Here is a 57,671-nt window from a genome sequence, read left to right as displayed (position 1 = left end):
AAATGGAAACAAGATAAAGTTGTCAACCAGTTGACAGGTGGCGTTAAAATGCTACTTAAAAAACACAAAGTTGACGTGATTCAAGGAATTGCAGAATTTATTGATAACAATACAATAAATGTTGAACAAGAAGATGGGTTCCAACTTTTGCAATTTAATGATGTGATTATCTCAACTGGTTCACGTCCTATCGAAATTCCTTCTTTCCCATTTGGTGGTCGCATTATTGACTCTACTGGTGCTTTGTCACTTCCAGAAGTTCCTAAACATTTGATTATTGTTGGGGGAGGAGTTATTGGTTCTGAGCTTGGTGGAGCTTACCGTATGCTTGGTTCTAAGATTACAATTGTTGAAGGTTTGGACCACATTTTAAACGGGTTTGATAAAGAAATGTCTGATATCATTGCTAATCGCGTTAAATCTGCTGGTTCTGAAATCTTTACTTCAGCAATGGCTAAATCAGCTACTCAAACTGATAAAGATGTAACTTTGACTTTTGAGGTTGATGGAAAAGAACAAACAGTGACTGGTGATTACTTACTCGTTTCTGTTGGACGTCGTCCAAATACTGATTTAATCGGCTTGAACAATACTGATGTTAAATTGACTGACCGTGGTTTGATTGAAGTTGATGATTCTTATGCAACTAATGTTCCTCACATTTATGCAATCGGTGATGTGGTTCCTGGTCCAATGCTCGCTCACAAAGCTTCTTTCCAAGCTAAAGTTGCTGCTGCTGCGATTGCTGGAGCTGAGGACGACGTGGACTTACACGTTGCTTTGCCTGCTGTAGCTTATACAACAACTGAATTGGCAACAGTTGGAGAAACGCCTGAATCAGTTAAAGACCGTAAAGATGTTAAAATTTCTAAGTTCCCATTTGCTGCAAATGGCCGTGCCATTTCAATGAATGATACCACTGGTTTCTTACGTTTGATTACTGAAACTAAAGAAGGGGCCTTAATCGGTGCTCAAATCGTTGGCCCTGGTGCATCTGACTTGATTTCTGGTTTATCACTAGCGATTGAAAATGGATTGACTTCTAAAGACATTTCATTGACTATCCAACCTCACCCAACACTTGGTGAAGCGATTATGGATACAGCTGAATTGGCTGATGGCTTACCAATTCACGTTTAATAAAATTAAAAATCACTGACGGATTTGTCAGTGATTTTTTCTATGGATAAATTTACTAACGGAAAATCTGTCAGTAAATTTTTGTAAGTGTGATATCAGATTTACCAAGTTCAAAACGTGAAACTTGTTGCTTTGAAGTAATAAAATTTGGTGAATTCTCATAATCTCCTGCAACTTTGGCTAATGACAAATTTTTCATTTCGCGAATTTCACGAAAAACTCTTCCCCATGATTTTGAGTCCATAAATTATCCTCATTTTTTACTGACAGAAATATTTAGAGGTTTCTGTCAGTAATTTTAAGTTTTCCACTGTGGATAAATTTACTGACAGAACTTCTAGCGACTTATCCACAGATTTATTTCATAATATCTGCCCAACCAGACATTCCGTCCAAGAATTTTTTGGATTTGAGATGAATTCCGACATATTCATCATATAGCCCATCAATAAATTGACGAATTTTTAGTTTCATATCTGCTTTTATCGAGATTTTTTTGAGTTCATCTAAAGATATTTCTTGAAAAAGATTGACCAAATAAATCACATTTGGGTCAAGATGACTCCGTCGTAAATCTTCTTCAAAATGTTGGGGACAAAGGCAGCCACTAAATTTATAAGAAAAATCAAAGGGTCCAACGGTTTTATGACAAAATGCACATTCTGAGAAGTTCAAAGAAATCCCAAAACGATGAAGAACTTGTAATTCAAAAATGTTAGTCACGACTTCCATATCAAATCCTTGATCTAAAAGCTCTAAACTTCGCTTTAGAAATCCATAAAGCCCTGGGTCGTATTGATTATCAGAAATGGCCGCATCAGCCAAACTTATGATATAAGAAGCATGAGCATTGATGAAAATATCTGAACTAATATTTTTATAAACGACCACTTCACTGACATCCTCGATAAAAGAAAATCCCCCGTCATTAATCGTTGCCGTCAATTTTCCATCAGTAAAAGCTTGTAAGGAACTAGCATAAGGCGATTTTCCAAAATTTTTGACAAAAAACATCCGTTTACCAAAAGACTCTGTAAAAATTTTGACCAATTTATCTTTTTCTTTGTAATTACGACTGTAAAGCACTAGACCTTGAGTTTCGGCATCACGCATGATTTTCTCCTTTCGATATTTTATTTCATTATATCAAAAAAATCACTGACAACTCTTCTAACTGTTATCAATGATTTTTAATTTTACTGACAGATTGCTCAGCCACGTTTTTTAGTCACATAATCCGTCAATCTTGCCATTGCTTGCTCAATCATATCCATTGAAGCCGCATAAGATAAGCGGACAAATCCTTCACCGTACTGACCAAAAGCGATACCAGGAATAATGGCAACTGCATTTTCTTTTGCAAAATCCACAGCAAATTTGAATGAATCTTGTTCTAAATCAGCTGGAATTTTTGCAAAAATGTAGAAAGCTCCATCTGGTTCAATAATTTTGAAACCAAGGTCTGACATCTTTTCAATAATATAATCACGACGTTTAAGATATTCTTTTTTCATCGGAAGAGCATCATCAGCACCATTTTTCAAAGCTTCAATCGCTGCAAACTGTGACTGAGTTGAAGCCGAAGTCACCAAATATTGGTGAGTCTTAATAATCTGTGCCACTAATTCACGCGCTGCAAAGATTAATCCAATCCGCCAACCAGTCATCGCATGCGATTTTGATAAACCATTAAGTACGATTGTTTGCTCAGGTGCATATTCAGCAATTGACACATGCGGTTGGTCAGTATAATTTAGTTCAGAATAAACTTCATCAGCAATCACAAATACTTCATGCTTTTTCAAAACTTCAGCTAAAGCCTTAATTTGCCCCCGATTATAAGTTACCCCTGTAGGATTTGCTGGATAATTCAAAATAACGGCCTTAACTTTTCCCTCACGCTCGACAATCGCTTGTTCAAGCATCTCAGGCGTAAGAACAAAATCATTAGCTCTTGTATCAATTTCAACCAAAGAACCGCCAGCAAGCGTAATTAATGGCTCATAACCAGGATATGCAGGCGCGGGAATCAAAACTTCATCACCAGCAACCAAAATTGATAACAAAACACTAGAAATGGCTTCCGTTACTCCAACAGTAACTAAAATTTCATCTTCTGCTGCATAAGATAAACCATATTTTTTATTCATAAATTCACTAGCTGCCTGACGTAGTTCTAGTAAACCAGCCATTCCAGTATAATGACTTTGATTATTTTCAATCGCCGCAATCCCTGCTTGTTTAACATGCTCAGGCGTATAAAAATCAGGTTCTCCCAAAGTCAACTTAATAATATCAGGAATAGATGAAACCTGTTGGTCAAACTGACGAATCAATGAAATTTCAATTTTATCTAAATTAGGGTTAAATTTTTTTAATAAATCCATAAAACATCCTCTACTTACATCCTGTTCTACTGACAGAAATCTTTTGACAATATTATACACTATTTTCAGACTATTTACTTTACTGACAGATTTCTGTCAGTAAAAAAAGCACTCTAAACTTTTAAAAATTTAGAGTGCTTTTACTATTTATGGCTCGGCAGGGGCTCGAACCCTGGACCCATAGATTAAGAGTCTACTGCTCTACCAACTGAGCTACCGGGCCAACTTATAAAAAGTTGAATATTTTGTGACCACTTCTAGAATTCTAAAATTCTGTGGTAGTAATGATAAATTGCTTCGCAATTTTTCTATCCGCAACCTTGAAGCAGTGCTTCAAGCCAACTGAGCTACCGGGCCAACTTACTAGCTTATTATACCGATTTATAGACCAAAATGCAAGAATTTTTATTATTTAAGTCTTAAATATAGAGTTACTAACAAAGAGTTTTAAACTCAATTGTTACTTAGTTAAAGGCTTCTGAGTAGTGAATTACTCCTGATTTTCCTTCTAAGCCACCGTCAGTTAATTCTTTAATCATAAAGTTCTCATCAGAAACTTCAAAAGGTGCTTTGATTTGATATTGACTTGCTGGTACATAACCAAACTTAGGATAATAAGTTTCATGACCTAAAATACTAATAAACGGATAATCCAAAATTTTTGCTCTTTTTTCAAGTTCCAATAATACTGCTGCCCCAATTCCTTTACCTTGGTAAGTAGTTAAAACATCAAGAGGAGCTAAGACCAAACCTTTGAATTTTTGTGAGTCACTTACTATCTCTACCTCACTCAAAAGACCGTGACCAACGATTTTACCATCTTCAAAAGCAACAATTTCCAAATCTTTGATATAACCTTCTTCATTACGAATTTTATCAACAAGTTCAGCCTCATTACCATAACCATGTTCTGACTGACTAAAAGATTCACGAATAAGTTCAGTAACTTCTTTATAGTTTTCCAAATTTATTGTTTTAATTATCATTATCTTCCTCTCCTAATAAAATCTCTATCATCATTTTAGCAGTTATTCTTCTATTTTTCATTAGATATTAGTAAAAAATTTATTTTCTGGTTTTTTAATTACAAGAAATTTACCTAATCTTGATTTCATTTCGATTCCGATAATTATTTGATATGATTACTCATCTCTGTTATCATAGAATATTGTGATAAAAAATTAAAGGAATTATTATGATTAAACAATTTTTATGTATTATTAACTCAGAATTCAAAGACTACAACCGACGAAAATTCTTACAAGATTTGATGGCAGGAATTACTGTAGCCGCCGTTGCCCTCCCTCTAGCCCTTGCCTTCGGTGTATCAAGTGGTACAACAGCCGCAGCCGGACTTATAACAGCCATTGTTGCAGGTATAATTATTAGCTCACTTTCTGGAGCTTTCTATCAAATTTCTGGTCCAACAGGAGCAATGGCGGCTATTTTAATTTCACTCATTGGTAAATACGGAATGAATGGAATATTTATTGCTACTTTTATGGCAGGAATCTTTCTATTACTCGCTGGTATTTTCCGTTTAGGAAATTTAATTTCACTTATTCCCTCACCAGTAATAACAGGTTTTACTTCTGGTATTGCCATCATCATTGCCAGCGGACAAATTAAAAACTTTTTCGGAATAGAACATTTTACAGGTTCTTTTTTTGATTTAATGAAATTTATCTCTGGCTTACACATTGATTATCCTTCAACAATTATTGGACTTTTAACAATCTTATTAATGATTTTCTATCCTAAATCATGGGGTAAAAAATTCCCAGCTTCATTGTTGGCTATCCTTCTGTCAACTTTAGCAGTCCTTGCTCTAAAACTAGATATTCCTTTAGTAGGAAAAATTCCAACCACCCTTATTCCCCAAGCTCATCTACGTTTGACTGAATTGAATCTTCAAGATATGAAAACTCTACTTATCCCAGCCATAAGCATTACCGTACTTGGAATGACCGAAAGTCTCCTTTGTGGTGCCTCAGCAGGCCGTGCAACCAATCACCCAATGGACAATAACCAAGAACTCGTTGCTCAAGGAATCGGAAATATTTTCATTCCCTTTTTCGGAGGAATTCCAGCAACAGCCGCAATTGCTCGAACAAGTGTAGCTATAAAAGCAGGTGCTCAAACTCGCTTAACTGGTATTATTCACGCCCTTATTCTTCTCCTCTCAATGTTTCTATTTGCACCATTTATGACTCATATTCCACTAAGTGCCCTTGCTGGTGTTCTTATCATGACCGCCGTAAGAATGAACGAGTGGGAAGCCATTCGTTTCTTATTCAAAAATAAATTAAAAAGTGGAATCATCGAATTTTTTGTAACGATGATTATCACTGTTATTTTCGATTTAAGTACTGCAATATTAGCAGGAATCATTGTTGGTTTCTTACTCTTTATCGTAAAAATTTCCCAAATTGAGATTAATAGTTCACAAATTGAACCCGAACGAATCAGTCAAAATCATCATGAAGTATTTACTGATTGGACAGTTATTTATATCTCTGGCCCGCTTTTCTTTTTAAATAGTAGCAAGTTAAAACAAGCAATTGATGAACTTCCAGCAAATACTAATGTTGTTCTTTCTCTAAGAGGTGTACCAATGATTGACGTCACTTCTATAAAACTATTGATTGATATTTACAGTATTTTTCATAAGGAAGAACGCCAAATCGTCTTCGCCTCAATGAATCCTAAATTAAAAGAATCATTTAAGAGAACTGGACTTATTAGCATGGTTGGTGAAGAAGCCATTTACCCAAGTGTCAATGAATTCCTTTTAGATTTAGTTGATAAAATAAATAAAAAATAGGCCAATAATTGGTCTATTTTTTATTTATAAACTCCTAAAAGAAATTTGAGAAAGAACTCAAATAGATGAGCTTTTATCTAGAATATCCACCATTAATAAATGTAATATCTTCAGTATCGTTGTAAGTACTATAAGCCTTGACCAAGGCTACAATCCAATCAACAAAAGACCAAATTCCAAAAGTAGCCCAGTTGAATAACAATTTACAAATTCCCACTCCAATTTGTCCTCGCATAAAACGGTCAACCCCAAATCCCCCAAATAGAAAACTTCCTAACCATACAAACAAATGTTTGTTAACTGTTTTCGTTGCCATAATAACAATACTCCTATCAGCTTTTTACGTGGCTCAGTGCCTGCACGTTATTTTAAGTTGTTAAATAAAATCAACTTTATTCAACAACTTTTTTTAAAGTAAAGTTAACAAAATTTTGCCTTCGCAAGTGTACACAGTTCTTTTTTGTTTCTTTATAGCCCATTTTTTCAAAGAAGGGCTTAGTAGTAATAGATGAATTAACCATAAAGCTAGTATAATTCGAACTTTTTTCTAGATCATTTAGAAGTTTTTGCCCTACTCCCTGCCTTTGATAATCTGCACTGACATAAAATAAATCAATATATCCTTTATCATCAATGTTACCAAATCCTACTAACTGCTCATGATTAGAAATGACTCTGGCGTAGGTTTTGCCAAGATTATCATCAAATAACTCTGTGTCAACGTCAACCCAAGCTTTAACCTGTTCCAAAGTATAATCAGAAATATTTATTTCAAAAATAGTGTTTTTAAACAGATTAATAACTTCATCTAAATCTTTTGATTCATAATTTCTAATCAGCATAAATCTTTACTCCTTTTAGATTCATATCCTTTTACAAACAAAAAACTCATAGAAGTTAAACTATGGGCTTTCAAAATCGAAAGATAGTTTGAAGTACATATCTAGGTACAAACAAAGTTAGACTGACCTTTTATTATTCGTGTAAGGTCTACACATTTGAGGTATCTTTATTCTACAAAAATTATCCAACGAATAAATTAACAAAAATTGTTAACAAATAAATGCAAAAACAAATCTAAAGCTCTAAAGCCGTTCTATTTAACTATATAGTCCCGTAGCCTAGATTTATTATTGATTTGTCTAATTTTTGATACACAAAAAAACACTGATTGAATGCCGTATGTGTAATAAGAAAAACCTCGTTAAATACTGGTATATCTACGTTGTAGAGATTTTGTTTTTTAAAAAAGCTAAATTTATTACGAGATTTATTACGAGTAGCATTTTTTTACTAGAAATTTGCAATTGATTCAAAGCGTTCAACTGCTTTTATTTTATTGTCAGATTCAAGGTGGCTGTATGTGTCCATAGTCATTTTTATGCTTGCGTGTCCTAAGCGTTCTTGTATCTCTTTATAGGGAACATCAGCATTAAGTAGAAGGCTAGCATGAGAATGTCTAAAACCATGAAATCCAACTTGTGGTAGCTGGCAGGCTCTCAACCATTTTATTAAGAATGGCCTCATTGTCTGATAGTCCAACACCCCTCCTGTTCGGTTGGGAAATACCAGTTCTTGCTTTCCCTTTCCAATACTCATGAAGTATTTCGCTTGAAATAGTTCCCAATGCTTTAAAACTTCTACTGCTTTGCTGTCTATTAAAACAATCCTATTACTTTTGTCAGTCTTTGGGGTTGATTGTATGACCGCTCTAAGCGTTGTTTTACTGACAGACACAGAACCTGTCTTAAAGTCAATATCAGACCATGACAAGGCCACAGCTTCCCCAATACGCAAACCGGAGGCAACAAGCAAACGACAAAGTCCAGTCATCAGCTCATTAGTATATTTCTCTTTGGGTAGTGCTCCAATATACTCAAAAAATATTTTCAGTTGCTCCGCTGTAAGATGTTTTACTTTCTTTTCGGTGCTTTCAAGTCTTACTTTTGGTACAATAACATTAACACAAGGGTTATCTTTAACTAGCCCAAGAGATAAGGCATGCTTAAAAATACGCTCAACGATATTAAAGTATATTTTGAAGTCTTTGCCTTTTCCTTTTGGTCTGTGGTAAGCCCCATTTAATGGTTGACTAGCATTAATCATCCATTGATTAACAATTTGCTGAAGAATAATAGAATTTACTTTATCTATTCTATACTCTCCAAGAGCTGGCAAAACATAATTATTTAAGCGTGTCTGCATGATTTGAACTGTTCGAGGTTTTACCCCTAGCTTATAACTATCAAACCACAGCATGGCAATATCTTTAAAATCATCTACACTTACTTTTCTGACTGTTTGGCCGTTCTTTTCAAACTCATTAATAGCTCTACTTATTTTTGTATTACACATCTTTTCAGATTTAGCCGTTATAACTTTTCTCACTTGCTTACCAGTTAGAGAATCAACCCCCAGATAAACATTAGCGCGGTACACCTTTGTACCGTCTTTTTTTGTATATTCTTTAATATTCATATTATTTCTTCCTTTCCATTTTGTACTAATGTCAGGCAAGGCATGTACGAGGATTGAGAAATATTTTTATTAGAGATATTTAGTTAACTGGTTTATTAGTTTATAGAGTTATTAAATTCTCAACTGATATAGTATTATTTACGGTAACAAGAGTAACAAAGTATTATAAAGGTAGTTATATCAAGGGTTTATACTGTTACCTTTCTCTAAAAGAAGAGTAACAGTAAGGTATCAAGGGTAACAAGATAATTAGAGAGGAATCCCTAAACTAGAGCCAGTACCTGGAAATGCTGGTAGAATCTCTGCAAGTATTTTAGGCAATGTACTATAAAACTCACTCACACTTGGAGATAAGTTACTATTTATGGCATCCAACGTAAAATTTGTCTGCATACGTCTGATGACATTGGGAATATACTCTCCTTTTTCTACTAGATTCTTTGCTTTAGTCAGCACTCTACGTTCTTCTTCTTTTATATCCTCACTAAGGATAAGATTATAAAGTGTATTTAAAAAATCTAATTTTATTTGAGATGTTTTATCATTGTCTGCCATAAATACCTCCTATCAGCTTTTAACGTGGTTCAGGTTTGCACGTATTGGGGTTAAGTAAAAAAGATTCAATAATTTACTTATGGAATTGGTGGAAAAAGGGGGAATTTGTTATAAACGACTATTATTTCAATGATTCCGCAAGCGTTAGAGTTTTTCTATCAACCACTCTTATATCTTCATTTTCGAGCCGAACAATATAACAATTTTGCAAAGTTGTAGATTCGTCGCCAGTAACAATTGTGGCTATTTGTCCGTCTGATAGTTTGATAACGTCGTCTTTTTTCATGGTGTAAATTCTTTCTAAGTTTATAGTGGATATAAACCACTTTGATTATATTGGGGAGTTTGAAATACTCCTTCACGGATGATATGAATTAAAAAATATATTCATACCTTTCATTCTCACAGATATGAACTTTCGTAAATTTCCGATAGTTGAGGTAAAGTAAAAAGTTACTTGTCCTAATTAGATTGTGGCAATAGTCGTAAAATGCGACCTCAGGTAGTTGCATATAAAACTTGTAACAACCATGTCTCTATTTATTAATTTGAAACCAAATACAAAAAGGTGTAGAATAAAAAATATAATGATTTTGAGATGTCATTACTTTCAAGTATTAAGCTACTCTTTCGAGTGGCTTTTTAATGTACAAATTATAGAATATGTTGTATAATCTATTTATTCCAAACATAAACTTTTTCTAAAGTTTTGCACTGAGCGTCCTATTTCAAACTAGGGCGCTTTTTTTATTTTCCGAATTAAACCATTTACGCTAGAAAATACGAGTGATTTGATAGAAAATATCTGATAAACAGCTTTATTAAGCCATTTTTTTCGCGTGAAAATACGCTTGTTTTATTTTATGGGTTAGATCCAACTAGTAAGAAATTTTTACTTGTTCATTATTGCTAACGTCGGCAAAATTGGCTGTTATGCGTTTAGAGTGAACCTATAGAGATTTGTACAAAAATGTTCATATCCTATTATTGGTTTCCGAAAAAAGTGAAACCAATAAACTTTACTCATCATCTATTTTAATGTAGTAGTGTTTAATAAAATATTTTTTAGAAATTACCCTACCGTTTGTTATATCTAAAAAATCGCCTATATTTCCCATTGCATAAGTTCCACCAAAGCCTTGTCCAACGCTCAAAATACCGTTCATTATTCCCAATTTAATATTTCTTTTAGCTGTTGGATTTATACCAGTTAAAAGGATTTTTAATCTATCATCATACCAAGAAAGATAATTCTCTTTAAACGCTTGCTTAACCCAATCAGGTTGTTCATTTGTTTTACTAATTTCCCATACTTCGACTGATTTGTTTTTATATTTTACTTCCATAAAATAATATAACTTCTTTCTGTATAATATAGTGAGATTTTGGAGACCCTAAAAAAGGGGGGACCGATTCGTTCCTCCCTAGCAAGTCGCGAATCACGACCCCTTAATAACAACAACGAAATTTTCGTTTTTGCCACTTGTGGCAGAAAGCTATACCGACATCACGTAGGGTATGAACAACATACAAAATTTACATGTAGTTATTCCCCATATAAATGGGGAAGCCGTCAACCATTCCGCAACCAAACGACAACCACAAAGCCCATTGCAAAATGTAAGCAAACTGATAGCGGTTCAGGTTGTAAAGATTTTAACGCCCTCAAAGTTGTGGAGGTTATCAACACTAGACAAAGCTATACCGACATCACGTCGGTCAGGGGTAACTTTGAGGTGTACCCATTCAAAACAAAAATGTTATAGCTCCGTAGTTACAAATACACAGCAAATTCTAGCAACATACAAAATTTACATGCTGTCAGTATCATACTGAACAAGCGTACCTAAAAGTACACTTGTTAATTGTTGGCGAATGTTGGCACGAAATTGACTTATCAGGGTATAATCCCAAAATTTATCTAGAGTTTATATACTAATATAAATCAAAATGCGATTCAGAATCTGGTTTAGCTAACAGTGGTTTGCCATTCTTGTCTATCAACGGTGTTATTCCACAACCGTCAGAATCTTTATTAACCACCATATATTGTACGCCAGTATTTTTATCAGTAATTATTTCTACACCGCTTAAAATACCTCCAGAAGTTCTTTCAAAGCGATCTTTTATCTCTTTTTTTGTTATCATTGTTATAATCATTCCTTTCCGCTTCGTTCCAAGACACAACACGAGATGAAAAAGTGTTGTACTATATTCACACCTCTTTTTCTCAAATCAAAGTCTCTTTGCCGATATATATTTATATAAAATTAGCTGAGCAAGTGATTTGTTTTATTAAAGATTCAAGTTACCTGTTGCAAAAAGAAGTAATAAGGCACCAACTATTCCAAAAATAACTCCAAGAATTCGTTGTTTAATAAAACTTACATTTCCTAAAAGCACTCTAACTAAAATAAACTGTCTACTAGCAAAAGTAAATAGAAGGCCAATACCCAATATAATACATGAGATAAGTGCTAATGGGTTATGACTAAAAATTTGAATAAGGTTATCTGATTCGTTCGTAATATTGTCCACTTTATTTTCCTCTTTCGCGTGCGCTCAAGCGCTTTTTGTTTTGCATTCCTAAAATTTAGGATTTGTTTTATAGATTTGAACCTTAGCATTTGTTAGCATGTTAAAAAATGTTAAGGTTCACAGCTATATAGACTTTAGCACTATTAAAGTTCTAATCTATTGCTTTTTTCATTTCATGAATAACTCTTCTTAATTTTGGCAAAGGTAATTCCATCAGGTCAGCAAACTGTTCTTGTGGTAGTCTGTAGTGTTCTCCAAACATTTTCTCATACCCAGCTATAATTACAGCCTTTTCCATTTTTTCATCTAAGTTATCAATACTCTTTAAGTAGTCCGATAGTTTCATGTTTCCTCCTTTACAATATTAGTAATAGCTTGTGTGTGCGTCTTTCATCAACAAGTTAATGTTCATTATCAATCAAAAGGCAACAATACTCAAAACGAATAATATAAAACTTATGGTATATAGTGCTATTTTCGCAAATTTATTAATATGTTTTATAAAAATATTAGTGATTAAAGCAATATTTAAAGCTATCATATATACAAAATTTGTTTTCACTATAAAAATAAACAATAGATTAAGAACAACAAATAGAAGTAGATTTATTTTTTGTTCTTTTTTTAATTCATCCACAATATTTTTCATATTTTATCTCCTTGGTTTTTCAAAAACCTATTAGACTTAAAAGAATATCTCCTATAGCTTGTAATACAACAAACTTTTTAACTGGTTTTTTCTTTTTTCTTCTCATTACTTTACCCCACCAACTCAAACCAGCACAGCTCATACAGCAACGCACGCGCCTCGTCATAAGCGTTGTGATGATAGCCGTAAAAGTCTAAGAAGTTGTATATATTTAACGTGTCGCGCGTGATAATGTCAAAATGGCTAACGTAATCAATGGCGCACTCACGAAAGTTCTTTGTAGTTGTATCGCAACACATTGATGTTATCAGTCTTTTAGTGGCGTCATAGTGGCAACCAGTTATCTCACAAAACTGTGTTATATCATCAAAGTTACCGCCATTTTGTATGAACCAATCCCAAAGCATTAAAATAGCTTCTTTGTTGGCTCTTTTTTCCGTAGGGCTTAACGTATCACATTCGCCTAGCCGTCTATCATCTTCGTAGTAAGCGTGCATATACTCGTGAGCATGGTCAAAAGGCGTAGCTAAATTTGGGTTATAACCGCCAATACAAAGCCTTGTATCTATCCAAGCTCTTTGATTATCATATTCAAATGTTCTGTAATCTATGCCTAAGTTTTCAATCTTGATTACTATAAGAGCGGTCAATTCTTCTTGATTCATTTAACGCCCTCATTTTTCACTATCTTTCAAGTCTTTAGCTTTTTGTTGCAATTCTTCCCAACGGTCAGCAAAAACTAATTTAATCATAGCTTTGTCTTTTTCGGTCAAAGGGCGACCACCAGCACTTAGAATACTGTCAAAAATAGCGTCATCATCAGAGTTTGCGACTTCCGCCAAGTCTATCGGTTCGTTGACTGGTTTAGCTTCAGCACGTCCTAGTAAATAGTCAACCGATACATGGAAGTAGTCGGCTAGTTTTTCAAGGTTGTCAGCTTTCGGTTTTTGTTTTTTTAACGTATACAAATAGTTGTCGCCAAACCCTAGGTCATTAGCTACTTTTTGTAATGTTTTCCCCTGTTTTCTAGATAGTTCTTGTACTCTTTCAAATATAGTCATGTCAGCCTTTCAAGCATAACACGAAAATTATTTTACTTTTCTAGATAAAAACACTTGACTTTTATTATCTTGTAGAGTAAAATAGTTTTCAGTTAAGTTATTCAACAAAAAAGCAAAGACTTCTTTTAACTAGCTCCCCAGCAGGTTTATAAGTTCGTTGATTGCTCTTTTAATTATGCTTATATTTTACCTTTTTAGATAATAAATGTCAAAGGAAAATATCTAAAGAAGTAAAACAAAAAAAAGAAAGAAGGTAAAAAGTGCCACTACTAACCCCAGAAATGAAAAAAGCCTTGCGACGAGTTCAGGCTGACAAGCTCATGACAAAGAAAGACCTTGCGAAAGTCTTAGGAGTAACCGAAAAGACTGCTCAAAGTCTAACACGAGATAATGAACCTCAAGAAGTTAAAAATAAGGTTTTCAATGCCGTTGTTTCCGCTATTGCTGAAAATTGCTAGCCTATGAACAAACTAGACACCGCAATCATGCAAAGCAAACAGTCGAAACCGTACTATCACAAAATCATTCTTGATTTACTCGTACAACTTACGACAAGCGGAAAATATCGCAGTCTGACGAGCTTTAAACAGTCGGGCGATAAATTAACCGCAGAACAAAAAGAAACGCTCAGGCGCTATACTGACAGCATTATCTTACTGTTAGAAATAGGCATGGCGTTTCATGAAATAAAACAATTTTTAGCAAATTAAAAAGCCGTCTGAAAGTTTGGTGACCGATGACAGCTTTTTATCAAAATTAGAGTAGCAAAACGTGAAAAACACGCGCTTTCTACCTCTAATTATAACAAATTGGAGAATAAAAACAAAATGAATAATACAGCGAACAAAGAAACTTATATCTTAGATGACACCGTAGCCTTTGAACTCATGGACTTATTAAAAGCCAAGGCACGCCATTTTATCCAGCTTAATGAGTATGTCTACCGCTTGTTTGACGGTCAATCAGTAGTAACTTTCACAACTTTAGAAAATGATATCCAAGTAGAAATGGTTAAGGCGTAAGAAAATGGCAATAACAGACGAAAAATTGAATGTACGTGCAGAAATCGAGCAGGCAGTCGCAAAAGAATGTAGCTTTACAGAATTTAACCCAGTATTTGAAGATTTATTTTTCTCTCTTAACTGGCTTGAAGAACGAGACGGCTTGAAATTGGAAAAATACGATATCTATCAAGCGTTAATGACCGCTTACAGCGTAGGATTTAATCGTGGTAAAAAAGCTCACAAACCTACAAAATGGCTTGAAAAAGAAACCGAAGAATTTGAAAATTATTTGCAACTCTATAACACCGTAAAAAATCAGGCTATTAAAGATATATCAGGCGGAAGCGAGGTAAGACAAAGCCGTGAATTTCATTCTTTGGTAACTCGTAGAATGTACGAAGCAGGAATGGCAGAGGAAAAGAAAAACTGGACTTCTTGGGATAAATAAGGAGGTAAGCCGTGAATGAAGACACACTAACAACCCTTGTGGCGCGTGGCTTAGTTGATGAAGTCATTCATTTATTTAATGAACATCTTGCCACACAACTCAAAATCAGAAATGAAAAGCGGGTATTACCTTATATCTCTAAAAAGCGTGTCATGGAAGACTTGGATATATCAGACGGCACACTTGATAATTGGGAAAAGCACGGATTGAATCGCTATAAGCCAAAATATAAGACTTCACTTATTTACTATCTGATTGATGATATATGTAAGTTCATCATCATAGATACTTAGCAACTTGTCAGGCAAGGCAAAAAAGGATTATAAGAAAATGCAAAATATTGTTAAAATTTGCCCTTATGTGGCTGGAATTGATAGCGTAGGCATGCAAAACTTAAAAGCCTATCATTCAGAGCTGATAGACAAGCAGATTGAAAAATTAGACCCGTTAAACGCCAATACAGGCACCGTTGATTATTCTTTTAAAGTTCGTAAATATAAGCATGGTATCCGATTTGAGGGCGAAAAAGAGGGCGGAGAAATCAGCTTATTTGATGAGGTAGCGAAATGATAGAACACCACCAAGGCTACACGGCTATAAAACGGCACGGACAGAATAGTTTTAGACCGATAGGCAAACACCCATTTAAGATAATTTACAATGCACAAGCGGTTAAATATGACTTAATACAGCAGTTTGAAGCTAGCACAAGCATAAACTTACCTAGTGGAGTGAAAAGCAACTTATGCACGCAATCAGTGCCGATTTTAGGCAAGCAACTGGCTGGCATGAAAGTACAAATAAAGGAAACTAAAAAATGAAATTAAGCGAATTACAAAAAATTGAACAAAACATTATTAAATTTCTTGCTGAACATCGAGGAATTGAACGAGCTGTCAAAGGCAAGATTTTAGCACAAGCGCTTGATATTGATTTTAGAACACTTCAAAGCAGAATTGAGTACCTCCACAAGCAAGGTTGCGCCATTGGTTCAATTGATAACGGCTATTTTATCCCAACTAATGAGGAAGAACGCAGAGCTGGAATTATCAAGAAACAACGGACGGGCATTGCGATTAATAACGCAGTCAACGGCTACACCCTTGCAGAACTTGATTGGATTGACCAACTTTTTAAGGAGGACTAACAAAGTGAATTGTTATTTATGTGGTAAACCTCTTAAAGAAAATGAGATTATCCCTTATCAAGAACGGCAAATTTGTGATGAATGCGAGTATAGACTGGAGGTTGACCATTGACACCCAAAGAACAAGCCCTAAACTGTATTAGTCGTGGCTTTTCTGTTATCGCTGGTTATCCTGCAGGGAAAAGCGAGAGAGCTGTTATAAAAGGAACTTCAAGTGGAACTCTTGACGAAATCACAGTGAGCGCGTGGTTTGATGAAATACCGAACCGCAATATCATGATTAATCTTAGAAACAGCGGTTTGATTTGTATTGACTTAGACCAGCACCAAAACGGACAGAATGGCAGAGTTGTATTCAGTCGGTTGTGGAATGAACACAGCGAGGGGGAAATATTAAGTACCTATGTTGAAAAGACACCCACAGGCAACGGCTTGCATGTTTTCTTTAAAGTTCCGAAAGAGCTATTCAGTCAGCCGGTTGTCAGTGAACTAGCGGACGGTGTAGAGATAAAGACACACTTCACACCCATATATCCGAGCAAACGGACAGACGGCGATTATATCCCTTTGAATGATACAGAAACTAACGAGCCTTTAACTTTCGATAGTCTTTGCGATTGTCCTGATTGGTTACTTGAAATGATACAACGACCACAGGCACGCGCAACAACTGGCACAAGTAGCCGAACTTATGGCGCTGAAATGTGGGAGTTATTCAACCAAGGCGCACGAAAAGGCAACCGAAACAACGATACAAATCGAATACTTCACTACTGGAGAAAAATCGGCATTGATAATAATAGCTGTATGGACTTATTGCGAACCTTTAACAATCGAACCAGTCCGCCCTTACCTGATGACGAGCTGGCAACTATTTGGAAAAGTGTATTCAAGATGAAATAGAAAGGAAGTCATGACAGACCAATTAGAAAAACTTGTGGCAGAAACGCCACAGGAAAACGTAAGAAGTCCAAAACCTAAAATAGAGGACTTCACAGATTATGGCGAAGACGGCAAAAAAGTCATTAATGTCACAGGTTATCAGGAATGCTTAAAAGACTGGCTGGAACAAGAAAAAGAAATCATCAATAGCCCTGACTATGTCAAAGCAAATACTCAAACGCTTAGAGCGGTTAGAAAACTATTCTTTGAACACCGTAACTTATTTTTAAGCACACCTAAAGAGGACGGCAACGCACCCAAGTCACTAAGTCCCTTAGATACGGCTATAATCATCTATAAAACGCTCAAAGTCATCAAATTAGACCACCAAAGCGGACTGTTAGGCGTTTATAACCCTGAACTAGGCATATATGAAACAAATGAGAACTTCTTTCATCGGCTCATTTATTGGCTAGAGCCGTCATACAGTCAAGCACGGTCAAAAGAAGTATTATTCAAACTTGAAACTTTATCAGAAGTAAAACAGCAGACTGCAGAGGCTCATCTTATCCCAGTAGCGAACGGTATTTTCAATAAGAAAACCCAGCAATTAGAGCCATTCAGTCCTAAATACGTCTTTACGTCAACCATTGCGACCAAGTACAACGCAAAAGCTAAAGTACCCAATATTAACGGTTGGAACGTAGATGACTGGCTCAATGATTTAATGAGTGGAGATGAAGAGCTTGTCAGCCTTTTATGGCAGATTATTTCCGCAAGTACCAACGGCAATTACTCCTATCGTAAAGGCGTTTGGCTCGTCGGTAAAGGAAATGACGGCAAAGGGACTTTTCAAAGTCTCATCATGAACTTAATCGGACGTGAGAACGTCGCAAGTGTCAAAGCTGAACAATTTGCGGAACGGTTCGCCCTTTCCCAAGTCGTTGGCAAAACTTGTATTATTGGAGATGACAGCCAAGTCAGTTACTTAGACAACGCAGGAAATTACTTTTCAGTAGTGACTGGCGACCCAGTACCGATTGAAGCGAAAGGAAAGCAACCCACCTTAGCAGTATTTAATAAGCTGGTTATACAATCCACTAACTTCTTGCCAAAGTTTAGAAATAAGTCAAATGGAACATACAGACGTTTGCTTATCGTGCCTTTTGAAAAGTCTTTTACCGCAGATAATGACGATTGGAAAATAAAGGATGATTATATTAAACGCAAAGACGTTTTAGAGTATGTCCTTAAAATCGCTTTATCGCTTAACTTTGAGAAGTTTGACGAACCAAAAGCCACACAAGGGCTATTAGATGACTTCAAAATCAGCAATGACAATGTATTGGCTTTTGTAAATGATATGTTTGAGGAATTTGTTAGTGATTTTCTACCGACTACTTTTCTAAGTGCCTTATATCGTGCATGGTGCGAAGATGAGGGAGTGAAGCCATTTACTAAGCGAGAGTTTGAGCTTAAATTACCTGACCACATTAAAAAGGAATGGGAAAAAACAACTCAAAGACCACATACCGCAGGTTTTAATCGAGCCGTAGATTTGCACCGAGCAGAGGAGTACGAACTTTTTAGACGGCTCTTTCATTGGGACGACGATAAGCACAAACGACTGTCAAAAGGTTATCAACGCAAGAAAAAGCGAAAATGATACCGTAGTTCGGTAACGTGTTACCGTCGGTGGTAACAATTAAAACTGCGTGGTTAAGCTATTTATGGAGTGTTGTTACCGTGATACCGTACTTTTCCTACTTCGCTAGGAATTATATAGAAAAAGGAAAATATTATGAATGATAAAGAAATTGAAGAACTTGGAAAAGTTCTTGATGAAGCAGAAAAGCAAGGACTGACAGACAAAGAAATCATGTCAGGCTTAGTTGCTGGTGCTATATTAGCCGGATTTGAGGTAGTAAATAAATAATGTAACTGTAGTTCGGTAACACGTTACTGTTAGAAGTAACAGCTTTAACCTTATGGTTAAGCCATTTATAGGTATCTGTTACTCTGTTACCGAAAAAACACCTACTCGCTAGGAATTTATCAGAGGAAATAAAAACATGAAAAAAGCACGCTGTCCGACAAATTGAAGTGTTGACAAATGTTGTCATAAAAAATACTACAAATTACTACATAGAAAAATCGGAGAAAATAAAATGAGCCAAAATACAAAAACAATCTTATCTAACCTTTTTACACTTACAAGTGAACTTTCAGAACCCACTTCAAAATTGATTAATATTGAGGGAGCAAACGAAACTCCAGCCACTCAGAAAGACTTAGCGGAAGGATTGCGCGAGAACCTAGTCAAACTTACAGAAGTTTTGGGCTTATCTGTGGACGAACTGACAGAAACACAGGAAGACGAGCCACAAGAAACAGTAAAATCAATCATTGAGGAAATGCAACAACTTACTTTTACGCCTCATGAAATATCAGGCAATGACGTACAAGTTTTTGCGGACTTATTGACTGATAGTATTGAACGTTTGATTAAAGCGTTAGGATTGAATGAAATGAGCCTTTCAGCAGAGAGTAAAAACAAACCGCATGAATTGGCACTCAAAGCACAGTTACAAGACTTGCACGCGCTCAATCATTCCATGTTTAAAGATGATATCCACGAAGTGCCACAATTTACAGACGGTACAGTCATCACAGCGAAAGACTTGGCAGATATGAATATCAATGCTTTGGATAACATCGCAGAATTAATCGGCTTTGAATTAGAAGAATAACTAAAAATGCCTAGTCAATGACTGGGCTTTTAGTCGTTATGTGGGTACGATTAGGCAAGGTTTAGACAAGGTATTTCATCTAGCACAGGTACGATATTGTCGATTCTGTCTCCCCTAAAAAGAGATAGTTAGGGAGGTTTTGGGTAGGTAAACTGGTACAAAACCAAACGAATACAAGTACTTTAATTTAGTAGCTCTGTGTCATAAGCGTTATGATATATGTTGTTACACCTACTTTTATACTTTTTGAGCGTTTGTTTTTACTACTAAGATTATACTAAGGTAAACTGGTAAGGTTTTGGTAAGGCATTTCAATATAAAGGAGGTACGATATCTTACAAATCTTACACCCTAAAAAAGGGTACGAATTGTTGGAAAATGTTGGATATTCCTAAAAGATTAAAGGGGTACGAAAACCTGACAAAACTTGTCTTTTATTTTATATATAGCAGGTACGAAAATCTCACAAAACCTCACTTTTATTTTTACAAGAAAGGACAACAATATGAGTAAAACATTAATAACAGACAAGGAACACAGACGATTTGAGGATATTATATTTAAAATTTGGCGTGTCTATGAGTTCGGAGAAAATGAGTTTACACAAGCTGAGACAAAGCATATAAACAAAGTCTTTGAGCAACTCAATGCCGAACACCCAAGAGAGTATAAGATTATTGTCCGTCATCATCTAAAACGTACTTACTATACAACCATAGCGCGTGAGCAAGGAGTGTCAGAGGGATATATCAGGAAGTTAGCCAAGAATGGAGCTTACTACTTCTTACAGCTTTATGATGATGAATAGGTATGATATTGCAGGTTTTTAGCGGAAACTTGAGTATTAGCAACCCTTTTGAAAATCTAACAGAGGAGGAAGCGTGAAAGATAAAATAGATAAAATCATAGCCGATTATATTAACGGACGCACACAAGCCAAAATAAAAGCAATAGAGAGCCGTTATATATACAGGGTAAAACAGGATAACCTAGGGATTAGAACAGCTTATAAAGGCACAGCGGAGCCAGAGGGGAACACATTAGACAAGGAACGCATGGAAGAGGATAAAGAGCTGATAGGATTAAGGCGAACACTTGAACTTTTAGGAGCTTTATACAATACTTTAACAGTATCAGAAAAAAGAATCATAGAGTTAAGGTATAAAGGGTATAACGGTTATACGTGGTATCGTGTCGCTATGGAGTTAGAGAGCGCAGGCATAGACATACCTATCAAGAGAGCGAAAAAAATATACTTTGCTTTCAAAGAAGATGTATCGCGTGTTTTGTAGTGTTTTTGTTTGGAGGGTGATACTATGAATAAAACAGAGTTTAATATCAGGTTATATCTTTCGGGAGTTATGGAGTATGGACTGATAGGATAGACAGCACAGACCAACTCACACCACAACGCTTTATATTCAACGCAATGACAGAGCTGTTTGATTAATTGAGTGATGATGACCTAGAGTTAATAAGACTTAGATATATGGAACGCTTGACACTATCAGAGGTTGCAAGTCGTTATCTGTTAAACGAACGTACTGTTAGAAACCACACAAGCCCAGCTATTAAACAAGTGAAAGAGATTATAAAGAAAGCCACAGAACAAGCACAGCACGCGCGTGAGGTTGATTGAATATAATTTACCGCAAAACATATTAAAAGCTCACAGACAGCAAACTATGGGCTGTCGGTTAGGTATCCCCCCACTTATTAAGTATTTCAAAACTTTTAAAAAGAACCAAGTGAGTCTAGCCTTTTCCAAGTGTACGCAGGTCAGAAAAAAATTTTTTTCTGAATATAAATCGCTCAACTGTAAGGACGCTGGGTATTTCTAAGTACTCTTAACGTACTATGAAATTGTTAAAAACAACGAGAATAATCCTATCAACAACCGTGGTTGACACGTTTATAAAAATAGTTCATAAGTTCTGTTTTTGAAAAAATATAGAATAAAAATAGCTTAGACATATTTCAAAAAACAAGAATCGCTCAACCGTGGGAATAGAAAAATCATTTTATTACGAGTTCCTAAAAAAGAGACAAAATAAAAAAGCCGTATATCCGAGATATACAGCCCCTTGCCTGACAAAAATTTACTATTTTTTTATTACGAGATTTATTACGAGTTCGTTTGGTTCTAATGGGTTCTGGTGGGTATCATTTTTTAAAGAATCGCTTAAAACCGCACTTCTTACCCTCTATTAAGGTCTGCTGGATAGCAAAAAAACACTGATTGAATGCCGTATGCTCTTCCGTGTATTGAACCCGCTAAAACGCCAGGTGGGTGTTCTCGCTTCGCATCAGCTTCCCCTACTTTCGTTCGAGGTATTACGCTACCGAATGTCTCATGAACCCCTATGCAATACAAATATAGTCGGTCAAAAAAATGAAAGAGCTCGCACATTCCAGTGCTTTTTCTATGATTATATAATAACACTTTTTATCTTTTTTTTCAATAGAAAGCGGTTAAATTTTGAATCATAAATTGTATTAATAAAAAATCATCATCTCTCCCAAATTTTATTTTTTATAGTGATTAATAACCTTTTCGATTTCCAAAATCAACTTTTGATTGCTTAGACCAGTCACTTCTTCAATGAGCATTGGTAGTTCTGTTATTTTTAGTTTTTCTTGGAGTTGAATGGCTTGATCATCATTTTCATCATGGTAAGCAAAAATTTTTCCAACAATATCTAGATGATTTTGATAAGAAAGCTTACGATCGTTTAATTCTCTTATTGGACGAATAAAACGTTCATCATATCCTAATTTCCGAATAGGTGTTCTTGCCACGCGTGACACTTCATCAATAATTTCTGGATTAGAAAAGCGAGAAATGATTAGTTCATGATATTTAATTAACTCATCTTGCTTAAAATATTGAGCCCATTTTGCTAAAAGTAAAGCGCGTGTTTCTTTTTGAACTGATTTTAGGATATTCAAAACTTCTTCATCCTGTAAACCTTCTAATATTGTTTTATAACCTTTATATGCGCTAGAATAGGCAACTGCAGCATGTCCTGAGTTTACAGAAAAAAGTTTACGCTCAATAAATGGTTCGAGGTCAGTTGTATAATGAACTCCTTCAAGTTTGATTTCTTTATTTTTTAAATGACTTGCATCTATTACCCACTCACTAAAAGGCTCTACCTCAACATAGAGAACATCTTTATGTTTTTGAGCAGGAACAATACGGTCAACTGCAGCATTAGGAAAACCAATAAATTTAGACAGATAAAGTTTATCAGATTCCGACAGATAATCGGACACTTTTTCTTCCAAAAATTCAGAGCCCCCTATCATATTCTCACAGGCAATAATATCTAACGGGCTCTGAACCTTTTCTTCCTTACGTTTCTGAAGTCCTTTTGCAATAAGCTCAGCAATATAAGGTAAGACATTAGGACCAATCGCTGTTGTTAGAATATCAGCTTTTGCAATTGCTTCAATGACTGCCTCAGGATTCTCACTATTGTTAATACCAGAGACAGCTTTTACAGAAATTTTTTCATGTTCACTACTTGCAATCCCAATTTCATAGGAATGCCGATTATTAAGTTCGTTAATTATAGATTTATTTGTGTCAACAAAGTGAATATCAAATCCATTTTTACTCAAAATTTCACCTATGAAACCCCGTCCAATATTTCCTGCACCAAAATGTACTGCTTTTTTCATCTTACTTACTGCTCCTTTATTTAGAAAGTAAAAGTTCAAATAGAATCCTCTAAAATCCCTCTATATAAGCAATTGTAAGCTTTTACATTATGCTGGTAAATATAAAAAATGGCACTAAAAGCTGTGCCATTTTTTAATTAATTTTCAAAGTATTTTGCAATTTCTTCGATTGTTTGAGCATCAGCAAGTTTTACAACATTGTCAACGTCCGCGCAAAAAATTGAAATCTTTTGAATCAGCTCAAGATGCTCCTCTTTAATCCCCGCAATTCCAAATAGCATTGTGGCTATCTTAGGATTTTCTACTGTTCCAAAGTTTACACCACGAGGAACTTGAACAATGGCTACTCCTGTTTTTAAAACTTCTTTTTTTGATTCATCAGTTCCATGAGGAATTGCAATAAAGTTTCCCATATAGACTGACAATTCTCTATCTCGTTCAATCATTGCTGAGATATAGTTAGGTTTGACATAATCTCCATCAACCAACAAACTTCCACAATATTTTATGGCCTCTTCTTTATTTGAAAAGTTTTGATTAATTTTAATCAGACTTTTTTGAATTTCCATTTTAAAAATTACCTTTCTTGGTTTACTAGGTTTACAACTTATGTAAACCTAGTCATCATAATGTTTAACAGCTTCGATAATTATCTCTCTTAGTAACTCACTTACAATTTCATAATTTCCGGAATCGTATATCCTAGTATAAAGCTTGTTTTCAATAATTGAACTTGAGATTTTACCTAATAAAAAGGAAACATACTCTGGAACTTCTGGAGGCGCTAATAACAATAGAACTCGTCCAATTTGAATAGCCTGATGATCCATTGCTATTCCTTCAATTGGTTGACTTAAGTCAAAGATTTTAAAAATTGGACTTGAGATTGATGAATGAACTGCGTGAAAGAGAGCAATTTTTGTTTCTGGAATTGCTAGATGTGTTTCTTTAAATCTTTCTTCCACCAAATGAACGAGTTCTCCACTATCCTCTGGGTTTACTCGCTGAATAATTTGTTTTACAGTATCATGTAATTCTGCCTTATTTTCAAGAGATAGGATTTCAAAAGATTTTAATATTTCATTGCCTATTGAAAATAAGTCATTGAGATTTAAAAAATTCTTTTCTTTTTCTGAATCAGAGGTAAGTGCTCGTGATTTTTGTTGAATTAACCTCAGCTGGTGACGAATATTTTCCAAATTCTTTTGATCTAGCATTGGATTGATGTAGAGGTAATCTAACTCTTTCTCTGTTGTAAAAATGACGTCATATTTTTCCTGAGTGATATGGATTGAACTTTGAATAAGTTCTATCTTTTTTAAGAAGGGAAAATTCTTTCTTAAATTACTCATGATAAATTCGCAAGAAATTCTTCCACGACTGCTGACAAGTGCGGCACTTAAAGGTAAAACTAGGTCACTGCGTTCAAGAGTCGCCACAAAGTGAAGACTTATAAAAGCAATTTCCATTTCTGAAAAATTCTTATCAAAGACCTCCCTTAATGATTCTTTGACTGTTTTATAAATTTCAGGATTATCTTTATTTATCTTTTTGATAAAATCATTTTCTTTTTTAGGAAAGAGGACTGGTAACATCTCTGATTCTTTGAGATGAGCATATAGTAAACCATATAAACGGTCATCTTTCCCAAATTCTATCTCAAGAATTGTTGAAACTTTATCAATGAGTTGGCGAATTTTATAAGAAAAATCGGTATCAAATTTTTCCATAAATAGCAGCTCTCTTCCAAAGCCAAAATATAAAATATCATAAACTGATGCAAGATAAGTGATCTCAGAAACAACAAATTTTGTTACTGGCAACTCTGTCAGTAACTTATTGACAAAGTTTAAGGCTTGCTTACTTGGTCTGCCCAGAGTTTCACTACTGACAGAATCCCCCTCATCCAAACGCAGCAAAACAACTAAGCAAAAAAGTTGCATTAAAACTTTGACTTTGTCAGTCATTTTTTCAGGTAAATCTATACGTTTAAAAGCCTCATTAACTTGCTTAAATTTATTTAAATCTATTATTCTTAAAATTTTATTGTTAGAAAGTTGATTAAGAAGTAGTTCCTGAATACTTGCTGAATTATAAATCACTGCCACAAATACTGGACGAATATTTTCTTCTGCCCCTTTAAGTTTTAAGCCACGATCTCGGATTAGTACTAGTTCATTTTCAAACAGAGCTTGCTCAATTTGCTTCAAATCACTAGTTACTGTCGGTTGACTAATTCCAAAATAATCTGTTAGAGAAGCGATAGATGCTTTATTTTCAATTAATAAAAGCAACTCACCATACAAACGTTCACTTATTGAATAGTCTATTAATTCATGAGCTTGAGTAAGTTGATTGATATCCCCTTTCAAAAAATAGCCTTCATCAGTATTTTCCAAACTGATATTTTCTGGTAAAGACTTTTGTAAATTGTTCAAATCGCGATAAAGCGTTCTGCGACTTGTATCTGTAATTTCCATCATTTCTGCTATCGTAAGCTTTCCACGTTTCAAAAATGTCTGGATTAATTTTTGCTCACGACTTGTTAAAAACATAAAAATTCCTTTTTAAAATTCTACTCATAACTAGACTGCCAATTAACAGCTAGTATTTTTATTTGTTCATCCGTTTCACCATATTGATGTATTCAGGAGTAGTAATTAATGACTCAACAAAAAGATGTTGAGCATTTGGAGCTTCGTTTTTTACACTTGTCGTAAATTCTTTTGTTGAAACAATCATGATATTTTTGGCATTAAATGCTCCTAAACCAATAAATTCAACATCAGAAATAGGAATTTTAACACCATGCATCTGGAATATTGCTTTTAATGTTTCTTTGCCCATTGTATTTGAACCAATATGTAAATCATCATGAGCAAAGACAACTTCATCAATTTGGTTCAAGTCTATCTCATTTTTACTGACAGGTCTGTCAGTAATTATTGTTTGATTTGTATCATTATCAGTAGTCAATAAACTACTGATAATTTCATCATAGCGAGGTGAATTGAGGAAATTAGCCACTGAGTATCTGATTGCTTCAGGAGCCATTATCGCAGCTCGTGGAGCAAGTTCATCTTGTGTCACAACAATTGTGTCAGAACCTGCTTTTAAGTTAGCTATAGCGACATTAGTAACATCTTGTAGCAAACCTGCTTTCTTAGCTTTATTCCTCAAAATAGAGGCTCCCATTGCTGATGAACCCATTCCTGCATCACAGGCAAAGATAATATGATTAATCGTAGAGAAATCGACTTGGTCAGTAATATTATTGCTGACAGAAACTTGTCCTTTACTGACAGCTTTATCTGCAGCTACACCTACTTTTGCATTCTCAAAAGCAGAATCATCAATCATTGATTTATCCCGTTTTAAAATAAAAGATGCAACTAGAAATGAAACAATTGCTGCCACAGCTATTCCTGACCAGACACATAAGACATTTACAAAACCACCCGCTGATTTAGCTGATGCCATTCCTGTGATTGCAATAATTGAACCAGGAGAAGCAGGAGCCGCAAGACCCGAACCTAGTAAATTATTTGTCAAGGTTCCTGATACCCCACCTGCCATCACAGCAAAAAAGAGCGCAGGTTTCATCATGACATAAGGAAAATAGATTTCGTGTATACCACCGACAAATTGAATCAAAATCGCACCAGGTGCCGTCGCTTTAGCTGAACCCTTACCAAAAAGCATAAAAGCAATCAGAATTCCAAGTCCTGGTCCAGGATTCGCTTCTAATAAAAATAGAAGTGATTTTCCATTTTCAGAAACTTGCTGAATTCCCAATGGCGATAAAATCCCTTGATTGATTGCATTATTTAAAAATAATATTTTTGCTGGCTCAATAAAAAGATTAGCAAGGGGAATCAAATGATTAGCAATTAAAAAGTCGACCCCATGTCCCATCACGTCGGTTAACCAAGCTACAAGTGGACCAACCACTTTTACAGCAAAAAGTGCAAGTCCAAATCCAACTAAACCAGCTGAGAAATTATTAATCAACATTTCTAGACCTGCTTTAATATGGGTTGAACATAGTCATCAAATTTTTTTATTACCCAAGCACCAAAAGGACCCAAAATCATTGCACCTAAAATCATAGGAACGTTTCCTTTAGTGTTTAGACCTCCTAGAGAAAGACTAGCTGTGGCAATAATTGAACCGAAAGTCGCAATTGCACCAACCACTCCTCCACGATGTTCATAAATATTTTTTCCACCAGTGTAACCAATCATTAGGGGAATAAGAAAAGCAAGCATCGGACTAACCATTGCTGCAAATGTTTTATTAGGGGTAAAACCATCAGGAATGAAGAACATCGTCAACACCCCCCAGGCAATCAAAATAGGAATATTTGGCATTACCATATTTGATAATGCGGTACCAAGTTTTTGCACTCGTACTTTTAAGTTTACAGTATCAGTCATTTCAGACTCCTTTACATAGTAACTAGTATAATTATATTGTAACCGCTACCAATAAAGCTGTAAATAAAAACCTTGACACAAAAAGGCGTGCCAAGATTTATTGATGATATTTATAAAATAAAAAAAGTCACCCTTAGGTGACTTAGTTACTGCGGATGTCAGACTCGAACTGACGACATCATGATTAACAGTCATGCGCTACTACCAACTGAGCTAATCCGCAATGTAAACTTGGCATCGTCTTTATCTCCCAGGGGGCAACCCCCAAGTACTTCCAGCGCAAAAGGACTTGACTTCTGTGTTCGACATGGGAACAGGTATATCTCCTATGCAATAAATACCAAATATGGGAATTCCAGGATTCGAACCTGGGACCCCTGCGTTATCAACACAGTGCTCTAACCAACTGAGCTAAACTCCCAAAATATTAAGTTAAGCGGATGACGAGAATCGAACTCGCGTAGCCAGCTTGGAAGGCTGGGGTTCTACCATTAAACTACATCCGCTAAATAAGGAATGGCGCGAGACGGAATCGAACCGCCGACACATGGAGCTTCAATCCATTGCTCTACCAACTGAGCTACCGAGCCAAAATTGCGGGAATAGGATTTGAACCTATGACCTTCGGGTTATGAGCCCGACGAGCTACCTAGCTGCTCCATCCCGCGATAATTAAAAAGGAGGATGTGGGATTCGAACCCACGCACGCTTTTACACGCCTGACGGTTTTCAAGACCGTTCCCTTCAGCCGGACTTGGGTAATCCTCCAGATATAGTCCGTACGGGATTCGAACCCGTGTTACCGCCGTGAAAAGGCGGTGTCTTAACCCCTTGACCAACGGACCATATATTGTTGTACTGTCTCAAACAGTACTTTTCTATTATACACTTTTATATTTTTTTGTCAAGAATAAACTGTGTTATCTTTTCAAAATAATATTTTAGATGAATAATAAGAAAGTCAGTCGTCTCAAACGACAACTATTTAATTATATCAAAATATTATTTTTTGTCAAGAATAAACTAGACCATTTATTCTAAAACATAAAAAAAAAGAAAAACAGCCTTATTCGGCTGTTTCATCTTCTGATTTTTCCTTATTTTCTTCTGGTTTAGAATCTGTTTTTTCATCACCATTATAGATATTAATGTTTGAAAAATCATCAACATTCGCATTTGCATCTTTGAGAGATTCTTCAAATGTTTTTGGTTCTGGTACTTCTGCTGCCGCTGCTTCATCAGGCATTTTTCCTGTTTTGAAGAGTGACATGATTTGTTTCGCATCAAGTGTTTCATATTTAAGCAGAGCTTCCGCAATTGCTTTATGTTGCTCACGGTGTGTTTCAATTGCTTCTTTAGCACGGTCATAAGCTTCACCGAGAATACGACGCACTTCATCATCAATCATAACAGCAGTTGCTTCTGAGTAAGTCTTAGTTTGACCATAGTCGCGACCAATAAATACTTGATGGTCTCCTTCATAAGATACCATACCAAGTTTCTTAGACATCCCATATTCAGTTACCATTGAACGAGCAATGTGTGTTGCTTTTTCGATATCATTTGATGCCCCTGGAGTAGCTACACCAAAGACAATTTCTTCACCAAGTCGTCCACCCATAAGGCTGGCAAGTTGGTCTTGAAGATGGAAATTAGTTGGTTGCATGATTTCTTCATCTGGAAGAGCAAGCATGTAACCACCGATGCGTCCACGTGGAACAACGGTAACTTTACGAACAGTAGATCCATTTTCAAGAACGAGTCCAACAATAGCGTGACCTGCTTCGTGGTAAGCCACGATCTCACGTTCGCGCATTGATTGAATACGATCTTTCTTAGCTGGACCAGCCATTGCACGGTCCATTCCTTCATCAATGTCAGCAGCATTGATTTCTTTTTTATTTTGACGTGCAGCAACAAGTGCAGCTTCATTCAAAACATTTTCCAAATCAGCTCCGACATAGCCTGGAGTTTGTGTAGCAACATTGTGCAAATCAACATCACTTGCTAAAGGTTTGTTTTTAGCATGAACTTTAAGAACGGCTTCACGACCTTTAACATCTGGAGCTCCGACCAAGACTTTACGGTCAAAACGACCTGGACGTAAAAGCGCTGGGTCAAGCACATCTGAACGGTTAGTTGCAGCAATAACGATTACTGAGTTGCCATCATCTTGGAAACCATCCATTTCAACGAGCAATTGGTTAAGGGTTTGTTCACGTTCATCGTTACCACCACCAAGACCTGCACCACGTTGACGACCAACAGCATCAATTTCATCAATAAAGATAATTGATGGTGCAGTTTTCTTAGCATTTTCAAATAAGTCACGGACACGTGAGGCACCAACACCGACAAACATTTCAACGAAATCAGAACCTGAGATACTATAGAAAGGAACTCCTGCTTCACCGGCAACAGCCTTAGCAAGCAATGTTTTACCTGTACCTGGAGGGCCTTCAAGAAGAACACCTGCTGGGATACGAGCTCCTAAATCATTATATTTTTTCGGATTTTTAAGGAAATCAACAACTTCTACAAGCTCTTGTTTTTCCTCTTCAGAACCGGCAACGTCAGCAAAACGAACTTTAGATGTTTTACCATCTTGTTGTTTAGCACGAGATTTACCGAAGGACATCGGATTTCCACCGCCGCCTCCGCCACGAGCGCCCATTCCGCCCATCATGAGCCAGAATATACCAACAAATAGAAGCATTGGAATGATGTATGAGAGAATTTGAACCCACATACCACTTGATGAAGCTTGAACAACACTAAGTTTTACATCATTACTTTTAGCTGCATTTTGGATATCCTTGACAACACTGTCAGTTGGAATAATATAAGCTTGGAAGTTTTTAACTTCACTACTAGAATTGCCTAAAAGTGGGAAATTATTTGTTCCTTTTACTTTTACAGGTTCTTTATATTCACCTGTTACAGTAATTAAGCTATCAGAAGGTTGCATTGTGACGTTTTCAATCTTGTTACCGTCAAGTTTCGTCACCAATTGTGAATAGCTAATTTTATCCACGCTTGATTGATTACTACTGAAGAAGAAATTGAAACCGACAACAACAACAATAGCCAAGATTACCCACATCAAGATATTTTTTACAAAATTTCCTTGTTTTGGTTGTTTGTTGTTATTCATATTTTCCTTATCTTTTGTTTATTTATTATTAGAAAAGCCAAGAATTTACTTCTTAGTATCACTGGTAATAAAGGATACAGGCTAGTCAATAACAGCTATACCTAGTTATAGCATATTTCCTTTTGGAATGCTAATAGTAAGTATTGGTCAGAGATTTTTTCATACTTTAGTCTGAGAAAAACTTTAGATGACTAAAATCAACGAATTATTTGTTATAAACTTCTGGTTTTAAAACTCCGACATATGGAAGATTACGATAGTTTTCTTCGTAGTCCAAACCAAATCCAACAACAAATTCATTAGGAATTGTAAAACCTGAATAATCTGGTTTAATTTCAACAATTCGTCCTTCTGGTTTGTCAAGAAGTGTTACAATTTTTACGTTTGCTCCACGATGTTCCAAAAGTTCTTTTAGATATTTTAAAGTACGACCAGTATCGATAATATCTTCAACAATTAAAATATCACGACCTTTGACTGCTGTATCAACATCTAGGATTAATTTTACTTCACCAGAAGATTTTGTTCCGCCGTGATAACTTGATACAGTCATAAAGTCAGTTTCTAAGTGACAATCAATATGTTTGATTAATTCAGCTAAGAAAGGAACTGAACCGCGAAGAATTCCTAAGACTAATGGATTTTTTCCTTCGTATTCTTTTGTTAATATTTCTCCAAGTTCTTTGGATTTTTCTATAATTTCTTCTTCTGAAACTAATACTTTTTCAATGGCCTTATCAAGATTTTTTTCGAGCATCGTTGATTTCCTCTCCTATACTGGGTTTGACCCATAATATTCTTCTAATTTTATCATTTTTGAGCATTTTACTCAAATCAGAACACGCAAGACCGACAATGGCATAGAGTTTTTTATCAACGAAGATAAGTGGATTCTCTCGGGCCTTTAATGGAACTTTGTTATCAATAAAAAACTTGCGTAATTTTTTATGATGACCATTGATTAGAATTTGATCCCCAGGCTGGCGTTTACGAATTTCAATTTCCCCTTCAAGAGGCAAATAAACTTCCATAAATGATTCATCTTGCGGATTTTCACTTACAATCTCTACTGAATCCTCCCTTTCAAGTTGAATTTTTTCAAGATAAAAGAAATCTTTAGTCTTCACAAAATAAAATTCCTTATTCAATTTTGCGAAATATTGTTGAGGACGATTGATAATATGAAGTAATTCTGCAAATTTTTTCTTACTTACTTCTATTTCTGAATATTGAGCAAAAAATGCTTGTAAGATAAAATGTTGTAATTCTTTTGTTTGTGAGATGAATTTTTTAGATGATATTTTTTCATCAACAATTTCAAGTTCCGAAATTTTTTGATTAATTACTGCCAACGCCTTTTTAATTTCCGAGCTCAAATCACTGATTGATTGTGAAAATTGAGGATTTTCTTTTGTTAATTCTGGAATTAGTTGATTACGTATTCTATTTCTAAAATAATCTAGTCCTTGATTTGTTGAATCTTCATAATAGGTTTGTGCATCAAGTTCTTCTTTTGTAAATTTCAATAATGGTCTGATTAATTGCCCACCTGCAAAAGGTTGACGGTCAGCAATGCCCTGAAGACTTCTCAAAGGACGTCCTGTAATTTGACGCATTAATACCGTTTCAACAAGGTCTCCTTGATGATGAGCTGTCAGCAAAATATTGTAATTTTCTCTTATCATTAGCTTTTCAAAAAACTGATAACGGAAATCACGTGCATTTTTTTCTGTAAACTCTCCTGTAAACTTGTCAACATAAATTGGTACTTTAAGTTTTGTTGCCATTTCTCGAAGAGCAATTTCTTCAAACTTTGACTCTTCTCGTAAGCCATGATTAATGTGAGCCAGTCCCAGTTCAATACCGAGAACTTCTTTTAAATCATAGAGCCAGTTAAAAAGAGTCATTGAGTCTTTACCACCTGATAAAGCCAATAATATTTTTGAATCTTTATCAAAATAGTGTTCATCTTTGACTATTTTTAAAAATTTACGTTGAGCTGGTGTCATTTCATAACTCCATAAACATCTTGAGAAATTGCTTTTATTTCATCATCAGTTGCCCCATCAGTTTCAATCACCAAAAGATATGGTTTACTTGCAAATACAATGGCTGCATCATGATTATCTGTATCTGCCCCACCAATTTTGTGAGCAACCGATATATTTTTAGGAACGCCTGCTCTAATTTTAACATCATCAAAAGAGGTATCAAATAAAGCGTTAAAGGAAGCCCCTCCTTCATTATAAAGAGCTTCTAGCATTCTACCTACCATTTGAGCTGAGGCATTTCGCTCTTTTGGATTCCACTCTTGTCCAGCAATCCTATTTATTTCTTTTTGATAGTTTGGATTAAACTCCTGGGTTTCATAATAGGCGAGCATATTACTTCCGACATTGTCTGAGAGTTTGGCTGTTCTATTGATAACATCCTGAAGACTGTAATATTTATTATCTGCTGTTTTTGGTAAATTTCCAGTTCCTTCTGGTTTATAACTTCCATAAAAAGTATTAATGGCTGGGGTGTACAATAGTTTGTCATCAAGTGAAGCCAAACCTTCATTAAGTCGTTTTTGAGTCCAATAAAGAATTGGAATTTTAGAAAGACTCGCTGAATACATTTTCTGTTCTTGGTTTACACCAGCTGTAAACTTATCGTCAAGTTCTTTGACATAGATTGAATACTTTTTGTCATTGTATTTCTGATTCAATAATGCCTGAACTTGTTTGATTTTGGGATTTTCCAAAGAAATATCATTTTCTGAAACCCAACCTGTTTGGCCATTATCTAAAGATACTTCGTAGTAAGTTCCCCAGTTAGTCTTAGCCATTTTATCAGCAGAAAGTTGATGTGTACCACTTAAATTTGTCATTATTTGATTATCATAAGTGGTTACGGGGTTGTAAAATACATTGACACTTTTATCAGTATATATTGTTGTATTTGTTGACTCTCTAGAAATTGTAAGATCTGATATCACAGCTTTTTTGTCAGTAGAAATATACTTTCCTGTCTTTAACTTAAAGGATTTCCCAACGATTTCGGCAATATCTAATTGTGTCTTAGCTGGAATTTTACCAACTGATTTAGTAAGGTTTGAGTCCTCATAAGTTGTTAATTCTTGATAAGCCACTACTCTTTGGGGGATTGAAGTCCAAGTTTCAGTTTCTTTTTCTTTGTCTGTAACTTTGTCAGCTGCAACAATATTTTTTGATTTACTGACCTTTTTGTCAGCAAAATATCTTGTTTGTGAAAAAGCAAAAAAGCCTGTGATAATCATTAAAAGCATCACCAAGGCTACTCCACTATTAATTTTTGTTCTCTGTTTTTGCATGATTAAAACCTTGCCCAACATCTTATCCATTCCATAGAATAATTTCTGTTGTAATCTTTATCTTTTTAATTCCTAGAATTTTTCATAAAATAGGTGCTATTTTTAGTCAATAGAATAGTCAAAGAAAAAACTAAATAATATTTTTTCTTTTTAATTATTTAGTTTAATTCACGATTTTTTTGCTCAAGTTCTGTAAGTCTTTGGTGACTTGTTTCTAAAAATTCGGCATAGACATTTTTAAAAATTTTTTCTTGATAATTTAAATCAACCTTACCATCTTCGTGTATTTTTGAAATTTCAACACCAATCAAATCTCCAATTTGTACTTTGGGTACATTTTTAGGGATTTGTGACCAACGCAAAAGTCCTCTATTTTTACTGACAGCTTTGTCAGCAAGTTTTTCTGTACTTTCGTCAAGTTTATCAGTAGAAATTTTTACAAAAAGTCCAAATCTTGTAATGTTTTCAACTTGTCCAATCATTATTTTGACCCGTTACTTCCAATCAAGGGACTGTCAGTAGTAAAAACTTTTTCATCACTTTGTGAATATTCTTGACCGTCACTCCGAGCAAATTTTTGGAGATAGTTAGGATCCTGAAGTTTTGATATTTCTTCTTTTTTAATCGTTACTTCTTTAGAAAGACTCTCATATTGTTTCTTTGCACTTTGTTCTAAAGCTACTTGACTGTGCAAAGTTTCATATGATTTTATCAAACTCATACTTGCTAAACTAAAAAGTAAAATTGCCACGATCAAAATAAGCCCTAAATGTTTTCTTTTTGGTACTGGGTTTAAATTTCTTTTTTTATGCTTCTGAGTGTACTTATTATTTAGTTGAATCACTTGCTTTGCCATGACAACCTCCAATCTATTTTGATGATAATTACTCAACTTCTTCTGTAATACGAGTTTCGCTAATCATTTCATACATTTTATCAGCATCTTCTTTACGTGTAAACTCTTTTAATTCAGCAACCCGAACTTCAACAATTTTATTTCCGAAACGAATTTCAATTGTGTCATTAAATTTTACATCAGATGAAGATTTCGCTAATTTTCCGTTAATTTTAATCCGACCTTTGTCGGCAACTTCTTTCGCAACTGGACGACGTTTAATCAAGCGCGAAACTTTTAAAAACTTATCTAATCTCATGGTTTGATTATAACATATTTCATTTTGTTTGAAAATGCCTTTATTTATAATAATAAGGCTCCATCATTAGTGACAGAACCTTATTAATTTACTGACAGACCTGTCAGTAATTTTTTTATTATTTTGAACGTCTAAGTTCTTGATATTCTAGCCTTGCTGCTTTGGCGTCTTCTTTCATTGTTGGATAAGCTTTTTTTATATCGTTAGCTGAAATAAAGAAGAAAACAATCGCAATAATTTCAATTGGAAGTAGAATAAGACTTGAAAGTCCTAAAGCAATATTTCCTGTCCCACCCGCTGAAACTTCGGTAACTAATAAAACCATAAGAACAACTCCTAATCCTTGAGTTACATACATTAAAATTGGTGCCACATGTTTTCTTTTTCTTACTAAATCCAGTTTACTTGCCCAAACATGAGCAAAAATCACAAAAACAAAAACGATTGTTCCAAAAGTTCCTTTATTGTACCCCACTAAAGGTAATAGAAAAACAAGAATAATAAAGATTGGAATAATAAGATAGTAAGAATAAGTTTGATAGGGTCGGCTTTTTTCTCTCAACTCCGCTTTTGCTTCTTTTAAATCCACTTTTATAAATCTCCTTTAAGATATGAGTTTAATTTTATAAATTACATCTTGAGAATTTTTTCTCTTTATGTTTTTTATTTCCATAAAATTATTAAACTCTATTTTTTATAGTTTTATATAAAAGCATTGTATCATATTTATCTTTTTTTACAAAATAATTACTTGTTTTCGTAACTGTCTCGTATTTTTGATAATTCTTCAATAAAATTCATTATTTCGCTCAAAAGAACAACGGAGTTTCGATTTTCAATTTTAAAGCGGAAAGTCATTTTACCATATTTTTCCCCCACAGAAGCTTTCATGCTTGTTTTAGCCAAGGCTTTGAAATAATCTTGTGGGTCATAGGTGGTATTAGCCACTTTTTCCAAAGTAACAGTTGCTTCAAATCTCGATTTTTCAATTTTTTCAACTAAGGCATTATCTGCAAAGTGTTTTAAGAGACCAATTTCCAGAAGATAAGCGACTTCATCTGGATATTCTCCAAAACGGTCAACCAATTCTTCTTGTAGTTCTTCATAAATCTCCCGACTATCAATTTGACGAATTCGTTTGTAAATTTCAATTTTTTGACGTTCATCAGAAATATAATAAGCAGGAATAAAGGCATCCAATTCCAAAGAAATTTCCACATTTGAAGTCCGTTTTTGCTTACTTGTCCCAAGTTTAGCGTGAATGGCTTCTTCCAACAGTTGTGAGTACAAATCGAAACCAACAGAATCAATAAATCCTGATTGCTCACTTCCCAGTAAATTACCAGCACCACGGATAGACAAATCACGCATGGCAATCTTGAAACCTGAGCCTAATTCTGTAAAGCCTTTAATAGCTTCCAAACGTTTTTCCGAAACTTCAGACAATATTTTTTCAGGTCGATACATGAAATAGGCGTAAGCCACCCGATTTGAACGCCCCACTCGCCCTCTTAATTGATAAAGTTGTGACAAGCCCATCATATCCGCATTTTCAATAAAAAGCGTATTCGCATTTGGAATATCAACCCCAGTTTCAATGATTGTCGTTGCAACAAGCACATCATAATCACCTGCGATAAAGGCAAGTAAAGTATTTTCAAGTTGTACTTCAGTCATTTGGCCGTGTATAAAACCAATTCTTACTTCAGGAATTAATTCTTCTAATTGAGAAACTTTTTGCTCAATCGTGTCAACCCTGTTGTAAACATAGTAAACTTGTCCACCACGAGAGATTTCTCTCAACACTGCATCACGAACCACACCGTAGTTTGTTTCCATGACATAGGTTTGAACTGGATAACGGTTTGTTGGTGGTGTTTCAATAACTGACAAGTCACGAATTCCAAGCATTGACATATGTAGAGTCCTAGGAATAGGTGTGGCTGTCAATGTCAAAACATCAACCTGGGTTTTTAATTCTTTCAAACGTTCTTTATGCTTAACCCCAAAACGTTGTTCTTCATCAATAATCATCAAACCTAAATCAAAAAATTCAACATCTTTTGAAAGTAAACGGTGGGTTCCAATAATTAAATCAACTCGTCCTTTTTTCAATTTGGCTAGAATTTCAGTTTGCTGTGTTTTCGTTTGAAAACGGCTGAGAACTTCGACATTTACACCAAAGTTGATAAAACGTTCAGTAAAATTATTAAAATGCTGCTCAGCAAGAACAGTCGTTGGCACAAGAACTGCGACTTGTTTCCCGTCATTTATGGCTTTGAAGGCTGCTCGCATTGCAACTTCGGTTTTACCAAAACCAACATCACCAACTAACAAGCGGTCCATTGGCCGTTCAAGTTCCATATCATGCTTAATTTCATTGATTGAACGCATCTGGTCTTCAGTTTCAACATATGAAAAACCAGAATCAAATTCTTCTTGACTGGTGTCATCCGGAGAGAATGCAAATCCTTTTTTCGCCTGACGTTCAGCATAAAGTTTAATCAAATCATCTGAAATATCTTCAACTTGTTTACTGACAGAAGACATGGTTTTACGCCAACGCCCATCGTTCAGTTTATTGATTTTAGGACTTTTTCCTTCACCAGCTGTATATTTACTGAGTAAATCTAGGTGATCAACTGGAACAGAAATTGTATCCCCATTTTGATATTGAATGGTCAGATAATCACGATGCATTCCGCCGACTTCAAGCGTTTGTAAACCTAAATATTTCCCAATCCCATGATTCTTATGGACAACAAAATCACCAACAGCGAGTTCATTGTAATCTTTTAGTCTTTCTGCATTTGTAATATTCAGTTTGCGTGCCTTTTTCTTACGCATTTTACCAAATATTTCATGCTCAGTCATGACGACTAATTTTTCATCAAGGAAATTAAAACCATTGGATAATTGCAAATCAATCAGATTGACTTTACCCACTTGAATAGATTCTCTGTCAACCTCTTGTAAACTTAAATCTAATTCATGGAGTGATTTACGGAGTTTTTCTGATGATACAGCTAAAACAACTGTAAACTCTTGCTTAATAAATCGTTCAACTTCAGTGTAAAAAAGTTCTAATTGACCGAAAAATTGTTGCATTGAATGTTGTTTGAAATTATAAAGTTGTTCAAATCTGAGATTTCCGAGCCCTTTTTGGAAATTTGAAAAGAAGGTAGCAGGCTTATAATTTCTAACTTTTGCCATTGTATCTAGCAAATAAGTCTGCCCTTCAAATCCCCTTTCCATTGCTTTTTCAGATAAAATGAAATCTGCTAATTCCATTTCTAACTTATTATTCATTTCATTTACTTTTTGAAAATCATCAATGAATATTTGAACATTTTTTGGAAAATAATTTAAAAGTGAAGTTTTTTTATCATAAAAATACTCCGCAAATTTTCGTAAATCTTTGTGATAATAGTGATTTTGAGCTGCTGAAATCACTTCTTCCATATATGATTTTGCTGACGGGTCTGTCAGTAAATTTGTCATTTCTGTCAGTGATTTTGCACCCTTGTCAAATTCTTTGTCAGTCAAAATAAAATCACTGGCCGGATATATTTCCAAACGTTCAAGGCTTGTCAGTGAACGTTGACTCTCCACATCAAATGAGCGAATCGTATCTACTTCATCACCAAAAAACTCTAAACGTACCGGATTTTCCGCATCTAAAGGATAAATATCAACGATATCTCCTCGCATTGAAAATTCACCTGGCGTCATCACGCGCTGTGTCTTTTCATAACCAGCTTTTGATAATAAATTAACTAAATTTGATAAATCATACTCATCCCCAGAGGTCAGTAAAAGATAATTTTCTAAAAAATTTTCGGGACTTGGTAAATAGCTCCGTAATGCCAAAAAAGGTACGACCAAAAATCCTGTTGACTTTTCGTCAAGTAGGAAATTAAGTGCCTCAAGTCGATAAGCAACTCGATCTTTAGATGCAAGTGCGAACTCTGCGTAGATGTTATCGTCAGAAAAAAATTGAAAAACTTTTTCTTCACCAAGCAAAGTTGACAGTTCATCATAAAGTTCATTCGTATGAAACTGGCTGTCAGTAACAATAATATATTTGTCAGCAACATTTTCATAAGCATTTGCCATCACTAAGCTCTTTGCTGTTCCTGACAATCCTGTCAGTAAAGTTCGCTCACGCTTTGAAAAACCTTGTTGCCATTTTTGTAGTTGCCAATTTTGGTCAAAAAATTCAATAATATTCATTTAGTTAAATTTATTCATTGTCTTTTGAAAATCACCATTTTCAAGATAGAATTTCATTGCATCAACAGCTTTGAAAATTCCATCTTGAGCGATTTCCTTATCTTCATTGTCAAAACCAGAGAGTACATGATTCACAACTGTCATCCCATGTTTTGGACGGCCAATCCCAATTTTTACACGGTTAAAAGTTTGACTTCCCACATGTGTAATGACTGATTTTATTCCATTTTGTCCACCTGATGACCCTTTTTGTCTTAGACGCACGCGCCCGACTGGTGAATCCAAGTCATCATGCATGACCGTTAAATCTGCCTCGTCTATATTATAATATTTCAAAAGTGGCGCCACCGCACGCCCAGATTCATTCATAAAAGTCAAAGGTTTCACGAGAAACAATTTTTCACCATTCACAAATGTTGACGCGACAAGCGACATAAAAGGTTTTTCTTCTTTAAAATCAACATTCAGTTCTTTTGCCAGTAAATCAAGTGCCATAAAGCCCATATTATGTTTTGTTTTTTCATATTTATCGCCTGGGTTTCCCAAGCCAACAATCATTTTTGTCATTTTCTATTCTTTCTTCTCTATTTTTGAAAATTTTTTATAAATTGCCGAATTTCTCTTTTATTGTGTAAAACAATTTTATTTTTTTGAGCATTTATCAGTTCACTCCGGCCATTTTTTTGCCAGATAAACATCTGTTTTAACATCTGTAAACTTGGTCGATAAGTTGATTTTTCAAGTCTCAATTTTTGTTTTACATAGCGCTTAATTATCCGATATTTCAGTAAGTTCTTAGGTAAATCTAAATAAATAATCTTGTCAACTTTGTCTAACAATGGAATAAATCGTTCGCGTAATGTATCTTCAATGATAAAACACTCATTCTTAAAAATACACTCAATTGACTCGAAAACTTCTTTATCTGTTCGATTTCTTTCACCTTCATGAACGATATTATCCAAGTGAAACACGCGCATTGAGTTTTTTTCACTTAATTTCCTAGCCAACGTTGATTTTCCAGAACCAACTGTTCCGACAATATAGATTTTCATTAGTTTAACCTACCAAAATTACTGACAGACTTTTCAGCTGTCCTATTTTTATCTGTCAGTAAATATTTCAATAAAAGCCAAAAGGCCGATTCATAAAAATCAGCTTCTGACATTATTATAACATGTTTATTTACCTAGAGGAGCAAAAAAAAGACCCAATATTTCTATTGAGCCTATTAACTTTTATCATAGATAATTCATTATTCACCAATCTCAATAACCAAATCACTAACTTCTTTCAGGTAAGAATCATGTGTCACAATGACAACCGTCTTTCCCTTATCAACTTCTTGACGCAAAAGAGCAATCACTTCATTTCTATTTTCTGTATCAAGCGAACCTGTTGGTTCATCTGCCAAAATCAGCTGACTTTCTTTTAATAAAGCCCGTGCAATTGCTACTCTTTGTTTCTCTCCACCAGAAAGACTATAAACTTTTGTATTTAATCGATGATTTATGCCTACTTGGAGTAACAATTTCTTCATCTTTTTTCGTTTTTCTTTTTTTGAAATTCTAGAATAAATCAGTGCTATCTCTAAATTTTTTTCGATTGTTTCATCTTCTAATAAAGCAAAGTTTTGAAAAAGATAGGAAATTTTATTTCTCCTCATCTTTAAAGCTAAGGAACTATTAAAAGGTGGTGCAAACTGACCGTTAAAATAATATTTCCCATCATCATAATCCTCAATTAAACCAATAATATTCAAAAGTGTTGACTTTCCCGCACCACTTGTCCCATAAATTGCGGTCATTTTTCCTTCCGGAATTCTTAAATTTAATTTATCAAAAATAATATGCCCTTTGTAACTTTTTGTCAGTTCTTCAATCTCAATCATTCTATTCTCCTTTCAAGACATTCAAAAATAGTCCTTTTTGTAGTTTTAGCAATATCAAAATAATAATCAAAATTTCTAAGACAAAATAAATTCCCAGTCCCTCTAGTGTGATGTTAACATCTCTTTGACTTAAAGCAAAAGCAAAATATAAACTTCCCTGCACTAAGACTATTGCAAAAAGAGTTTTATAAGTTACAAAGAAAGAAATTCCATATAATCTTTTGACCGCAATTTTCTTTTTGTATGTTTCAAAATAAAAAACCGTAGTTGTCAGAATCATTGATAAAAATATAAGAATCACTAAACCATTAGTAACAGCATAATTATAGGGATTTCCAACCGTACTCAAATTATCCGTTTTACTTATATCGTCTATCTTAATCATGGAAGGGTGAGTTTCAAGAGCACTATTTTTCTTCAAAATAGGAATAAGTGGTTGATATGTTTTTTCTATTGTTCCCCTAATTTTAAATTTCAAAACAGTATTGTGTTGAAAAGTAACATTTCCCTTATCAGTAAAATTTTTTCTCGTATAAACTTCTACTAAATCTGGAGATATTTTGGTACTATTTTCGTCTAGTAAGTCTAACTTTTGAGCATCTTTTATGAAATAGTATTTTATAGTTGAACCTTTAAAAAATGCCAATGAATCAGAAGAAGCATAATATTTTTTTATCTTAGAAAGTTGAGATTTATATTTTTCCGAAACCAAAATAATCCCCGAATTTGTATCAGGATTTATTTCTACTCTTTGATTGTCCTGGGAGTATATAGCAAATTTTGAAAGATAGTTATCATTAATTTGTAAGTCATTCAGACTATCATTTTCTACAATATCAATGCTTGAATCAGAAATATAAAGTCCATCATGTTCCTCAGCATAAACAAATAAATCAATGCATGATAGATTTAGGGGCTGACCTCCGTCATAGCCTGAAAATTCTGGGTAAAGTATGGCATATTCTTGCCCAATTTTGGAAGTTATTTCTAGCTTAGCATTTACAAAATAGAGTAGAGTTGCTGTTGTAGAAACTGTAATCAAAAATACAAATGCTTTGACCGCATAGAGAACATAGTGACTATACTTAAAAAATGACTTAGAGTTAATCTGATTGGCAAGTGAAAAGCTAGATACAAGTACTATGGAGATATAGGAAACTATGATAACAAGTAACAGCATAATAAACATTTGCAAACTAAATTGAAGATTAAATCCTCTGAAAACTAAAAAACTTGAAAATATATAAGCCAGCAATGTCACTATAAAAAATTCTTTCAAAAATAAACGCAAGCCTATCCTATGAGCGCTGACGCCATTCAAACGATAAGTAGCAATTTTTTTATTATTTCCAACTAACCAAACAAATAAAAAGATAGCAAAGAAAACTATCGAAATTCCTATAAATAAACCCGAATTGCTAGTTGATTATTTAGCCATGACTTGATACCCGATAGAATATCTTAAAGTCTCTGGTTCCAGTGATTTAGCTGATTTTAACATTAAGAATACGCTAAAAGTATCATCTCTAATCTCAATTGAAAACCTTGAGGCGAACGACTTTTACAACGCTCAGCTCCTAGATTTGTCAAAAAAGAGAAAACTCGCTCAATCACTTTTCTACGTTTTGAAAAATTAGGGAAAAGGTTTTTCTTTTGCTTCATGTTCTTCCTGACAGGTGTAATTAGATCAATTCCTTCTAATTCCAGCCTTTCATGCAGTGACTGACCTAGATATCCCATATCTCCAAGGACTGTTGGTGTCCCAAATTGACTCAACACTTCCTCGGTCATTGAACTATCAGCCATTGAAGCAGGAGTAATTGTGTAGTCTATGACATAGCCTGATTCACTGACTAAAGCATGACATTTACATCCATAGAAGTACTGTCCCTTTGTAGCATTGTAGCCAACATTTGCATAATCTCCAAGACCTTTGCTTCTGAAATTACGAATAGGCTGACACAAAGGAATGGGGAAGCTGTCAATAATGGATACACTCATTCCTTCAACCTCTTTAAAGACGAGTGCTTGGCGAATGACTTGGATACTCGGTAAGAGGGCATTACAACGGCAGACAAAGCGAGAATATTCTAGGAAATTAGGAAATAAACTTTGAGCCAATTGGTGCTTAGCTTTAAGCGTTTCACTAAAATGCAGTACGCCCCATAGGTAACAAGTAATCACTAAACAGTCAGATGTTGCAAGATGGACGTTCTTTCGGTTTTGAACCTCAAGGGGAACACTCGTTTGATAAAGCGTCTCAATGGTTGTCAGTAAATAAACAAAAACTTTTGGAAGTGTGCTATTATAAGTCATATAAGTCGTGCGCTTTCTAATGCTTAGTAGTTTAAGATTAGGATAGCACGACTTATTTATTTTCCAATGAAATTAACTAGCAATTCGGGTATAAATAAAGATAAATTATCATTAGTTAAACCAATGAAACTAGTATAATTATTAGGATAAAAATCACTAGGACGAGTCGTTAATTTTTTAGAAGTAATATGAGTCCCATATTTTTGATTAAGAGCTATTAAAAAGTCTTGGAGAGAAGTTTGGATATTTTTATTTTTTATATAAACATCACTATTTTCCTGTTCTACAGTCGTAATATTCTTAAGAGGCTCACTCCATAATTGACAGCTAAAACCGTGAGATACAAAAGTTTTTTTATCAGATGTTTGATAGTTTGTCTTGTAAAACACCGCTTTACTATCCATTTTAAGCAAATCCGCATGACCTTTCCCATCGTTCTTTACTCCACCATACGTACTCCTAAAAATAAAAGATGCCCCAGTTTTAGCTGACACACCTTCTACAAGGGAAATTAAATTCTTGTCGCTACTAATGGATGAAGGAAGATAAATTTGTGTAAAATCTTGAACATCATAATTTTTTTCAATTTGCTTATCTACAAAATTATTTTTTACTATATTGGCAGAAGATATTGAAATAACAATAAATAGAACAAGAAGAACAAACTTAATAACCTTATTCATATTAACTCCCTATTATAATTTGACAAACCAACCACTATAACCAGCATTCCATGCCCCAATAGCTTTCGCCTGTGCAATCTTGTTAGCTGATACGGTATTACTAAAAGCTGTTGCACTTTTTCCGACTTTTGCCCAGCTATAATGTCTTTGATTTATTTGGGCATTATCATGCGCAGTAGCTTTAGTAATCGTCGGATTAAATCGTTCGATATAATTCGTATTCCAACCACCAGAAACGAAAACCTGTGCCGAAGCAAAAGCTGTTCCAGAGATAAGTGCAGTCCCCAGTACTAAAACCGATACTTTTCTCTTTAGATTTCTGCGTCTAATCAGAGCGCGTGTCATTGTAAGTTCCATTGTGTTCCTCCTTTAAATATTAATAAGCTAGCTAAAGTCTCCATCAGAGCGCTAGTGCTTTTTTTCTGATAAGACAATGTAATACTTTTTGTTTGCGCTTTCTTTATTGTGATTATAGTCTTAATTAACTTGTTTGTCAATATTTTAATTTTATAAACACTTTTATTTATTAAATGTAATTTATGAACAAGTGTAGTATTCAATCAATTACTTTCGCTAAACAAAAAAAGACCAAAATGGCCTTTTTATTTTCATCAAAATAAATGTAAAATAAATTTTAAAGTAAAGAGAAATGGAATGATAAATCCCCAACCCACCTTATAAATTAACTTCAATGTCCGTTTGTCATCAATTTCATGTTTTGCTTTTTCTTCCATCTTTTTGTCACCTTTGAGCAACGTGTCCAAAGAACAATCGAAAATTTCACTAAGTAAGATAATTTGGTCTGTTGTTGGTAGTGATTTTCCTGTCTCCCATTTTGAAATTGATTGACGAGAAATATGCATTTTTTTCGCCAATTCTTCCTGACTGAGATTTTTCATTTTACGATTTTCTTTGATTATCTGAGAGATTTCCATGTTGCCTTCCTTTCATGCTTTAAGAGTATCGTTTTTTATTCTTCAACTCAAGCATTTTTAGGTTGCAAAAATGCACCGATTCGGTGCATTTCTTCATTTCATTTACAAGGTTTACACGTTGAAACGGAATTCCATAATGTCGCCATCTTGACCAACATATTCTTTTCCTTCTTCACGCAAGCGACCGGCTTCACGAACAGCTTTTTCTGAACCGTATTTAAGCAAATCATCATAAGACATAGTTACTGCGCGGATAAAGCCTTTTTCAAAGTCTGTATGGATAATTCCTGCCATTTGTGGAGCTTTCATTCCACGTTTGAAGGTCCAAGCACGGACTTCTTTTTCACCAGCAGTAAAGTAAGTGGCCAGGCCAAGAAGGTGGTAAGCTGCACGAGTCAACATATCAACACCAGATTCTTTTAAGCCAATTGCTTCCAAAAATTCTGCTTTTTCATCATCTTCCAACTCTGAGATTTCTTCTTCAACACGAGCAGAAATCACAGCAACTTCAGCATTTTCAGTCGCCGCAAACTCACGAATTTGTTTCACGTATTCGATATTATCAGGTTCGCCTACTTCATCTTCTGAAACATTAGCTACATAAAGAACTGGTTTACTTGTCAATAAGAACAAGCTTTTAAGAACCTTTGTTTCATCTTCGTCAAAGTCAATTGTTCGTGCTGATTTACCATCTTCAAGTACCGGTTTGAGCTTTTTCAAAACATTAAATTCTGCGACCGCATCTTTATCTTTTGCCGTACGAGCAACTTTTTCAACACGCGCATAACGTTTATTGACTGATTCTAAATCGGCCAAAATTAATTCAAGATTAATTGTTTCAATGTCTGCCATTGGATCAATAAAAGCATCTTCACGATTATTTTCACGCATTACATTTTCATCATCAAAAGCTCGAACAACGTGAATGATGGCATCTACTTCACGAATATTGGCAAGAAATTTATTTCCTAGACCTTCTCCGCGTGAAGCCCCTTTAACAATCCCAGCAATATCTGTAAATTCAAAAGTTGTCGGAACAGTTTTCTTAGGTTTAATCAACTCTGTTAACTTGTTTAAACGTTCATCCGGTACTTCTACCATCCCAACATTTGGGTCAATTGTTGCAAAAGGATAGTTTGCAGCTTCTGCGCCTGCTTTTGTAATTGCATTAAAAAGAGTTGATTTACCAACGTTTGGTAAACCAACGATACCTGCTGTTAAAGCCATGTTTTATATTCTCCAAAATTAAGATTAATTAGTTCTAATTATACTGTAAATCGCCTAAAAACACAATAAAGGCAAGGAAAATCATAGAAAATCTCTAAGTTTACAAGTTTACACAAGGCTCGTAAACAATAGAGCATGTCATCACTAGCCTTTATTTTAAAGGCTTGCCACAAAATGTTACCCTAAAATACCACCTATGTTCTTGCTTTTAACTTCGCTTTAGTTGATAATGAAATCAGAAACAAATCACTAAATCACCCATTTAAATTTAAGGAGAAAAAATGCTCGGAGAAAATTTACAAAAAGCTCGTCTTGCCCAGAAGCTCACACAAGAAGAAGTTGCAAAAGAACTTTATTTTAGTAGACAAGCCATTTCACGTTGGGAATCCAATAAAACTGAACCAAATTTTGAAACATTGATTGCCCTAGCCGAATTATATGAATCAGATTTATCAGCTTTTGCTCAAGGAATTGAACCACAAAAAAGAAAGAAACATATCAACCTATTTGCTGGTTTTGGCTTAGTCTTTTTTAACTTCGTTCTTGGTTTCTGGTTGATAATTACTACTGCTTTGATTCTTTTGGCTCTCTATGCTATTATATTAGCTTTATTCCTTGCTCCATTTATTATGATTTTCGCTGTTGCTACTCATAACCCACATATTACTTTTGGGAATGCGAATGGAGCAACAGGTTTAGACTGGTGGTACTGGTTAGTTGCGATTATCGCTTGTTCGCTGATGGTTCTTGTTAGCCCTTTGATTTGGCGATTTACAAAGTTACTTTACTTTTGGCTTATTAAATACCTCAAATTTAATCTCAAATCGGTTTATAATTAAAAAAAGGGCTCACTTGAGTACCTTTTTTATTTTTTTATTAAAGTCAAAACGACTCATCATCACTTCATGATTGCAGTTTGTACATCTTATCTTGATATCTGCACCCAATCTAGTGATTTCCCAAGCATTTGCTTTTTTACCAGTCGCCTTAACAGTGCAGGCATGAGGTTTCTTCATCTCGACAATCGAACCTAATTCATATTCCAGCATTATCTATCCTTTCTATACAATTCCTGTCATTATAATCTAATCATCTAGTTTTTCAACAAAAACTTGCTGAGGGCCTCCTAATAAAATGAGATACTTGTCAACTTGGTTGACATCGTAGGCTTTTTTCAAAGCCTCACTATAAAGATTCATCTGATCTCTATAACGCTCTTTTATTTCAGAAATAGCTGAAGAACTTGTAAATCTATCCGTCTTATAATCAAATAGAACGATTTTATCAGTAAGTTTAACAAATCCATCACAAATTCCCCGAACAATATACTGCTCTTTAGCAAATTCATCTGTTCTCAACATTGAAAATGGTGCTTCTTTAACTGTTTTATCAACATTTTCCGATAAAAACTGACCGAAATCTGTATCAAACAAAGTCAAAATTTTAGCAATATCAATTTGATTTTTTATTTTTTCATCAAATCCCATTTCATCAAGTGTCGCTTGAAAACTAAATAAATCTGCTTGAGAAAAATCTGCATACTGCATAAAACTATGAGTTGCCGAACCGATTTCTGCAGCAGTAACTTTCTTAGGACCAAAATCAGAAAAATCTAGCTTTTTGACCCGAGTAAATTCACTTTTCGGTTGAATTTCACCCACTTGTAATTGTTTTTCGTAGCTTCGTTTTTTAACCTGACTTGGTGTTTGAATACTTGAAAGCTCTGTTGCTGCTTGATGTGGATATTCATAATTCATAATTTTTTGAGCTTTTTGTATTTCATCAGAATAGGCCATGATATTATCAAATTTTTCCGATTCTTCGACCAATTTTTTGAAATCAGGTTGACTTGTAAATTCAAGTTTTTCTGCTTCCAACTCTTCTTTTGTGTAGACATTGAGTTTCATCGGAAGTTTTGTGGCATTTTGAAGCGCCAATATCCAGTGTTGAAAACCGCGACTTGAATTACGAAATTTATCTTCTAAAATCTTCCCTTCTAAACTTGCATTATCATAAAGGTCAAGTCCTGATTTTTTATCTGTTTCTTTTATTTTTCCAACAAGATAAAGTTTTTTCTTTGCTCGTGTAAATGCAACATATAAAACACGCATTTCTTCTGAGAGAGCTGCTCTTTGTTTTAAGTCTTTATTCACCATATAAGGGAATGTTTCCATTTTCACTAAAGCATAAGGGAAATCAGTTATAACATCTGCTTCATCCTTTAAATCAGCAATAAGCTTCATTCCTAAACCATTTTCACGACTTAGGATAACATCTTCTTTCAAATCACGATCGTTGAAACGAGATTGTAAATTCATTAAAAAGACATAATCAAATTCTAATCCTTTTGATTTATGGAAGGTCATCACTCGAACAGCATTTTGAGGAAGTTTTATATTAACAGAAGCTAAATCATTATTTTGTTCCATAAATTTGTTGATTAATCTTACAAATTTAAATAATCCTTTATAACCAGAACTTTCATATGATTCTGCTCGAACCGCTAAGGCTTGTAAGTTCGCTTGGCGCATTTCACCATTTTTTAAGGCACCAACATAGTCAAAATAGTAGGTTTCGGTATATATTTTCCAAAGTAAATCATGAATTGCAACTTGGTTTACAAGTTTACGCCACTCTGTAAACTTCTTATAAAATGCTTTAAGCTTGTTCTCTAAGGAAGGATTGATAAGTTCTGGATTTTGTCCTTCTTTATTAAGTGACAAAAGAATTTTATCCCAAAATCTAAGGTCATGGCTTCCTTGAGTACTGATTCTAGTTAATTCATCTTCATTAAATCCAAATAACGGAGACCTTAACATCGCAACCAATGATAAATCATAGAGTGGATTATCAATTGCTCGTAAAACGTCTAGCATAATTAAGACTTCCATTGATTTCAAAAAATCAACTCGACCTTCATCAAGAACGACCGGAATATCGTAACTAAGCAGAATATCCTCAATTTTATTATTATTTGATTTAGAACGAACCAAGATTGCTATATCTTTTGGTTCAACTCCAGCTTCAATCAATTTTTTTATTTCTTGAGCTGCTCCTTTAATCTCTCCATCCGAAATTCTTACTTCGGATTCATCTGTTTCTTCATCACTTGTATTTTCTTTGTATAAAAGAAGTTCTGGATAAAAATCTTTCTCAGATTCAACTGGATAATCAGTAATATTTCCTTGAACTAATGCTTCTTCTTTGCCATAAGTCATCTCACCTAATTTTTCATCCATCAGGTGTTTAAAGATATCATTTGTAAATGTTAAAACCTCACCACGTGAACGAAAGTTTTCTTTTAAGCGAATTAGTTGATTTGGATTTTCTGTCTTGGCATAGTCTTTATATTTTTCTAAAAAGAGGCCAGGGTCAGCTAAACGAAAGCCATAAATTGATTGCTTAATATCACCAACCATGAAGAGATTATGTCCATTCGATAAAAGCTCCAGCATTCGCTCCTGAGTGTGGCTGGTATCCTGATACTCATCAATCATGATTTCATCATAATGTTCTCTTAAAGTTTCACGTATATCTGGATTTTCCTCTAAAATTTCGATGGCAAAGTGTGCAATATCAGAGTACTCAAAGGCATTTTCATTCTTTTTACGTTCTAAATAACTTTGGTAAAACTCAATAACAAATTTTTGTAAGTTTTCTGCGATTTCAAATGCTTGATTTTGATATTTTTCAATCAACTGACCATGTTTTATTTTATCAACAAACTTCCGAATTTCTCCAGGTTTGGATTTCGAGCCCACTAAGTCTTGTTTTTGTGCTGAAAAATCTTTTTTCAGAGCCGAAAGTATTTCATCTTTTGAAGAACCCACTCGAATATCTGTATCTATTGATAAAAATAGTTCTGTGAAAGTTGCAAAATCTTTAGTGGTTATTGCTTCTAAGAGTTCATTTTTATTATCTAAAATAAGATTGGCCTTATCACGTCCAGCTCCTTTTTTAGCAATTACTCCATTGGTTAATGAAGTTTCTAGAAGTTCAAAAAATATCAGTAAATTCTCTTTTATATCTGCTGAAAAATCTGCAGACAAGTCTGTCAGTGATTTATATGTTTCAAAACCTTTTAAAAATTGATTTTCTAACCACTTTATTGGATTTTCGGTTGCTGACGCAAAACGGTAAATAGTGTAAACTACTTTTTGAAAACCAGCAATATTTCTGTCTTTAGAAAAATTTTTTATAAGTTCTTCAAATTTTTCTTTTGAAATATTCAATCCATCATCTTCTGATAGATAAGACTCAACCAATTGTTCAAAGACTTCTTGTCTAATTAAATCACTCTCTGTTTGATCAGCTAAGATTCGGAAATTCGGGTCAATATTTACTCGATTGAAATTCGTTTTTGTCAATTTTTGGGTGAAACTATCCATAGTTCCAATATCAGCATTTGACAGGTTCTGTAAAGCAAGTGTCAACCTACGAGCTTGATTTTCATCAGAACTTTCTTGTCTGGCTTTTTTTAAATCTCGCTCAAGCCGCATCCGTAATTCGCTTGCTGCTTTTTTTGTAAATGTGGAAATGAAAAGTCGATCAATTTCAATTCCTTGTTTGACTTTCTCGACAATTCTTTGAGCCATAACAAAAGTTTTTCCGGAACCAGCACTCGCTGAAACTAGAATATTCTTACCAGAACTATGAATGGCTTCATTTTGCTCTGGAGTTAATTTTACTTCACTCATTTCGCCCTTCTCCTTTTAATTCTGCTAAGATTTCTGCTTGAGATTTTTGACCAATTTCACGACTGTGATACTTCATGTGTACATTTGCTTCAAATCGACAAATAGATTTAAGCGGACAGTAGCGACAACCTCGAACATTACCTGTTTGATCAATCCCTTCGGAGCGTTTCATAATTGGATTTATTGCAATCTGACCGCTCTTAAGTCGCTGACCAGCATGCTGATAATGATTTTCATTCAATTTTAAAAGCTGTTCAAATTCTTCTTGATTGTAAATATTAGATTTTTTTACAGTAATATTTTCTATTGCTTTAATTTGGTCAGCTGCCTCTTCCAAAACTAAACCATCATAGCGCATTGATTCTTTCAATAAGCCAGCAATCTCTGATAAATGATTGATTTCTGATAAGTTAATTGGTTGATTTTTAAATTGTAAATAAAGAGCACCCCATATTTTTTGATTCGGAAAAGCTTCTTTAATCACGTCTAAATAGGTCATAAATTGTAAACTCAGACCGTCATAAGCATCCTGTAATTTAAAGGAATGAGCACTTGATTTGTAATCTATAGCTCCTAAATAATCAGAAGAAAGTTGGTCCAAACGGTCAATTCTTCCTCGTAAGTAAATATCGTCAACAGAAAAATTACCTAATTCACTTTTTGGTAAGCCAAAACTACTTTCTGTCAGTAAAGTTTTAAGTTCATCAGTAGAAACTGTTTCCTTTAAAACTGTTGCAGTCTGTCTAACAATTTCTTCTAAATTGGTCCAAGTAAATCTTGCTGTTGCATCCTGAGTAAAATAACGAGAGTAATTACTGTCAACATCATGTAAAACTTTTGTCAATTTTTCATCAAAATTTTCAGCTGACAAAGCTTCTTCTTGCATGACTTTTTCAAAAACTTCATGGAAAAAGTTACCGACAATTTTGGAATTTATATCAATATTTTCAAAAGTTTCCAGACCCAAAGTGGTCTCTAAAAAGTACTGATATTCACAGTTATAAAAGCGTTCAAAAGAACTGACAGAAGCATAAAGTTTATCACCATAAATTTTGTCTAAGGTTTCTTTTGATAAGTTGACCGTATCAATATCTTTAGCTAAATCCAATAATATTTTTTGAAAATCAGGATTTGACTTAACTAAGATTCGGAAAATACTAGACCAAAAAACTCTTTTGTCATCATTTTTTTCTTCAGTTTCAACAAGTTCACGCTCAATTTTTCCAATCATAGAAATCACTGAACGACTGTTTCCAATGTGCTCTAAGCTTTCAAAAAGATTGACTTCTTGAATTTTTTGAAGAATTTTTTCATCCGAATGATTCAAAAATAATTGGAAAACTGGTGAAAATTCTCCTTGCTCATTTGCCATAATTTGTGGCATGGACAAAACTAAAGTTTCTTTTGCTGAATTCACTAAAGAAAGGACTGTAAACTGATTTTTTTGATAGTTGACAACATTCAACTGTTCAATAAACTGATTTTCATCAGTTGTTTGATTGATTACTAGTCGTTCTTCATCGGATAAAAGTGTTGAATTTTTCTTTATTCTTGGAAAATTGGTTTGACTCAAACCAATGGCATAGATATATTTATTAGTTTTAGGTTCAACAAGTTCATAATCTTTGATATTTACAACATCAACGTTTGCTGGAATTTGTCGATATTTCGCATTTTTCAATCCTGCTAATAAAATATCTAAAAACTCCACACTTTTCAATTTTTCATCAGAAAAAACAGCCAAAAACTCATTCAATATCGAAATAAGCATTTGCCAAACTTGTTCATGTTTATCAGCCATTTGGTGCTTATTTTCAGATTCTGCTTCTGAAAAATAAGTGTTCATATTGGCCATTACATTTCCATTTTCAAGTAAAACTTGTAAATCAGAAACCCATTTTTTTCCTGTTTTTTGCCGATTTGTCCCCAAAAAGGCTTGTAAAGGAGAATCATTTCCCAATAAGTTTTCGCGAAGTTGATTCACTAATTCAATTTTAGAAAACTCACTTTCATTGAATGCTTCCGTAAATTTTTTTCGACCAGAAATCTTATATTTTTGAACATAGTATTCAAAGTAATCAATGACTTCTTCATCTAGGTTGACATCAGTGTAAACCTTACTTTTTAGAAGATTGACAACATCATCTGTCCGATAATTATTCTTTTTAATTGAAAGTAAACTTTCAAAAAAGATAACCAAAGGATGCTGACTCATTGATTCTTCTTGGGCGTAGAAAAATGGAATCTCGTAAAGTTCAAAAATTTCTTTCAAAGTAATTTCATAAGCAGCTGGATCGCCTACTAAAACTGTAAAATCTTTGAAAAAAGCCCCCTGACTTATTTTTTGTCTAATTTCCTTTGCGACACCTTCAATTTCAACTTTTTGATTTTCGGCTTCCCAAATTCTGAAATATTTTGCATCAGCAGAATTTATTTCAATATTTTGATCAGAAATGGCAAATCGTGAATCCAAATCGAGTAATTTTGTCAACTTATTGTAAACTTCATTGACAGATGAAAAAGCCATTTTTCTTAGTTCTACTGGAAATTTACTGCGAAAACGCCCAATCATTTGACTCGTACTGATATAAATTGTTTCAGATCCGGCTGTCAGTGAATTATCATCACTATAAGTTCCAATGACAAAACGTGCCACTCTATCTTGAATACTTTCAATAAAAAGCTCTTCTTCGGCAGAAAATCGAGTATATCCATCAATGACAATTGTCACATCTTTGAGTTGAAAATCAAATTCCCCATCAGCAAGACGACTAGTAAAATCACCAAATTCTGAGTAGTTAGCATAGTCATTTGCTAATTTTTCTTCAAATCTACTTAAAATCTTTTTTAATTCTTGATTTTTAGGGCTGTCAGGTAAATTTTCTACTGACAGATTTGCTGTCAGTAACTCTGTTCTTAACTGAATTAGCATTTCCAAAAAACCAGCAGAATCCTGTAGAGAAAAATACAGCGGAATTTCTTCTTTTGAAAAACTCCTCAAAACACGTCGAAAAAGCATTGAAAGGCCTGCTGTGCCCAACTCTGTCTTTGTTGTCGCTTTTTTTCGCTTATCAAAATAATAAGGCAATTGCTTAAAACGAGTGACGAGTAAGTCAAAAACTGCTGCATCACTTCCCTTAGCCAAGCGCTCTAAAATTTCTTTCTCCTTCTCAAATGACATTGAAGAAGGCACAATGTAATAAACTTTTCGATTTTTTCCAAGTTCTTCAAGAGAAATCTCTAATAGTCCCTCTGTTAAATCTTGTGTAATTTCAGTATATAAAATTTCCATAAAAAATAGACCTAACTTTCGTTAAGTCCATTATAACAAAATCTAAATTTACTGACAGACATTTTCGTCAGCAAATCTAAGCTGACAAAAGAGCTGTCAGTAAAATTAATTTGTACGTACTGGTGTAATCAATTGAACAAATCCAGATTCTTCATTACGTGGTTGTAAAGTGAACGGACGAACATTAGAAATAAAGCGAATACGAACTTCTGGTGCTTTAATCACTTTCAAAGCATCAATCAAATATTCAGGATTAAAGCTGATTGCTAAGTCATTTCCTTCTTTTGATAAGGCCGTCAATTCTTCATGGACAGAACCGACCTCAGGAGAGTTGGCTGTGGTTACTACAGAATCACCAGAAACCGTCAATTTTACAGTTCCATTAGTTGTCATTACTGTCAACAAACGCGCACGATCCATTGTATGACGCAATTGCGCAGCATCAAAAACTAAATCTAAAGTATAATCAGCTTCATTTGGAATTAAACGATTAGTATCAGGATAAGATCCTTCAATCAAACGACTATAATAACTAATTGTTTCATTTCTAAAAAGCATTTGGCTTCCACTAATGAAAATTTCAATCTCTTCTTCATCATTTGTGAAAACATTTTTAAAACTATTGATTGATTTACTTGGCAAAATAACATCAAATTTTAATTCTGAATCTTCTAAAGGCAATAAACGTTGACTCATCCGATGTGAGTCAGTTGCGACTGCTTTTAATTCTCCAGTTGATAAAGTTTCTAAATGAACACCTGTAAAAATTGGACGATTTTCTTGAGTACTTACAGCAAAAACTGTTTCTGTAAAAATTTCTTTAAGTACTTTAACTTTCATTTTCAATGAAGAGCCTTCGGAAATTTCTTGTAAATGCGGATAAATTTCTGAATCCAGGCCTTTTAAAGTAATTTCTGACTTACCAGAAGTTAACAAAACTTGCTTTTGTTCTTTTTCAGTAAATTCAAGAGTGACTTCTGGTAATTGACTTACCACATTTTCAAAGAAAGCAGCTTCTAACAAAACTGAACCAGTCCCTGAAATAAGCATACTTGCATCTTTATTATCAACAGGTAAAAAATTCTTGATTGAAATTTGACCATTTGAACCAATTAAAGTAATTCCATTTTCTTCAACTTCAATTTTTAACTTTGTTAAAGCAGGAATTGTTACTTTAGAACCAATTGCTTGTTTGGTAATTCTCAAAGCATTTTGAAACGCATTTTTATTAATTGAAAATTTAATCATGAGATTCCTTTATAATTTCTTTTTATAAATATAATAGTAATAGTAGTAGGTCCTGTGGATAATCTGTATAAGACAAATCCACTTAGAAGTATAAGCTTTTCCCCTGTGGATAATTAAAGAATAAGCATTTTATAAGTCCTTGAGTTTTCCACAGTTTTAAAATTTACGTTTAATGCTATCGATGTCTTTTTGAACATCCATATCATTTTTCATCTTATCCGAAATTTGTTTATAAGCATACATTACCGTTGTGTGGTCACGGCCACCAAAAGCAGTTCCAATTGCCGGAAGACTTGTACCTAAAAGTTCTCTGACAAGATACATCGCAATCTGTCTTGGAAAGGCAATTTCCTTAGGGCGCTTAGGACCAACAAGATCTGAGAATGAAATATGATAATAATTAGCAACTTCATCTTGAATTTTTTTAATAGTAAGATTTGATAAAGATTGCTGAGTTGCATTTTTTAAAGAACGCAAAGCCTGACTTGCTGTCTCAATATCGACCACGGCAATGCCATTTGCTCGAGCCACAAATTCGACTCGATTTAGAGCGCCCTCGAGTTCTCGAACGTTTGAATCAATCTGACCAGCAATATAAGATAGAGTTTCACTCGGAAATTCTAAACGACTTGATTCAGATTTAATCAAAAGAATAGCCATCCGAGTTTCATAGTCAGGAGCCGTAATATCAGTAGTCAAACCCCAAGAGAAGCGTGAAACCAAGCGATCTTCCAAATTATTTAATTCTTGCGGAATACGATCAGAAGTTAAAACAATTTGGGAACCTTTATCATAGAGTGCGTTGAAGGTATTGAAAAATTCATTTTTCGTCCCCTCTTTATCACTGAAAAATTGCACATCGTCCAATAGAAGTAAATCTAAATTACGATAAGTATTTTCAAAATTCTCCATTTGGTTTTTTCGCGTTGCATTAACATAGTCGTTAACGAAATTCTCCGAAGAAACATATTTAATTCGAGCAGTCGGATTGTCAGTCAAAATCTGATTTCCAATTGCATGCATTAAATGCGTCTTACCTAGACCAGCTCCACCATAAATAAATAGTGGATTATAGGTATCACCAGGTTTATCAGCAACAGCAATTGCCGCAGCCAAAGTCCAACGGTTACCAGGACCTTGCACAAAATTTTCAAAATTATATTTCTCGTTGAGACCACTAACCAAAGGAGAAGCGGGTTTAGCAGTAGAATGCGGCTGCTCTTCAATAGAAGATTGATTATTTAAACGATGAAGTTCCAGTTCAGTTAACTCATCATTTGCATAGAGTTCATAATCAATCATCCGACCAAAGACCTCAAATCCCGCCGTTGTGATCAAATCGGACTGTTTTTTCCAATAATCTTTTTTCATTCCACTATCAAGCAAGATATTGGCAGTATCTTGCTCGACAGACATTAATTGAGCAGGCTCAATAAAAAAATCATAAGCTTGTTTACCGATACTCTGCCGAGCTAGTTCGGTTACACGGGCCCAAAATTTTTGATTTTCATTAAGGGATGCCAT

General features: G+C 34.4%; 58 protein-coding genes, 8 tRNA genes, 1 rRNA gene and 3 pseudogenes (1 of these 70 running past the window's edge). 18 read left to right on the top strand and 52 right to left on the bottom strand.

Going from position 1 to position 57,671, the window contains the following annotated elements:
- Positions 1–1,140, top strand: the 3' portion of a protein-coding gene (gene lpdA, locus PYW37_RS00355; protein ID WP_023189469.1) for a dihydrolipoyl dehydrogenase. It extends 279 nt beyond the left edge of the window; 1,140 of the gene's 1,419 nt are visible here — the last part of the coding sequence; the start codon falls outside the window, past its left edge; the stop codon is at positions 1,138–1,140.
- A 70-nt stretch (positions 1,141–1,210) separates the two neighbouring features.
- On the opposite strand, the gene PYW37_RS00350 is transcribed toward lpdA, so the two are convergent.
- From PYW37_RS00350 to PYW37_RS00330, 5 genes are all read right to left on the bottom strand, one after another.
- Positions 1,211–1,384, bottom strand: coding sequence for a helix-turn-helix domain-containing protein (locus PYW37_RS00350; protein ID WP_021214949.1), 174 nt, complete (start codon positions 1,382–1,384; stop codon positions 1,211–1,213).
- Positions 1,385–1,497: 113 nt separating this feature from the next.
- Entirely contained in the window at positions 1,498–2,253 is a 756-nt protein-coding gene (gene recO / locus PYW37_RS00345) for a DNA repair protein RecO (protein ID WP_025017045.1), read from the bottom strand.
- A gap of 98 nt (positions 2,254–2,351) precedes the next feature.
- Entirely contained in the window at positions 2,352–3,527 is a 1,176-nt protein-coding gene (locus tag PYW37_RS00340; protein WP_012896922.1) for a pyridoxal phosphate-dependent aminotransferase, read from the bottom strand.
- A 150-nt stretch (positions 3,528–3,677) separates the two neighbouring features.
- A tRNA-Lys gene (locus tag PYW37_RS00335) sits at positions 3,678–3,750 on the bottom strand.
- 241 nt (positions 3,751–3,991) lie between these two features.
- Positions 3,992–4,513, bottom strand: a complete 522-nt coding sequence (locus tag PYW37_RS00330; protein WP_021723185.1) for a GNAT family N-acetyltransferase — start codon at positions 4,511–4,513, stop codon at positions 3,992–3,994.
- A 209-nt stretch (positions 4,514–4,722) separates the two neighbouring features.
- On the opposite strand from PYW37_RS00330, the gene PYW37_RS00325 reads away from it, so the two are divergent.
- A complete protein-coding gene (locus PYW37_RS00325; RefSeq protein WP_017863946.1) occupies positions 4,723–6,351 on the top strand; it encodes a SulP family inorganic anion transporter in 1,629 nt (542 codons plus the stop codon).
- Between the two features lie 73 nt (positions 6,352–6,424).
- Here the strand turns inward: PYW37_RS00325 and PYW37_RS00320 are convergent, their stop codons facing one another.
- The 12 genes from PYW37_RS00320 to PYW37_RS00265 form a co-directional block, all read right to left on the bottom strand.
- Complete coding sequence (locus PYW37_RS00320; protein WP_023189466.1) at positions 6,425–6,667, bottom strand: TM2 domain-containing protein; 243 nt, start codon at positions 6,665–6,667, stop codon at positions 6,425–6,427.
- 76 nt (positions 6,668–6,743) lie between these two features.
- Complete coding sequence (locus tag PYW37_RS00315; RefSeq protein ID WP_023189465.1) at positions 6,744–7,193, bottom strand: GNAT family N-acetyltransferase; 450 nt, start codon at positions 7,191–7,193, stop codon at positions 6,744–6,746.
- Between the two features lie 451 nt (positions 7,194–7,644).
- Positions 7,645–8,829, bottom strand: coding sequence for a tyrosine-type recombinase/integrase (locus PYW37_RS00310; protein WP_014570326.1), 1,185 nt, complete (start codon positions 8,827–8,829; stop codon positions 7,645–7,647).
- A gap of 249 nt (positions 8,830–9,078) precedes the next feature.
- A complete protein-coding gene (locus PYW37_RS00305) occupies positions 9,079–9,384 on the bottom strand; it encodes a bacteriocin immunity family protein (protein ID WP_010905062.1) in 306 nt (101 codons plus the stop codon).
- 121 nt (positions 9,385–9,505) lie between these two features.
- Complete coding sequence (locus tag PYW37_RS00300) at positions 9,506–9,670, bottom strand: bacteriocin (RefSeq protein WP_010905061.1); 165 nt, start codon at positions 9,668–9,670, stop codon at positions 9,506–9,508.
- A gap of 733 nt (positions 9,671–10,403) precedes the next feature.
- On the bottom strand, positions 10,404–10,730 hold the full coding sequence (locus PYW37_RS00295; RefSeq protein ID WP_011834160.1) for a hypothetical protein: 327 nt from the start codon (positions 10,728–10,730) through the stop codon (positions 10,404–10,406).
- 589 nt (positions 10,731–11,319) lie between these two features.
- The gene (locus PYW37_RS00290; RefSeq protein ID WP_010905058.1) at positions 11,320–11,544 is read right to left on the bottom strand and encodes a DUF6440 family protein; all 225 of its coding nucleotides are present in this window, start codon (positions 11,542–11,544) and stop codon (positions 11,320–11,322) included.
- Between the two features lie 135 nt (positions 11,545–11,679).
- Positions 11,680–11,922 carry a hypothetical protein gene (locus tag PYW37_RS00285; RefSeq protein ID WP_010905057.1) on the bottom strand — a complete coding sequence of 81 codons (243 nt, stop codon included), beginning with the start codon at positions 11,920–11,922 and terminating at the stop codon, positions 11,680–11,682.
- A 151-nt stretch (positions 11,923–12,073) separates the two neighbouring features.
- Positions 12,074–12,268, bottom strand: a complete 195-nt coding sequence (locus PYW37_RS00280; RefSeq protein WP_003132205.1) for a hypothetical protein — start codon at positions 12,266–12,268, stop codon at positions 12,074–12,076.
- A gap of 72 nt (positions 12,269–12,340) precedes the next feature.
- Positions 12,341–12,571, bottom strand: a complete 231-nt coding sequence (locus PYW37_RS00275) for a hypothetical protein (RefSeq protein WP_003132204.1) — start codon at positions 12,569–12,571, stop codon at positions 12,341–12,343.
- A gap of 110 nt (positions 12,572–12,681) precedes the next feature.
- Positions 12,682–13,236: a hypothetical protein gene (locus tag PYW37_RS00270; RefSeq protein WP_044009737.1), complete on the bottom strand. Its 555-nt coding sequence runs from the start codon at positions 13,234–13,236 to the stop codon at positions 12,682–12,684.
- A 9-nt stretch (positions 13,237–13,245) separates the two neighbouring features.
- Positions 13,246–13,632 carry a helix-turn-helix domain-containing protein gene (locus PYW37_RS00265; RefSeq protein WP_003132198.1) on the bottom strand — a complete coding sequence of 129 codons (387 nt, stop codon included), beginning with the start codon at positions 13,630–13,632 and terminating at the stop codon, positions 13,246–13,248.
- 260 nt (positions 13,633–13,892) lie between these two features.
- Between PYW37_RS00265 and PYW37_RS00260 the strand changes: the two genes are divergently transcribed.
- From PYW37_RS00260 to PYW37_RS00190, 15 genes and pseudogenes are all read left to right on the top strand, one after another.
- Positions 13,893–14,090, top strand: coding sequence for a hypothetical protein (locus PYW37_RS00260; protein WP_025017044.1), 198 nt, complete (start codon positions 13,893–13,895; stop codon positions 14,088–14,090).
- Positions 14,091–14,093: 3 nt separating this feature from the next.
- Positions 14,094–14,342 (top strand): hypothetical protein, encoded by a 249-nt coding sequence (locus tag PYW37_RS00255; RefSeq protein WP_032943524.1) that lies wholly within the window; start codon positions 14,094–14,096, stop codon positions 14,340–14,342.
- A gap of 117 nt (positions 14,343–14,459) precedes the next feature.
- On the top strand, positions 14,460–14,654 hold the full coding sequence (locus PYW37_RS00250; protein WP_025017043.1) for a DUF1655 domain-containing protein: 195 nt from the start codon (positions 14,460–14,462) through the stop codon (positions 14,652–14,654).
- A 4-nt stretch (positions 14,655–14,658) separates the two neighbouring features.
- The gene (locus PYW37_RS00245; RefSeq protein ID WP_025017042.1) at positions 14,659–15,084 is read left to right on the top strand and encodes a hypothetical protein; all 426 of its coding nucleotides are present in this window, start codon (positions 14,659–14,661) and stop codon (positions 15,082–15,084) included.
- A gap of 11 nt (positions 15,085–15,095) precedes the next feature.
- On the top strand, positions 15,096–15,377 hold the full coding sequence (locus PYW37_RS00240; RefSeq protein WP_025017041.1) for a hypothetical protein: 282 nt from the start codon (positions 15,096–15,098) through the stop codon (positions 15,375–15,377).
- 37 nt (positions 15,378–15,414) lie between these two features.
- Complete coding sequence (locus tag PYW37_RS00235) at positions 15,415–15,654, top strand: hypothetical protein (RefSeq protein ID WP_025017040.1); 240 nt, start codon at positions 15,415–15,417, stop codon at positions 15,652–15,654.
- The gene (locus tag PYW37_RS00230) at positions 15,651–15,905 is read left to right on the top strand and encodes a hypothetical protein (RefSeq protein ID WP_025017039.1); all 255 of its coding nucleotides are present in this window, start codon (positions 15,651–15,653) and stop codon (positions 15,903–15,905) included. Before PYW37_RS00235 ends, PYW37_RS00230 begins: the two co-directional genes overlap by 4 nt.
- Entirely contained in the window at positions 15,902–16,231 is a 330-nt protein-coding gene (locus PYW37_RS00225; protein WP_025017038.1) for a hypothetical protein, read from the top strand. Before PYW37_RS00230 ends, PYW37_RS00225 begins: the two co-directional genes overlap by 4 nt.
- 108 nt (positions 16,232–16,339) lie before the next feature.
- Complete coding sequence (locus PYW37_RS00220; RefSeq protein ID WP_025017037.1) at positions 16,340–17,134, top strand: bifunctional DNA primase/polymerase; 795 nt, start codon at positions 16,340–16,342, stop codon at positions 17,132–17,134.
- A gap of 10 nt (positions 17,135–17,144) precedes the next feature.
- Complete coding sequence (locus PYW37_RS00215) at positions 17,145–18,779, top strand: DNA primase family protein (RefSeq protein ID WP_025017036.1); 1,635 nt, start codon at positions 17,145–17,147, stop codon at positions 18,777–18,779.
- A 135-nt stretch (positions 18,780–18,914) separates the two neighbouring features.
- On the top strand, positions 18,915–19,049 hold the full coding sequence (locus PYW37_RS00210) for a hypothetical protein (RefSeq protein ID WP_021212087.1): 135 nt from the start codon (positions 18,915–18,917) through the stop codon (positions 19,047–19,049).
- 232 nt (positions 19,050–19,281) lie between these two features.
- Positions 19,282–19,863, top strand: coding sequence for a hypothetical protein (locus tag PYW37_RS00205; protein ID WP_025017035.1), 582 nt, complete (start codon positions 19,282–19,284; stop codon positions 19,861–19,863).
- Between the two features lie 505 nt (positions 19,864–20,368).
- Entirely contained in the window at positions 20,369–20,671 is a 303-nt protein-coding gene (locus PYW37_RS00200; RefSeq protein ID WP_025017034.1) for a hypothetical protein, read from the top strand.
- 73 nt (positions 20,672–20,744) lie between these two features.
- Positions 20,745–21,155 carry a RinA family protein gene (locus PYW37_RS00195; RefSeq protein ID WP_025017033.1) on the top strand — a complete coding sequence of 137 codons (411 nt, stop codon included), beginning with the start codon at positions 20,745–20,747 and terminating at the stop codon, positions 21,153–21,155.
- A gap of 24 nt (positions 21,156–21,179) precedes the next feature.
- Positions 21,180–21,502 (top strand): annotated as a pseudogene (locus PYW37_RS00190) (sigma factor-like helix-turn-helix DNA-binding protein).
- Positions 21,503–22,389: 887 nt separating this feature from the next.
- On the opposite strand, the gene PYW37_RS00180 reads toward PYW37_RS00190, so the two are convergent.
- The 30 genes and pseudogenes from PYW37_RS00180 to ychF all read right to left on the bottom strand — a co-directional run bounded on the left by PYW37_RS00180 (position 22,390) and on the right by ychF (position 46,910).
- Positions 22,390–23,547, bottom strand: coding sequence for a mannitol-1-phosphate 5-dehydrogenase (locus PYW37_RS00180; RefSeq protein ID WP_023189464.1), 1,158 nt, complete (start codon positions 23,545–23,547; stop codon positions 22,390–22,392).
- Positions 23,548–23,684: 137 nt separating this feature from the next.
- Positions 23,685–24,116, bottom strand: a complete 432-nt coding sequence (locus PYW37_RS00175; RefSeq protein WP_023189463.1) for a PTS mannitol transporter subunit IIA — start codon at positions 24,114–24,116, stop codon at positions 23,685–23,687.
- Positions 24,117–24,164: 48 nt separating this feature from the next.
- Positions 24,165–26,102 carry a BglG family transcription antiterminator gene (locus PYW37_RS00170; protein WP_023189462.1) on the bottom strand — a complete coding sequence of 646 codons (1,938 nt, stop codon included), beginning with the start codon at positions 26,100–26,102 and terminating at the stop codon, positions 24,165–24,167.
- Positions 26,103–26,160: 58 nt separating this feature from the next.
- Positions 26,161–27,983, bottom strand: a pseudogene (locus tag PYW37_RS00165) (PTS mannitol transporter subunit IIBC).
- A 149-nt stretch (positions 27,984–28,132) separates the two neighbouring features.
- Positions 28,133–28,206: transfer RNA gene (locus tag PYW37_RS00160), tRNA-Asn, on the bottom strand.
- Positions 28,207–28,212: 6 nt separating this feature from the next.
- Positions 28,213–28,328, bottom strand: a 5S ribosomal RNA gene (gene rrf, locus PYW37_RS00155).
- Positions 28,329–28,330: 2 nt separating this feature from the next.
- Positions 28,331–28,404, bottom strand: a tRNA-Ile gene (locus tag PYW37_RS00150).
- 14 nt (positions 28,405–28,418) lie between these two features.
- Positions 28,419–28,489 (bottom strand) — tRNA-Gly (locus PYW37_RS00145).
- Positions 28,490–28,500: 11 nt separating this feature from the next.
- Positions 28,501–28,573 (bottom strand) — tRNA-Phe (locus PYW37_RS00140).
- Positions 28,574–28,577: 4 nt separating this feature from the next.
- Positions 28,578–28,651: transfer RNA gene (locus PYW37_RS00135), tRNA-Met, on the bottom strand.
- Between the two features lie 10 nt (positions 28,652–28,661).
- Positions 28,662–28,751, bottom strand: a tRNA-Ser gene (locus tag PYW37_RS00130).
- A 5-nt stretch (positions 28,752–28,756) separates the two neighbouring features.
- Positions 28,757–28,828: transfer RNA gene (locus tag PYW37_RS00125), tRNA-Glu, on the bottom strand.
- Between the two features lie 221 nt (positions 28,829–29,049).
- On the bottom strand, positions 29,050–31,137 hold the full coding sequence (ftsH, locus tag PYW37_RS00120) for an ATP-dependent zinc metalloprotease FtsH (protein ID WP_025017032.1): 2,088 nt from the start codon (positions 31,135–31,137) through the stop codon (positions 29,050–29,052).
- Between the two features lie 205 nt (positions 31,138–31,342).
- Positions 31,343–31,894, bottom strand: coding sequence for a hypoxanthine phosphoribosyltransferase (gene hpt, locus PYW37_RS00115; protein ID WP_010905038.1), 552 nt, complete (start codon positions 31,892–31,894; stop codon positions 31,343–31,345).
- Positions 31,875–33,146: a tRNA lysidine(34) synthetase TilS gene (tilS, locus tag PYW37_RS00110; RefSeq protein ID WP_023189457.1), complete on the bottom strand. Its 1,272-nt coding sequence runs from the start codon at positions 33,144–33,146 to the stop codon at positions 31,875–31,877. Before tilS ends, hpt begins: the two co-directional genes overlap by 20 nt.
- A complete protein-coding gene (locus tag PYW37_RS00105) occupies positions 33,143–34,492 on the bottom strand; it encodes a serine hydrolase (RefSeq protein ID WP_025017031.1) in 1,350 nt (449 codons plus the stop codon). The genes tilS and PYW37_RS00105 overlap by 4 nt, the downstream gene beginning before the upstream one ends.
- Before the next feature lie 137 nt (positions 34,493–34,629).
- A complete protein-coding gene (locus tag PYW37_RS00100; protein ID WP_021723176.1) occupies positions 34,630–34,953 on the bottom strand; it encodes a hypothetical protein in 324 nt (107 codons plus the stop codon).
- Positions 34,953–35,327 (bottom strand): FtsB family cell division protein, encoded by a 375-nt coding sequence (locus PYW37_RS00095; RefSeq protein WP_003132171.1) that lies wholly within the window; start codon positions 35,325–35,327, stop codon positions 34,953–34,955. Before PYW37_RS00095 ends, PYW37_RS00100 begins: the two co-directional genes overlap by 1 nt.
- Before the next feature lie 28 nt (positions 35,328–35,355).
- Positions 35,356–35,625, bottom strand: a complete 270-nt coding sequence (locus PYW37_RS00090) for an RNA-binding S4 domain-containing protein (RefSeq protein ID WP_003132170.1) — start codon at positions 35,623–35,625, stop codon at positions 35,356–35,358.
- A 118-nt stretch (positions 35,626–35,743) separates the two neighbouring features.
- Entirely contained in the window at positions 35,744–36,214 is a 471-nt protein-coding gene (locus PYW37_RS00085; protein WP_023189454.1) for a hypothetical protein, read from the bottom strand.
- Between the two features lie 158 nt (positions 36,215–36,372).
- Positions 36,373–39,858, bottom strand: coding sequence for a transcription-repair coupling factor (mfd, locus tag PYW37_RS00080; protein WP_025017030.1), 3,486 nt, complete (start codon positions 39,856–39,858; stop codon positions 36,373–36,375).
- Complete coding sequence (gene pth, locus PYW37_RS00075; RefSeq protein ID WP_003132167.1) at positions 39,859–40,425, bottom strand: aminoacyl-tRNA hydrolase; 567 nt, start codon at positions 40,423–40,425, stop codon at positions 39,859–39,861. It abuts the gene before it with no gap.
- Between the two features lie 17 nt (positions 40,426–40,442).
- Entirely contained in the window at positions 40,443–40,913 is a 471-nt protein-coding gene (locus tag PYW37_RS00070) for an AAA family ATPase (RefSeq protein WP_010905031.1), read from the bottom strand.
- Positions 40,914–41,113: 200 nt separating this feature from the next.
- Positions 41,114–41,749, bottom strand: a complete 636-nt coding sequence (locus PYW37_RS00065; RefSeq protein ID WP_021723172.1) for an ABC transporter ATP-binding protein — start codon at positions 41,747–41,749, stop codon at positions 41,114–41,116.
- 1 nt (position 41,750) lies between these two features.
- On the bottom strand, positions 41,751–43,145 hold the full coding sequence (locus PYW37_RS00060) for a DUF1430 domain-containing protein (protein WP_370664259.1): 1,395 nt from the start codon (positions 43,143–43,145) through the stop codon (positions 41,751–41,753).
- Between the two features lie 30 nt (positions 43,146–43,175).
- A pseudogene (locus PYW37_RS00055) lies at positions 43,176–44,065 on the bottom strand (IS982 family transposase).
- 56 nt (positions 44,066–44,121) lie between these two features.
- A complete protein-coding gene (locus tag PYW37_RS00050) occupies positions 44,122–44,748 on the bottom strand; it encodes a hypothetical protein (RefSeq protein WP_058222317.1) in 627 nt (208 codons plus the stop codon).
- A 12-nt stretch (positions 44,749–44,760) separates the two neighbouring features.
- Entirely contained in the window at positions 44,761–45,105 is a 345-nt protein-coding gene (locus PYW37_RS00045; protein ID WP_012896907.1) for a hypothetical protein, read from the bottom strand.
- 254 nt (positions 45,106–45,359) lie between these two features.
- Positions 45,360–45,683 (bottom strand): helix-turn-helix domain-containing protein, encoded by a 324-nt coding sequence (locus tag PYW37_RS00040; protein ID WP_010905027.1) that lies wholly within the window; start codon positions 45,681–45,683, stop codon positions 45,360–45,362.
- A 111-nt stretch (positions 45,684–45,794) separates the two neighbouring features.
- Positions 45,795–46,910 (bottom strand): redox-regulated ATPase YchF, encoded by a 1,116-nt coding sequence (gene ychF / locus PYW37_RS00035; protein ID WP_015425597.1) that lies wholly within the window; start codon positions 46,908–46,910, stop codon positions 45,795–45,797.
- Between the two features lie 281 nt (positions 46,911–47,191).
- Between ychF and PYW37_RS00030 the strand changes: the two genes are divergently transcribed.
- Positions 47,192–47,749 (top strand): helix-turn-helix domain-containing protein, encoded by a 558-nt coding sequence (locus PYW37_RS00030; RefSeq protein ID WP_023189452.1) that lies wholly within the window; start codon positions 47,192–47,194, stop codon positions 47,747–47,749.
- 9 nt (positions 47,750–47,758) lie between these two features.
- Here PYW37_RS00030 and PYW37_RS00025 read toward each other — a convergent pair whose 3' ends face one another.
- From PYW37_RS00025 to dnaA, 5 genes are all read right to left on the bottom strand, one after another.
- Positions 47,759–47,959, bottom strand: coding sequence for a DUF951 domain-containing protein (locus tag PYW37_RS00025; protein WP_003132155.1), 201 nt, complete (start codon positions 47,957–47,959; stop codon positions 47,759–47,761).
- A gap of 36 nt (positions 47,960–47,995) precedes the next feature.
- A complete protein-coding gene (gene addA, locus PYW37_RS00020) occupies positions 47,996–51,607 on the bottom strand; it encodes a helicase-exonuclease AddAB subunit AddA (protein WP_023189451.1) in 3,612 nt (1,203 codons plus the stop codon).
- Positions 51,600–54,899: an ATP-dependent nuclease subunit B gene (gene rexB, locus PYW37_RS00015; protein WP_023189450.1), complete on the bottom strand. Its 3,300-nt coding sequence runs from the start codon at positions 54,897–54,899 to the stop codon at positions 51,600–51,602. The genes addA and rexB overlap by 8 nt, the downstream gene beginning before the upstream one ends.
- 105 nt (positions 54,900–55,004) lie before the next feature.
- Complete coding sequence (gene dnaN / locus PYW37_RS00010) at positions 55,005–56,147, bottom strand: DNA polymerase III subunit beta (protein WP_003130856.1); 1,143 nt, start codon at positions 56,145–56,147, stop codon at positions 55,005–55,007.
- Positions 56,148–56,303: 156 nt separating this feature from the next.
- On the bottom strand, positions 56,304–57,671 hold the full coding sequence (gene dnaA / locus PYW37_RS00005) for a chromosomal replication initiator protein DnaA (protein WP_015425593.1): 1,368 nt from the start codon (positions 57,669–57,671) through the stop codon (positions 56,304–56,306).

The sequence above is a fragment of the Lactococcus lactis genome (assembly GCF_029023865.1).
GTDB lineage: Bacteria > Bacillota > Bacilli > Lactobacillales > Streptococcaceae > Lactococcus > Lactococcus lactis.
Note: the sequence above shows the minus strand (reverse complement) of the source record. Positions and strands in the feature narration are given on the sequence as shown.

What these genes read in the sequence shown, in the direction of transcription:
- PYW37_RS00225 (WP_025017038.1), top strand. Translation starts at nt 15,902, where the DNA reads ATGAAATTAAGCGAATTACAAAAAATTGAACAAAACATTATTAAATTT.
- PYW37_RS00320 (WP_023189466.1), bottom strand. Translation starts at nt 6,667, where the DNA reads ATGGCAACGAAAACAGTTAACAAACATTTGTTTGTATGGTTAGGAAGT.
- PYW37_RS00025 (WP_003132155.1), bottom strand. Translation starts at nt 47,959, where the DNA reads ATGCTGGAATATGAATTAGGTTCGATTGTCGAGATGAAGAAACCTCAT.
- PYW37_RS00230 (WP_025017039.1), top strand. Translation starts at nt 15,651, where the DNA reads ATGATAGAACACCACCAAGGCTACACGGCTATAAAACGGCACGGACAG.
- PYW37_RS00275 (WP_003132204.1), bottom strand. Translation starts at nt 12,571, where the DNA reads ATGAAAAATATTGTGGATGAATTAAAAAAAGAACAAAAAATAAATCTA.
- PYW37_RS00050 (WP_058222317.1), bottom strand. Translation starts at nt 44,748, where the DNA reads ATGAATAAGGTTATTAAGTTTGTTCTTCTTGTTCTATTTATTGTTATT.
- PYW37_RS00105 (WP_025017031.1), bottom strand. Translation starts at nt 34,492, where the DNA reads ATGTTGGGCAAGGTTTTAATCATGCAAAAACAGAGAACAAAAATTAAT.
- addA (WP_023189451.1), bottom strand. Translation starts at nt 51,607, where the DNA reads ATGAGTGAAGTAAAATTAACTCCAGAGCAAAATGAAGCCATTCATAGT.
- PYW37_RS00235 (WP_025017040.1), top strand. Translation starts at nt 15,415, where the DNA reads ATGCAAAATATTGTTAAAATTTGCCCTTATGTGGCTGGAATTGATAGC.
- dnaN (WP_003130856.1), bottom strand. Translation starts at nt 56,147, where the DNA reads ATGATTAAATTTTCAATTAATAAAAATGCGTTTCAAAATGCTTTGAGA.
- PYW37_RS00095 (WP_003132171.1), bottom strand. Translation starts at nt 35,327, where the DNA reads ATGGCAAAGCAAGTGATTCAACTAAATAATAAGTACACTCAGAAGCAT.
- tilS (WP_023189457.1), bottom strand. Translation starts at nt 33,146, where the DNA reads ATGACACCAGCTCAACGTAAATTTTTAAAAATAGTCAAAGATGAACAC.
- PYW37_RS00065 (WP_021723172.1), bottom strand. Translation starts at nt 41,749, where the DNA reads ATGATTGAGATTGAAGAACTGACAAAAAGTTACAAAGGGCATATTATT.
- PYW37_RS00200 (WP_025017034.1), top strand. Translation starts at nt 20,369, where the DNA reads ATGAGTAAAACATTAATAACAGACAAGGAACACAGACGATTTGAGGAT.
- PYW37_RS00295 (WP_011834160.1), bottom strand. Translation starts at nt 10,730, where the DNA reads ATGGAAGTAAAATATAAAAACAAATCAGTCGAAGTATGGGAAATTAGT.
- mfd (WP_025017030.1), bottom strand. Translation starts at nt 39,858, where the DNA reads ATGAATATTATTGAATTTTTTGACCAAAATTGGCAACTACAAAAATGG.
- ychF (WP_015425597.1), bottom strand. Translation starts at nt 46,910, where the DNA reads ATGGCTTTAACAGCAGGTATCGTTGGTTTACCAAACGTTGGTAAATCA.
- PYW37_RS00330 (WP_021723185.1), bottom strand. Translation starts at nt 4,513, where the DNA reads ATGATAATTAAAACAATAAATTTGGAAAACTATAAAGAAGTTACTGAA.
- PYW37_RS00290 (WP_010905058.1), bottom strand. Translation starts at nt 11,544, where the DNA reads ATGATTATAACAATGATAACAAAAAAAGAGATAAAAGATCGCTTTGAA.
- PYW37_RS00100 (WP_021723176.1), bottom strand. Translation starts at nt 34,953, where the DNA reads ATGATTGGACAAGTTGAAAACATTACAAGATTTGGACTTTTTGTAAAA.
- PYW37_RS00175 (WP_023189463.1), bottom strand. Translation starts at nt 24,116, where the DNA reads ATGGAAATTCAAAAAAGTCTGATTAAAATTAATCAAAACTTTTCAAAT.
- PYW37_RS00265 (WP_003132198.1), bottom strand. Translation starts at nt 13,632, where the DNA reads ATGACTATATTTGAAAGAGTACAAGAACTATCTAGAAAACAGGGGAAA.
- PYW37_RS00255 (WP_032943524.1), top strand. Translation starts at nt 14,094, where the DNA reads ATGAACAAACTAGACACCGCAATCATGCAAAGCAAACAGTCGAAACCG.
- PYW37_RS00300 (WP_010905061.1), bottom strand. Translation starts at nt 9,670, where the DNA reads ATGAAAAAAGACGACGTTATCAAACTATCAGACGGACAAATAGCCACA.
- PYW37_RS00350 (WP_021214949.1), bottom strand. Translation starts at nt 1,384, where the DNA reads ATGGACTCAAAATCATGGGGAAGAGTTTTTCGTGAAATTCGCGAAATG.
- PYW37_RS00305 (WP_010905062.1), bottom strand. Translation starts at nt 9,384, where the DNA reads ATGGCAGACAATGATAAAACATCTCAAATAAAATTAGATTTTTTAAAT.
- pth (WP_003132167.1), bottom strand. Translation starts at nt 40,425, where the DNA reads ATGACAAAAATGATTGTTGGCTTGGGAAACCCAGGCGATAAATATGAA.
- PYW37_RS00270 (WP_044009737.1), bottom strand. Translation starts at nt 13,236, where the DNA reads ATGAATCAAGAAGAATTGACCGCTCTTATAGTAATCAAGATTGAAAAC.
- PYW37_RS00030 (WP_023189452.1), top strand. Translation starts at nt 47,192, where the DNA reads ATGCTCGGAGAAAATTTACAAAAAGCTCGTCTTGCCCAGAAGCTCACA.
- recO (WP_025017045.1), bottom strand. Translation starts at nt 2,253, where the DNA reads ATGCGTGATGCCGAAACTCAAGGTCTAGTGCTTTACAGTCGTAATTAC.
- PYW37_RS00215 (WP_025017036.1), top strand. Translation starts at nt 17,145, where the DNA reads ATGACAGACCAATTAGAAAAACTTGTGGCAGAAACGCCACAGGAAAAC.
- PYW37_RS00245 (WP_025017042.1), top strand. Translation starts at nt 14,659, where the DNA reads ATGGCAATAACAGACGAAAAATTGAATGTACGTGCAGAAATCGAGCAG.
- PYW37_RS00180 (WP_023189464.1), bottom strand. Translation starts at nt 23,547, where the DNA reads ATGAAAAAAGCAGTACATTTTGGTGCAGGAAATATTGGACGGGGTTTC.
- PYW37_RS00205 (WP_025017035.1), top strand. Translation starts at nt 19,282, where the DNA reads ATGAGCCAAAATACAAAAACAATCTTATCTAACCTTTTTACACTTACA.
- hpt (WP_010905038.1), bottom strand. Translation starts at nt 31,894, where the DNA reads ATGCTCGAAAAAAATCTTGATAAGGCCATTGAAAAAGTATTAGTTTCA.
- PYW37_RS00310 (WP_014570326.1), bottom strand. Translation starts at nt 8,829, where the DNA reads ATGAATATTAAAGAATATACAAAAAAAGACGGTACAAAGGTGTACCGC.
- dnaA (WP_015425593.1), bottom strand. Translation starts at nt 57,671, where the DNA reads ATGGCATCCCTTAATGAAAATCAAAAATTTTGGGCCCGTGTAACCGAA.
- PYW37_RS00280 (WP_003132205.1), bottom strand. Translation starts at nt 12,268, where the DNA reads ATGAAACTATCGGACTACTTAAAGAGTATTGATAACTTAGATGAAAAA.
- PYW37_RS00045 (WP_012896907.1), bottom strand. Translation starts at nt 45,105, where the DNA reads ATGGAACTTACAATGACACGCGCTCTGATTAGACGCAGAAATCTAAAG.
- PYW37_RS00340 (WP_012896922.1), bottom strand. Translation starts at nt 3,527, where the DNA reads ATGGATTTATTAAAAAAATTTAACCCTAATTTAGATAAAATTGAAATT.
- PYW37_RS00210 (WP_021212087.1), top strand. Translation starts at nt 18,915, where the DNA reads ATGAATGATAAAGAAATTGAAGAACTTGGAAAAGTTCTTGATGAAGCA.
- PYW37_RS00070 (WP_010905031.1), bottom strand. Translation starts at nt 40,913, where the DNA reads ATGAAAATCTATATTGTCGGAACAGTTGGTTCTGGAAAATCAACGTTG.
- PYW37_RS00090 (WP_003132170.1), bottom strand. Translation starts at nt 35,625, where the DNA reads ATGAGATTAGATAAGTTTTTAAAAGTTTCGCGCTTGATTAAACGTCGT.
- rexB (WP_023189450.1), bottom strand. Translation starts at nt 54,899, where the DNA reads ATGGAAATTTTATATACTGAAATTACACAAGATTTAACAGAGGGACTA.
- PYW37_RS00040 (WP_010905027.1), bottom strand. Translation starts at nt 45,683, where the DNA reads ATGGAAATCTCTCAGATAATCAAAGAAAATCGTAAAATGAAAAATCTC.
- PYW37_RS00170 (WP_023189462.1), bottom strand. Translation starts at nt 26,102, where the DNA reads ATGTTTTTAACAAGTCGTGAGCAAAAATTAATCCAGACATTTTTGAAA.
- PYW37_RS00315 (WP_023189465.1), bottom strand. Translation starts at nt 7,193, where the DNA reads ATGCTGATTAGAAATTATGAATCAAAAGATTTAGATGAAGTTATTAAT.
- ftsH (WP_025017032.1), bottom strand. Translation starts at nt 31,137, where the DNA reads ATGAATAACAACAAACAACCAAAACAAGGAAATTTTGTAAAAAATATC.
- PYW37_RS00325 (WP_017863946.1), top strand. Translation starts at nt 4,723, where the DNA reads ATGATTAAACAATTTTTATGTATTATTAACTCAGAATTCAAAGACTAC.
- PYW37_RS00250 (WP_025017043.1), top strand. Translation starts at nt 14,460, where the DNA reads ATGAATAATACAGCGAACAAAGAAACTTATATCTTAGATGACACCGTA.